Annotated in this window: 41 protein-coding genes (1 of these 41 running past the window's edge); 29 read left to right on the top strand and 12 right to left on the bottom strand. The window is 73.6% G+C overall.

The window, feature by feature from the left end; genetic code table 11:
* A partial coding sequence (locus FKN01_RS11305; protein ID WP_143619154.1) for a class I tRNA ligase family protein occupies positions 1–1,295 on the bottom strand: 1,295 nt, incomplete at its 3' end.
* 551 nt (positions 1,296–1,846) lie between these two features.
* On the opposite strand from FKN01_RS11305, the gene FKN01_RS11295 reads away from it, so the two are divergent.
* The 5 genes from FKN01_RS11295 (at position 1,847) to FKN01_RS11275 (ending at position 6,381) form a co-directional block, all read left to right on the top strand.
* On the top strand, positions 1,847–2,488 hold the full coding sequence (locus FKN01_RS11295) for a TraR/DksA C4-type zinc finger protein (protein ID WP_143619152.1): 642 nt from the start codon (positions 1,847–1,849) through the stop codon (positions 2,486–2,488).
* Between the two features lie 57 nt (positions 2,489–2,545).
* On the top strand, positions 2,546–3,199 hold the full coding sequence (lspA, locus tag FKN01_RS11290; RefSeq protein ID WP_143619150.1) for a signal peptidase II: 654 nt from the start codon (positions 2,546–2,548) through the stop codon (positions 3,197–3,199).
* A 73-nt stretch (positions 3,200–3,272) separates the two neighbouring features.
* Complete coding sequence (locus FKN01_RS11285; RefSeq protein WP_143619148.1) at positions 3,273–4,214, top strand: RluA family pseudouridine synthase; 942 nt, start codon at positions 3,273–3,275, stop codon at positions 4,212–4,214.
* Positions 4,211–4,687, top strand: coding sequence for a GNAT family N-acetyltransferase (locus FKN01_RS11280; protein ID WP_143619146.1), 477 nt, complete (start codon positions 4,211–4,213; stop codon positions 4,685–4,687). Before FKN01_RS11285 ends, FKN01_RS11280 begins: the two co-directional genes overlap by 4 nt.
* Positions 4,688–4,794: 107 nt before the next feature.
* Positions 4,795–6,381 (top strand): Na+/H+ antiporter, encoded by a 1,587-nt coding sequence (locus FKN01_RS11275; RefSeq protein ID WP_143619144.1) that lies wholly within the window; start codon positions 4,795–4,797, stop codon positions 6,379–6,381.
* A 12-nt stretch (positions 6,382–6,393) separates the two neighbouring features.
* Here the strand turns inward: FKN01_RS11275 and FKN01_RS11270 are convergent, their stop codons facing one another.
* Entirely contained in the window at positions 6,394–7,527 is a 1,134-nt protein-coding gene (locus tag FKN01_RS11270) for a mechanosensitive ion channel family protein (protein WP_143619142.1), read from the bottom strand.
* A gap of 37 nt (positions 7,528–7,564) precedes the next feature.
* Between FKN01_RS11270 and FKN01_RS11265 the strand changes: the two genes are divergently transcribed.
* Complete coding sequence (locus FKN01_RS11265) at positions 7,565–8,143, top strand: dienelactone hydrolase family protein (RefSeq protein ID WP_143619140.1); 579 nt, start codon at positions 7,565–7,567, stop codon at positions 8,141–8,143.
* Between the two features lie 60 nt (positions 8,144–8,203).
* Here FKN01_RS11265 and FKN01_RS11260 read toward each other — a convergent pair whose 3' ends face one another.
* The 4 genes from FKN01_RS11260 to FKN01_RS11245 form a co-directional block, all read right to left on the bottom strand.
* Positions 8,204–9,196 (bottom strand): zinc metalloprotease, encoded by a 993-nt coding sequence (locus FKN01_RS11260; protein ID WP_260696848.1) that lies wholly within the window; start codon positions 9,194–9,196, stop codon positions 8,204–8,206.
* Between the two features lie 369 nt (positions 9,197–9,565).
* Complete coding sequence (locus tag FKN01_RS11255; RefSeq protein ID WP_143619138.1) at positions 9,566–10,414, bottom strand: thioredoxin domain-containing protein; 849 nt, start codon at positions 10,412–10,414, stop codon at positions 9,566–9,568.
* A gap of 49 nt (positions 10,415–10,463) precedes the next feature.
* Positions 10,464–11,183, bottom strand: a complete 720-nt coding sequence (locus FKN01_RS11250) for a hypothetical protein (RefSeq protein WP_185992808.1) — start codon at positions 11,181–11,183, stop codon at positions 10,464–10,466.
* A 58-nt stretch (positions 11,184–11,241) separates the two neighbouring features.
* Positions 11,242–12,567 (bottom strand): DUF2252 domain-containing protein, encoded by a 1,326-nt coding sequence (locus FKN01_RS11245; RefSeq protein ID WP_143619134.1) that lies wholly within the window; start codon positions 12,565–12,567, stop codon positions 11,242–11,244.
* 200 nt (positions 12,568–12,767) lie between these two features.
* On the opposite strand from FKN01_RS11245, the gene dnaE reads away from it, so the two are divergent.
* Positions 12,768–16,304 carry a DNA polymerase III subunit alpha gene (dnaE, locus tag FKN01_RS11240; RefSeq protein WP_143619132.1) on the top strand — a complete coding sequence of 1,179 codons (3,537 nt, stop codon included), beginning with the start codon at positions 12,768–12,770 and terminating at the stop codon, positions 16,302–16,304.
* 81 nt (positions 16,305–16,385) lie between these two features.
* Here the strand turns inward: dnaE and FKN01_RS11235 are convergent, their stop codons facing one another.
* Positions 16,386–16,565, bottom strand: coding sequence for a hypothetical protein (locus FKN01_RS11235; RefSeq protein ID WP_143619130.1), 180 nt, complete (start codon positions 16,563–16,565; stop codon positions 16,386–16,388).
* Positions 16,566–16,787: 222 nt separating this feature from the next.
* Between FKN01_RS11235 and FKN01_RS11230 the strand changes: the two genes are divergently transcribed.
* The 4 genes from FKN01_RS11230 (at position 16,788) to FKN01_RS11215 (ending at position 20,785) form a co-directional block, all read left to right on the top strand.
* Entirely contained in the window at positions 16,788–18,104 is a 1,317-nt protein-coding gene (locus FKN01_RS11230) for an NYN domain-containing protein (protein ID WP_143619128.1), read from the top strand.
* Positions 18,105–18,256: 152 nt separating this feature from the next.
* Positions 18,257–19,231, top strand: coding sequence for an ABC transporter ATP-binding protein (locus tag FKN01_RS11225; RefSeq protein WP_185992810.1), 975 nt, complete (start codon positions 18,257–18,259; stop codon positions 19,229–19,231).
* On the top strand, positions 19,228–20,013 hold the full coding sequence (locus tag FKN01_RS11220; protein WP_143619126.1) for an ABC transporter permease: 786 nt from the start codon (positions 19,228–19,230) through the stop codon (positions 20,011–20,013). Before FKN01_RS11225 ends, FKN01_RS11220 begins: the two co-directional genes overlap by 4 nt.
* Positions 20,014–20,047: 34 nt before the next feature.
* Positions 20,048–20,785, top strand: coding sequence for an ABC transporter permease (locus FKN01_RS11215; RefSeq protein ID WP_143619124.1), 738 nt, complete (start codon positions 20,048–20,050; stop codon positions 20,783–20,785).
* Between the two features lie 428 nt (positions 20,786–21,213).
* Here the strand turns inward: FKN01_RS11215 and ybaK are convergent, their stop codons facing one another.
* The 4 genes from ybaK to FKN01_RS11195 form a co-directional block, all read right to left on the bottom strand.
* Complete coding sequence (gene ybaK / locus FKN01_RS11210; protein WP_143619122.1) at positions 21,214–21,714, bottom strand: Cys-tRNA(Pro) deacylase; 501 nt, start codon at positions 21,712–21,714, stop codon at positions 21,214–21,216.
* Between the two features lie 4 nt (positions 21,715–21,718).
* Positions 21,719–22,462 carry an LON peptidase substrate-binding domain-containing protein gene (locus FKN01_RS11205; protein WP_143619120.1) on the bottom strand — a complete coding sequence of 248 codons (744 nt, stop codon included), beginning with the start codon at positions 22,460–22,462 and terminating at the stop codon, positions 21,719–21,721.
* 5 nt (positions 22,463–22,467) lie between these two features.
* Positions 22,468–23,496: a hypothetical protein gene (locus tag FKN01_RS11200; protein ID WP_398931892.1), complete on the bottom strand. Its 1,029-nt coding sequence runs from the start codon at positions 23,494–23,496 to the stop codon at positions 22,468–22,470.
* A gap of 233 nt (positions 23,497–23,729) precedes the next feature.
* Positions 23,730–25,331, bottom strand: a complete 1,602-nt coding sequence (locus tag FKN01_RS11195; protein WP_143619116.1) for an oxidoreductase — start codon at positions 25,329–25,331, stop codon at positions 23,730–23,732.
* A 146-nt stretch (positions 25,332–25,477) separates the two neighbouring features.
* Here FKN01_RS11195 and hisD point away from each other — a divergent pair, with 146 nt between their 5' ends.
* The 13 genes from hisD to FKN01_RS11130 all read left to right on the top strand — a co-directional run bounded on the left by hisD (position 25,478) and on the right by FKN01_RS11130 (position 40,088).
* Positions 25,478–26,800: a histidinol dehydrogenase gene (gene hisD, locus FKN01_RS11190; protein WP_143619114.1), complete on the top strand. Its 1,323-nt coding sequence runs from the start codon at positions 25,478–25,480 to the stop codon at positions 26,798–26,800.
* Complete coding sequence (locus FKN01_RS11185; RefSeq protein WP_143619112.1) at positions 26,797–27,933, top strand: histidinol-phosphate transaminase; 1,137 nt, start codon at positions 26,797–26,799, stop codon at positions 27,931–27,933. Before hisD ends, FKN01_RS11185 begins: the two co-directional genes overlap by 4 nt.
* The gene (gene hisB, locus FKN01_RS11180) at positions 27,930–28,526 is read left to right on the top strand and encodes an imidazoleglycerol-phosphate dehydratase HisB (protein ID WP_143619110.1); all 597 of its coding nucleotides are present in this window, start codon (positions 27,930–27,932) and stop codon (positions 28,524–28,526) included. The genes FKN01_RS11185 and hisB overlap by 4 nt, the downstream gene beginning before the upstream one ends.
* Complete coding sequence (locus FKN01_RS32505; protein WP_185992807.1) at positions 28,523–28,690, top strand: hypothetical protein; 168 nt, start codon at positions 28,523–28,525, stop codon at positions 28,688–28,690. The genes hisB and FKN01_RS32505 overlap by 4 nt, the downstream gene beginning before the upstream one ends.
* 17 nt (positions 28,691–28,707) lie before the next feature.
* Positions 28,708–29,349: an imidazole glycerol phosphate synthase subunit HisH gene (gene hisH / locus FKN01_RS11175; RefSeq protein ID WP_143619108.1), complete on the top strand. Its 642-nt coding sequence runs from the start codon at positions 28,708–28,710 to the stop codon at positions 29,347–29,349.
* Entirely contained in the window at positions 29,349–30,074 is a 726-nt protein-coding gene (gene priA / locus FKN01_RS11170) for a bifunctional 1-(5-phosphoribosyl)-5-((5-phosphoribosylamino)methylideneamino)imidazole-4-carboxamide isomerase/phosphoribosylanthranilate isomerase PriA (protein WP_143619106.1), read from the top strand. The genes hisH and priA overlap by 1 nt, the downstream gene beginning before the upstream one ends.
* Positions 30,071–30,475: a RidA family protein gene (locus FKN01_RS11165; RefSeq protein WP_143619104.1), complete on the top strand. Its 405-nt coding sequence runs from the start codon at positions 30,071–30,073 to the stop codon at positions 30,473–30,475. Before priA ends, FKN01_RS11165 begins: the two co-directional genes overlap by 4 nt.
* Positions 30,472–31,227: an imidazole glycerol phosphate synthase subunit HisF gene (gene hisF, locus FKN01_RS11160; RefSeq protein ID WP_073968225.1), complete on the top strand. Its 756-nt coding sequence runs from the start codon at positions 30,472–30,474 to the stop codon at positions 31,225–31,227. Before FKN01_RS11165 ends, hisF begins: the two co-directional genes overlap by 4 nt.
* Before the next feature lie 101 nt (positions 31,228–31,328).
* Positions 31,329–34,262: an AAA family ATPase gene (locus FKN01_RS11155; RefSeq protein WP_398931883.1), complete on the top strand. Its 2,934-nt coding sequence runs from the start codon at positions 31,329–31,331 to the stop codon at positions 34,260–34,262.
* A 177-nt stretch (positions 34,263–34,439) separates the two neighbouring features.
* On the top strand, positions 34,440–35,729 hold the full coding sequence (locus FKN01_RS11150) for a CdaR family transcriptional regulator (protein ID WP_143619102.1): 1,290 nt from the start codon (positions 34,440–34,442) through the stop codon (positions 35,727–35,729).
* Positions 35,730–36,493: 764 nt separating this feature from the next.
* Positions 36,494–38,101 carry a cation acetate symporter gene (locus tag FKN01_RS11145; protein ID WP_143619176.1) on the top strand — a complete coding sequence of 536 codons (1,608 nt, stop codon included), beginning with the start codon at positions 36,494–36,496 and terminating at the stop codon, positions 38,099–38,101.
* Between the two features lie 38 nt (positions 38,102–38,139).
* Entirely contained in the window at positions 38,140–38,727 is a 588-nt protein-coding gene (locus FKN01_RS11140) for a helix-turn-helix domain-containing protein (protein ID WP_143619100.1), read from the top strand.
* A 113-nt stretch (positions 38,728–38,840) separates the two neighbouring features.
* Positions 38,841–40,088, top strand: coding sequence for an MFS transporter (locus FKN01_RS11130; RefSeq protein WP_143619098.1), 1,248 nt, complete (start codon positions 38,841–38,843; stop codon positions 40,086–40,088).
* A gap of 16 nt (positions 40,089–40,104) precedes the next feature.
* Here FKN01_RS11130 and FKN01_RS11125 read toward each other — a convergent pair whose 3' ends face one another.
* Entirely contained in the window at positions 40,105–40,737 is a 633-nt protein-coding gene (locus FKN01_RS11125; RefSeq protein WP_143619096.1) for a TIGR03085 family metal-binding protein, read from the bottom strand.
* An 84-nt stretch (positions 40,738–40,821) separates the two neighbouring features.
* On the opposite strand from FKN01_RS11125, the gene hisI reads away from it, so the two are divergent.
* From hisI to FKN01_RS11100, 5 genes are all read left to right on the top strand, one after another.
* Positions 40,822–41,205, top strand: a complete 384-nt coding sequence (gene hisI, locus FKN01_RS11120; protein WP_143619094.1) for a phosphoribosyl-AMP cyclohydrolase — start codon at positions 40,822–40,824, stop codon at positions 41,203–41,205.
* A gap of 11 nt (positions 41,206–41,216) precedes the next feature.
* A complete protein-coding gene (locus FKN01_RS11115; RefSeq protein WP_143619092.1) occupies positions 41,217–42,704 on the top strand; it encodes an anthranilate synthase component I in 1,488 nt (495 codons plus the stop codon).
* A gap of 53 nt (positions 42,705–42,757) precedes the next feature.
* The gene (locus FKN01_RS11110) at positions 42,758–43,414 is read left to right on the top strand and encodes a TIGR02234 family membrane protein (RefSeq protein WP_143619090.1); all 657 of its coding nucleotides are present in this window, start codon (positions 42,758–42,760) and stop codon (positions 43,412–43,414) included.
* 121 nt (positions 43,415–43,535) lie between these two features.
* Positions 43,536–43,784, top strand: a complete 249-nt coding sequence (locus FKN01_RS11105; RefSeq protein ID WP_143619088.1) for an HGxxPAAW family protein — start codon at positions 43,536–43,538, stop codon at positions 43,782–43,784.
* 77 nt (positions 43,785–43,861) lie between these two features.
* Positions 43,862–43,927, top strand: partial view of a DUF2752 domain-containing protein gene (locus FKN01_RS11100; RefSeq protein ID WP_143619086.1) — the start only. It continues 450 nt past the right edge of the window; only the first 66 of its 516 coding nucleotides appear in the window; its start codon is at positions 43,862–43,864; the stop codon falls past the right edge of the window.

Raw genomic sequence — 43,927 nt, 5'->3', positions numbered from 1 at the left:
CAGTTGGTCTTCTCGTTCTCCTCAAGCAGCCGCTCCTTCACCGCCGTCGTACGGATGTACCAGGACGGCTGCGCGTAGTACAGCAGCGCCGTGTGACAGCGCCAGCAGTGCGGATAGCTGTGCTCGTACGGGACGTGGCGGAAGAGCAGGCCCCGGTCCTTCAGGTCCTCGGTCAGCGCCTCGTCGGCCTTCTTGAAGAAGACCCCGCCGACCAGCGGCAGGTCCTCCTCGAAGGTGCCGTCGGGGCGGACCGGGTTGACCACCGGCAGTCCGTACGCCTTGCAGACGAGGAGGTCGTCGGCGCCGAAGGCGGGGGACTGGTGGACCAGACCCGTACCGTCCTCGGTCGTCACGTAATCGGCGTTGACGACGTAGTGCGCCTCCGCCGGGAAGTCCAGGAAGGCGAACGGGCGCTCGTACGTCCAGCGCTCCATCTCGCGGCCGGTGAACGTCTGGCCGGTGGGCTCCCAGCCCTCGCCGAGCGCCTTCTCCACCAGCGCCTGGGCGACGACGAGCTTCTCCTCGCCGTTCGTCGCGACGGCGTAGGTGACGTCCGGATGCGCGCCGACGGCGGTGTTGGAGATCAGGGTCCACGGGGTCGTCGTCCAGATCAGGAGCGCCGCCTCGCCGGCCAGCGGGCCGGAGGTGAGCGGGAAGCGCACGAAGACCGAGGGGTCGACGACCGTCTCGTAGCCCTGCGCCAGCTCGTGGTCGGACAGGCCGGTGCCGCAGCGCGGGCACCAGGGGGCGACGCGGTGGTCCTGGACCAGTAGGCCCTTGTTGAAGATCTCCTTCAGCGACCACCACACGGACTCGACGTACTCGGGGTCCATCGTGCGGTACGCGTCGTCCAGGTCGACCCAGTAGCCCATGCGGGTCGTCAGCTCGGCGAAGGCGTCGGTGTGCCGGGTCACGGACTCGCGGCACTTGGCGTTGAACTCGGCGATGCCGTACGCCTCGATGTCCTTCTTGCCGTTGAAGCCCAGCTCCTTCTCGACCGCCAGCTCGACCGGCAGGCCGTGGCAGTCCCAGCCCGCCTTGCGGCCCACGTGGTAGCCCTGCATGGTCCGGAAGCGGGGGAAGACGTCCTTGAAGACGCGGGCCTCGATGTGATGGGCCCCGGGCATGCCGTTCGCGGTCGGCGGGCCCTCGTAGAACACCCACTCGGGACGGCCCTCGGACTGTTCGAGGCTCTTGGTGAAGATCTTCTGCTCGCGCCAGAAGTCGAGCACGGCGTGCTCAAGGGCGGGCAGGTCGACCTGGGCGGGTACCTGGCGGTACTGCGGTGATGTCATGTGCGGGCTTCCTCCGGCGGACGTCTTCCACTTCCGTCGGAGGGACGAGAACCGAGCCGGTCCCCGCGGTACCACCCTCCTTGGCCCCGGGCGTGCGCCCCGGGCCCCCTCATTGGGGTGCGATGCCGGTTCTACTGGCCCTCCGGGGGCGTTCTTCCGGCGGCTCCGGGATGATCTTCACGACGCGCTCGCCCCCGGGCTCCCACCGTCCCCGGGTCGCTGCTGGCTGCGTACGACGCTACTCGTCCCATCCACGCCTCTCGCTCAGCCCAGTGTACGGGCCCCGGGGCACGGCGTCCGACCGGTTTACGCAGGGGCCGGGCGTGACCCGAATGGCCACACGGGGCGCGTCCGGCCTGAGCGCGGACCGGTGAGCGGCGGAAAGCCGGATTACCCGGCGGGGAGCTGGGCACAACGGATGGAGGCACACGGTGGTCCGGACACGGGGAGGCGGGATGCGGCGGCGTGCCCCGTTGCCGCGGGCCGGGGGTCGACTTATCGTCCCAGCACGACTCGCGAGCAAGATCACAGTGTGTGAAGGGGCCGCGGCCATGGTGGAGAAGAAGGCGCCCGGCGAGAAGACCTCCGCCAGCAAGGCGGCGGCCCGGAAGACCGCGTCGAAGAAGACCACGCCGAAGAAGACCGGGGCCACCGCGGCCCCGGCGACCACGGGGGCGGCCGAGGCCGCCGATCAGACGGGAGCCCACACGGTGGTAGCCAAGAAGAGCGCGGCCGGTACCCGGACCGCGGGCGAGGACGCGGCACCCGTGCCGCCCGCCCGGGGCGCCACGGCGCCGGGAGACCTGGCGGTACGGCCGGGCGAGGACCCCTGGACCCCGGAGGAGGTCGCCTCCGCGCGGGACGGGCTGACCGGCGAGATCACCCGGCTCCGCAACGAGCTGGAGGCGTCCGGTCTCGCGCTGGCCGGGCTGATGCGGGACTCCGGCGACGGGGCGGGCGACGACGAGGCCGACACCGGCACCAAGAACATCACCCGCGAGCACGAGATGCAGCTCGCCGCCAACGCCCAGGAGATGCTGGACCAGACCGAGCGCGCCCTGGCCCGCCTCGAAGCCGGCACGTACGGGCTGTGCGAGGTCTGCGGCAAGCCGATCGGCAAGGCGCGGATGCAGGCGTTCCCCCGGGCCACGCTGTGCGTCGAGGACAAGCAGAAGCAGGAACGACGAGGCTGATTCGCACGGGCGTGCCGTACCCTCGTCCTCAGTCGGGAACTAGGTTGAGGGACTCACGTGGCAGAGGCGGAGCGCATCATCGGTACGCCGGACATCACCGGGGCTGAGGGAAGCGGAGAGACCGGGCCTGACGGCGCGGCCGCTTCCCCGGAGCCGGTCGCGCCGGAGGCCCCGGAGAGCGGGGCCACCGCGGCGGACGCGGACGTCGACCGCTCGCCGGCCACCCGCCGGCGCCGGGTCATCCTGCTGTTCTGCGTCGCCGTCGTCGCGTACCTGCTCGACCTCGGCAGCAAGATGCTCGTCGTGGCGAAGCTGGAGCACCAGGAGCCGATCGAGCTCATCGGCGACTGGCTCAAGCTGGACGCCCTGCGCAACTCGGGCGCCGCGTTCGGCTTCGGCGAGGCGTTCACGATCATCTTCACGATCATCGCGGCGACCGTCATCGTGGTGATCGCGCGGCTCGCGCGCAAGCTCTACAGCCTGCCGTGGGCCATCGCGCTCGGGCTGCTGCTCGGCGGGGCCCTCGGGAACCTCACCGACCGCATCTTCCGCGCGCCGGGCGTCTTCGAGGGCGCGGTGGTGGACTTCATCGCCCCCGCCCACTTCGCCGTCTTCAACCTGGCCGACTCCGCGATCGTCTGCGGCGGCATCCTGATCGTCCTCCTCTCCTTCAAGGGCCTGGACCCGGACGGCACCGTCCACAAGGACTGAGGGAACGAGGACCGGGGACCGGGGGAACGGGACTGAGGAACGGGGAGCGGCGGGGGCAAGGCATACTCGACTGGTGAGTACGCAACCCGAGGTCCGCACCCTGCCCGTCCCCGATGGTCTGGAGGGCGAGCGCGTCGACGCCGCCATTTCCCGGATGTTCGGCTTCTCCCGCACCAAGGCCGCCGATCTGGCCGCCGCCGGCAAGGTGCAGGTGGACGGCGCGGTCGTCGGGAAGTCCGAGCGGGTGCACGGCGGCGCCTGGCTCGAAGTGGAGATGCCGCAGGCGCCCGCCCCGGTCCAGATCGTCGCGGAGCCCGTCGAGGGCATGGAGATCGTCCACGACGACGACGACATCGTGGTGATCGTCAAGCCCGTCGGGGTCGCCGCCCACCCCAGCCCCGGCTGGACCGGCACCACCGTCATCGGCGGCCTCGCCGCCGCCGGGTACCGGATCTCCACGTCCGGCGCCGCCGAGCGCCAGGGCATCGTGCACCGGCTCGACGTCGGCACCTCCGGGCTCATGGTCGTCGCCAAGTCCGAGCGCGCCTACACCCTGCTGAAGGCCCAGTTCCGCGACCGGGTCGTGGAGAAGAAGTACAACGCGCTGGTCCAGGGCCACCCGGACCCGATGAGCGGCACCATCGACGCCCCCATCGGCCGGCACCCCAACCACGACTACAAGTGGGCGGTCGTCGCGGACGGCAAGCCCTCGGTGACGCACTACGACCTCATCGAGGCGTACCGGGCCGCCAGCCTCCTGGACATCAAGCTGGAGACCGGCCGCACCCACCAGATCCGGGTGCACATGTCCGCCCACCGCCACCCCTGCGTCGGCGACCTCACCTACGGCGCCGACCCCACCATGGCCAAGCGCCTCGGCCTGACCCGGCAGTGGCTGCACGCGGTGAAGCTCGGCTTCGAGCACCCCGCGGACGGGAGCTGGGTCGAGTTCACCAGCACCTACCCCGACGACCTCCAGCAGGCGCTGGACCGCATCGCGGCGGAGAGCCAGTGACGGCCGGGCCCCTCGCGTACACCACCCGGACCGCCGCCGACGAGCAGGACCGCGCCGCCTGCTTCCAGGTGCGCAAGGAGGTCTTCGTCGGCGAGCAGAACGTGCCCGAGGAGATCGAGTACGACACCCACGACGCGGACGCCGTGCACGTCATGGCCGTCGCCGCGGACGGCACCGCGCTCGGGACCGGCCGGCTGCTGCACGGCCCCGCCGCCGCGTCGCACACCGGCGGGGACCCCACCGTCGGCTCGCTCGGCCGGCTCGCGGTGAGCAAGGAGGCCCGGGGCCTCGGCGTCGGCGCCGCGCTCGTACGGGCCATCGAGGACGCGGCGCGGAGCCACGGCCTCACCGCCGTCGACCTGCACGCCCAGACGCACGCCCTGGGCTTCTACGAGCGCCTCGGCTACGAGCCGTACGGCCCCGAATTCATGGACGCGGGCATCTCGCACCGGGCGATGCGCCGGACGATCTGACGCCCCGCCGCACCCCCTGACCCCGGGCGGCGGGGGGTGCATGGCAGGGTGAGGGGAATCGGCCGGGCGTGGACCGGGTCCGGCCGGAGCGCTTCGGAAGGCACCCCGTGGACCAGATGTCACTGCTGCTCCTGCTGCTGCTCGGGGCCGTGGTCACGGTCCCGCTGGGGGACCGGCTGAAGCTCCCGGCGCCGGTGCTGATGACGCTCTTCGGCGTCGTGCTGGCCTTCCTCAGCTTCGTGCCGAACGTGGACATCCCGCCGGAGATCATCCTCCCCGCGCTGCTGCCGCCGCTGCTCTACGCCTCGGTGCAGCGCACTTCCTGGCGGCAGTTCGCCGCGAACAAGCGGCCCATCTTCCTGCTGGCCGTCGCCCTGGTCTTCCTCACGACCGCCGCCGTCGCCGCGGTCGCCGACGCGATCGTGCCGGGGCTGCCGCTCGCCGCCGCCGTCGCGCTCGGCGCGCTCGTCGCCCCGCCCGACCCGGTCGCCGCCACCGCCGTCGCGGGGTCGGTCGGGCTGCCCCGGCGGCTCATCTCCATCCTGGAGGGCGAGGGGCTGTTCAACGACGTCACCGCGATCGTGCTGTACCACGTGGCCATCGCGGCGGCCGTCAGCGGCACCTTCTCGTGGCCCGAGGCGTTCGGGCTGCTCGTGCTGTCCGCGGTGGTCGCCGTCGTGGTGGGCGTCGCGCTGGGCTGGCTCACCATCAAGCTCATGGGGCTGCTCGGCGACGCCACCCTCCAGGTGGGCCTGACCCTGCTGGTGCCGTTCGTCAGCTATGTGCTCGCCGAGGAGCTGATGGGCTCCGGTGTGCTCGCCGTCCTGATGACCGCGATGTTCCTCGCGGAGCACACCGCGGACGCCGACGACGTGCTCGGCCGGCTCACCGGACGCACCTTCTGGGAGATCGTCGACACCCTCGTCACCGGGATCGCCTTCGGGCTCATCGGCCTCGAACTGCACAACGTGTTCGGCACGGCGGACGGGCGCCTGCTGGAGACGGCCGGCTGGGGCCTCGTGGTCGTCGCGGTCGTCGTCGGCGTACGGCTGCTGTACCTGCTGCCGGCCACCTGGCTCGCCAAACGGCTGCACACCCGGCGGGACGTCAGCGAGGAGATCCCCACCAGCTGGCGGGAGACCGTGATCATGTGGTGGGCCGGGATGCGGGGGGTGGCCTCCGTCGCACTGGCCCTCGCGATCCCGCTGGAGACGGACGACGGCAAGCCGTTCCCCGGCCGCGACGAGATCGTCTTCATCGCGTTCTCCGTGATCATGGTGACCCTGGTCTTCCAGGGGCTGACGCTGCCCTGGCTGGTGCGGCGGCTCGGGGTGCGCGCGGACACCGACGCCGAGGCGGCCCTGGAGAAGGACCTCGCGATCCGGGCGGCCAAGGCGGCCCGGGAGCGGCTGAAGAAGATCGAGGAGACCGAGGACCTGCCCGAGGACGTGGTCGAGCGGCTGCACCGGCTCGCGTACGACGTGGGGGCGCGGATCAGCCCGGAGATGGTGGACGACGAACGGCGCGACGCCTACGCCAGGCGCGTCGAGCGGTTCCAGGCGGTCAGCCGGATCCAGCGCGAGATGATGTCGGCCGCCCGCCACGCCGTGCTCTCCGCGCGCAGCGAGCCCGGCTCGGACCCGGAGGTCGTGGACCGGGTCCTGCGGCAGCTGGACGTCCGCAGCCTGCGCTGAGGGCCGCGCGGGTCAGCCGCGCCCCGTGCGCGGGGTCCGGTTCCAGCCGCTCGCGGACTTCTCGTCCTTGCCGTTCACGTGCACCGACGGCCAGGCGTCACCGGGCGGGAGCGCCGCGGGGGCCGTCGCGACCCGCGGCAGCGCGTACGGGTGGTGGTCGCGCAGCCAGCCGATGAGCTGCTCGCGGACCGCGCAGCGCGCCGTCCAGATGTCGTCCGCGTCCTTCGCCGTGACCACCGCGCGCACCTGGATCGTCGTCGGGGTGGTGTCCGTGACCGCCAGGGACCAGTTCCGGCCGTCCCAGGCCGCGCACTCGCCGAGGATGTCCCGCAGCTTGTCGCGCATCGCCTCGATCGGCGCCGAGTGGTCGAGGTGGAAGAAGACCGAGCCGGTCATCTGGGCCCCGCCGCGCGACCAGTTCTCGAACGGCTTGCCCGTGAAGTACGAGACCGGCATCGTGATCCGCCGCTCGTCCCACGTACGCACCGCGAGGAAGGTCAGCGTGATCTCCTCGATCGTGCCCCACTCGCCGTCCACCACCACGGTGTCGCCGATGCGGACCATGTCGCCGAACGCGATCTGGAGGCCCGCGAAGAGGTTGCCCAGCGTGGACTGGGCGGCGACACCGGCGACGATGCCCACGAGACCGGCCGACGCCAGCATCGAGGTGCCCACCGCCTGCATCTCGGGGAACGTCAGCAGCATGGCCGCGACGGCCAGGATCGTCACGATCGCGATGACGACCCGCTGGATCAGCGTCACCTGCGTCCGCACCCGCCGGACCCGCGCCGGGTCCCGGTTGTGGGCCGCCGCGTAGCGCGCGTACACCGAGTCCACGATCGCGATGGCGATCCGCACCACCAGCCAGGCGGACGCGCCGATCAGCACCAGCGTCAGCAGCCGGCCGATGCCCACCCGGTGGTCCTGGACCGGGCCGAGACCCGTCCGCTCGTACGTACCGCGCAGCAGCGCCGCGCACATGACCAGCTGGAACGGGATGCGGCAGCGCCGCAGCAGGCCCCACAGCGGGGTGTCGTGGTGCCGGGCGTCGGCGCGCCTGAGCAGGAAGTCGAAGAACCAGCCCGCCGCCAGGGTGAGCACCACCGAGCCGCCGAGGACGATCAGCGGCCGCAGAACACTCTCCATGCTGTCGCTCCCCATCCCTTCGAACGCAACTGGCACCATGGGCGTCATGAACATCATGCTTTTCCACTCGATGTACGGTCTGCGCCCCGCCGTGCACGCCGCAGCCGAACGGCTGCGCGCCGCAGGGCACGAGGTGCGCGTGCCCGATCTGTTCGAAGGGCACACCTTCGATTCGGTGGAGGAAGCGGAGGCGTTCCGGGAGGAGACCGGCAAGGAGGAGCTGCTGAAGCGCGCCGTGCTCGCCGCCGCGCCCTATTCCGACCAGGGCCTCGTCTACGCCGGCTTCTCGCTCGGCGCCTCGGTCGCCCAGACGCTGGCCCTCGGCGACGAGAAGGCGCGCGGGCTGCTGCTCTTCCACGGCACCTCGGACATCGCCGAGAACGCCTCGGTGGACGAGCTGCCCGTACAGCTGCACGTCGCCGACCCCGACCCGTACGAGACGGCCGACTGGCTGAACTCCTGGTACCTGGACATGCAGCGGACGGGGGCGGACGTGGAGGTCTACCGCTACCCGGGCGCCGGCCACCTCTTCACCGACCCGGAGCTGGCGGACTTCGACCGGGAGGCGGCGGAGCTGGCCTGGAAGGTCGCGATCGGTTTCCTCGCCACGCTGTGACGACGGGCGAAGGGCTCCGCGCGGGTCGCGCGGAGCCCTTCGGGAGAACGCCGGGGCGGGTCAGCCGCGGTAGGCGGCCCAGCTGTCGCTCATCCGCTGCACCTGGCCCGGGGTGAACTGGGTCATGCAGGCGTCGTACGTGTAGTCCATGAAGTTGTGGACCGGGTCGGCGCCGGACTGCTTGGCGCAGGAGTCGCGGCCGGTCGGGCACTCGTACGCGGGGGTCTTCTCGGCCGGGGTGTCGTCGACGTAGTCGCCCTTGCCGTTGCAGCCGCCCTGGAACGTGTGGTAGAGCCCCATCCAGTGGCCGACCTCGTGCGTCGCGGTGTCGCCCTCGTCGTAGTGCGTCGCGGGGCCGCCGGGCAGCGAGGCGTCGAGGATGACCACGCCGTCCATGGACGGGCTGGACGCGTAGGAGCTGGGGAACGTCGCCCAGCCGAGCAGCCCGCCGCCCAGGTTGGCGGTGTAGATGTTGAGCGCGTTCTTGCCGCCCTTGCGCAGGGCCGTCTTCATCGCCTTCTCGGCCGACGAGCCGGAGGAGAGGTTGTACCAGGAGGCGTTGTCCGTGTAGTCGGTGCCGGCCAGGGAGAACTGGAAGCCGGTGGCGTTGTTCCCGGTGCCCTGGCCGCTGTACGCGGCGTTCAGCACGCTCATCTGGCTGCTGATGTCGCCCGAGGTGAGCTTGCCCGTGGTGCCGGAGTGGATGACGTGGAAGTAGACCGGGATGGTCGCGCCGGCGGCGAGCGTGGGGCCGGTGAGGCGGCGCTCGGCGAGTCTCTGTCTCAGCTGCTTGTCGATGGCCGCGGCCTGGGCGCTGGTGATGTCGTTCGGGTCGGCCGCGTGCTGGGGGCCGCCGGGCCGGGACTGGCGGGCCGCCGCGGAGGCCGGGGCGTCCGCGCAGGCGTCGGCGGACCTGGCCGCGGTGGCGCCGCCGGACGCGGCGGTGGCGTCGGAGGGAACGGAGAGGGGCGCCAGGGCCAGGGTTCCGGCCAGGGCGGCGATGCCGATCGCGTGATGGCGCAAACGCGGTGATATGCGGGCAAGAGTGCGCACGGGGGCTCCTCGCGGACGTGGGAAGGGGAGGGGTTTCCTCACCCGTCGCCGGGAGATTACGTGCGCATGTCATGTCAGGGCAGAGGTGATCCGGCCCAATGATCCGGGGCGCAGACCGGGGCAACGGGGAGAAAATCTCCTCCCCGGCCCGGAGTTTGGAATACGGACTTCAGGTATCGGTGCGCCCGAGTGGTCGGTGTGTCCGGATTCCGCCCACGCGGAAAGCCGTTCGAAATGGAGTCGTCATCGGCCGGTGACGCGCCCATCGATGGCTGGATCACAACGGTCGTGCGCGGGTGCGCGAGCCGATGCGGAAGGGGGGCGGACCCGGGCGGGTCCGCCCCCCTTCCGAAAGGAGCCGGCCGGAGATCAGCCCTTCAGCGCTGTGTCGATCGCCGCGTTGAACTCGTCCACCGTCATCGGCGCGTTCGTGCCGTCGCTGCCGGTGACCTTCTTGCCGTCCATGACGAGGGTCGGCGTGCCGGTCACGTCGTCCTTGTTCTCGTCGAAGGTCTTGGACATCTGCAGGGCCCAGGCGTCGTACGTGCCGTCCTCGACGGCCTTCTGGAACTCCTTGTTGCCCTTGAGTTCCTTCACCGAGTCGGCCACCTTGATCAGGTAGCTGTCGTCCTTGAACTTGTCGTCGGTCTCCTCCGGGTGGAACTCCGCCGAGTACAGGGCGCTCTTGAAGTCCAGGAAGGCGTCGGTGCTCACGTTCAGCGCCGCGCCGAGCGCGCTCAGGGCGTTCTTCGAACCCTCGCCGTTGCTGCCGATGGAACCGTCGCCGAGGCTGTCGCCGTCGATGAACGACGCGCCTATGTACTGGATCTTGTACTTGCCGTCCTCGACGTCCTTGGCGATGGTCGAGCCCACGGTCTGCTCGAACGAGGCGCAGATCGGGCAGCGGGAGTCCTCGTACAGCTTCAGGGTCTTCTTCGCGCTGTCCTTGCCGATGACGACGGTGGTGCCGTTCTCGCCCGAGGTGTTCTTGGGCGTGACGACCTTCGCCTTGTCGTCCTTGACCGCCTGCCAGTGGGACGGCTTGTTCAGTTCCATGACGGCGTAGCCGACACCGGCCGCGACGGCGAGGACGCCGACGGCCGAGACGGCGACGATGACCTGCCGGCGGGCCTTGTCCTTCTTCGCCTGGCGCTCGCGCTCCGCGCGCAGCCGCTCGCGGGCGGCGGACTTGTTGGCCTGGCTGTTGCGCTTGCTCATGGTGGTGTTCTCCGTATGGGGTGGGTCGTGCGGTGCGGGGCTCGCGTGCTCAGAGGGCACAGGCCCCGAGCGGCGGACCCCTCCGTCCCACGGAGTGCACGAGGAGGCGGGCGCGGGCCGGCAGCAGCGGCCGGGACACGGCGGCGCGGGCCCCGGCCCGCGGCGGGCGGCCCGCCGTGCGCACCACGGCCACCGCGACCAGCAGCGGCCGGAACGCCAGCAGCGCGCCCGCCCGGAGCAGCCCGGCGAGCGCCAGCTCCCCGCGGTGCAGCCAGGCGGCGGCGAGCAGCCCGACCGTGACGTGGGCGGCCAGCAGCAGCCAGGGGACCAGCGGGCCGGGGGAGGCGAGCAGCGCGGCGGCGCCCCGGCCGCCCGCGGTCACCGACGCGAGCGGGGTGGTGACGTCGCCGAGCTGTGCGGCGCCGGGGCCGAGGTCGCCGCCGCCGCACAGGACGTCGACGCCCACCGAGCGCAGGGGGCCCGCTATCGGGCCGCCCGCCGCTCCGTAGCAGAGGTGCTGGCCGGTGGTGAAGAAGGTGTCGGCGGCCAGCTCCAGGGGGACCAGCAGTCCGGCGATCGCCCCGAAGCCGCGCTGGCGGCCGGCCAGGGCGTAGGCCGCCGCGAAGACGGCCCCGGCCAGCACGGCGACGGGGACCAGGGGCAGCGCGACCTGGGAGAGCAGCACGTGGGACGCGGCGGAGAGCGTCACGACGAGCGCTGTGAAAAGCGCCGCGCGTGCCGCTCTGAGCTGCGTCCCGGATATGTCCATCGCCCAGGAGTGTCGCATGCGAACCTGTAAGCGACCCCTAAAGGTTCCGTTTCACTGCCTAGAGGCCCGGGATGCGGCCGTTGCGGAAGAGGTCCACGAAGATCTGGTGGTCCGCGCGGGCCCGGGCGCCGTAGCTGTGGGCGAAGTCCACGAGGAGCTCCCCGAAGCCCTCCTCGTCGGCCGCGATGGCGGCGTCGATCGCCCGCTCCGTGGAGAACGGCACCAGCGAGTGGCCGCTCTCGTCGTCCGCCGCCGCGTGCATCGTGGCCGTGGCCCGGCCGAGGTCGGCGACGACCGCCGCGATCTCGTCGGGCTCGTCGATGTCGGACCAGTCCAGGTCCACCGCGTACGGCGACACCTCGGCGACGAGCTGGCCGGCGCCGTCGAGCTCGGTCCAGCCGAGCCACGGGTCGGCGTGGGCCTGGAGGGCGCGCTGCGAGATCACCGTGCGGTGGCCCTCGTGCCGGAAGTAGTCCCGGACCGCCCGGTCCGTGATGTGCCGGGAGACGGCCGGGGTCTGGGCCTGCTTGAGGTAGATCACCACGTCGTTCTCCAGGGCGTCGCTGTTGCCCTCCAGCAGGATGTTGTACGAGGGCAGCCCCGCCGAGCCGATGCCGATGCCGCGCCGGCCCACCACGTCCTTCACCCGGTACGAGTCCGGCCGGGTCAGGCTCGACTCCGGCAGCGTCTCCAGATAGCCGTCGAACGCGGCCAGCACCTTGTACCGCGTCGCCGCGTCCAGGTCGATCGCGCCGCCGCCCTCGGCGAACCGGCGCTCGAAGTCGCGGATCTCGGTCATCGAGTCCAGCAGCGAGAACCGGGTCAGCGAGCGGGCGGTCCGCAGCGCGCCGAGCAGCGGCCCCTCGGCGGTGTCCAGCGTGAACGGCGGTACCTCGTCGTTCTTGGCGCCCGTGGCCAGGGCGCGGATGCGCTCGCGGTAGGCCGCCGCGTAGATCCGTACCAGCTCGGTGATCTGCTCGTCGCCCAGCGCCTTCGCGTACCCCAGCAGGGCGACCGAGCCGGCGAAGCGCTTGAGGTCCCAGGTGAAGGGGCCCACGTACGCCTCGTCGAAGTCGTTCACGTTGAAGACGAGGCGGCCGTTGGCGTCCATGTACGTGCCGAAGTTCTCCGCGTGGAGGTCGCCGTGTATCCAGACCCGGCCGGTGCGCTCGTCCAGATACGGTCCGCCGTGCCGCTCGTGCTCCAGGTCGCTGTAGAACAGGCAGGCCGTGCCCCGGTAGAACGCGAAGGCCGACGCGGCCATCTTGCGGAACTTGACCCGGAAGGCGGCCGGATCGGCGGCCAGCAGCTCCCCGAAGGCGGTGCCGAAGACCTCGAGAATCTGCTCCCCGCGCCGCTCCGCGCCGGTCTGCGTGTCCGACATCTGTGACTGCCTCCTGGTACCTGACCTGGGTGATGACGTGCATGACAAAAGGGACGGGTGGTCCCGTCCTTCCAACGCGCGACCGTATCGCGGAGTGCCCGTCGCCGGGCTCCTCGGAGACGTAGACTTCCACGCTGTCCCCCAGACATCCCGAGACGTCACCCGTCCCGTCATCCCCATTTCCCCGGAGGCACAGCGCCGTGACCAAGCCGCCCTTCACGCACCTTCACGTCCACACCCAGTACTCGCTGCTGGACGGTGCCGCGCGGCTCAAGGACATGTTCAAGGCGTGCAACGACATGGGCATGACCCATATCGCCATGACCGACCACGGCAACCTGCACGGGGCGTACGACTTCTTCCACTCGGCGAAGAAGGCGGACGTGACGCCGATCATCGGCATCGAGGCGTACGTCGCGCCCGAGTCGCGCAAGCACAAGCGGAAGATCCAGTGGGGCCAGCCGCACCAGAAGCGCGACGACGTCTCCGGTTCGGGTGGCTACACCCACAAGACGATCTGGGCGGCGAACGCGACCGGTCTGCACAACCTCTTCAAGCTGTCCTCCGACGCCTACGCCGAGGGCTGGCTCCAGAAGTGGCCGCGTATGGACAAGGAGACCATCGCGCAGTGGTCGGAGGGCTTGATCGCGTCCACCGGCTGCCCCTCCGGCGAGGTCCAGACGCGGCTGCGGCTCGGCCAGTTCGACGAGGCCCTCAAGGCGGCGTCCGACTACAAGGACATCTTCGGCGAGGGGCGCTACTTCCTGGAGCTGATGGACCACGGCATCGAGATCGAGCGCCGGGTCCGCGACGGGCTCCTGGAGATCGGCAAGAAGCTCTCCATCCCGCCGCTCGTGACGAACGACTCGCACTACACGTACGCCTCCGAGGCGACCGCGCACGACGCCCTGCTCTGCATCCAGACCGGCAAGAACCTCTCCGACCCGGACCGCTTCCGCTTCGACGGCACCGGCTACTACCTCAAGACCACGGACGAGATGTACGGCGTCGACTCCTCCGACGCCTGGCAGGAGGGGTGCCGCAACACCCTCCTGGTCGCCGAGCAGATCGACACCTCCGGGATGTTCGAGAAGCGCGACCTGATGCCGAAGTTCGACATCCCCGAGGGCTACACGGAGATCACCTGGTTCCAGGAGGAGGTCCGCGTCGGGATGAACCGCCGTTTCCCGAACGGCGTCCCCGAGGACCGGCAGAAGCAGGTCGAGTACGAGATGGACATCATCATCCAGATGGGGTTCCCGGGGTACTTCCTGGTCGTCGCCGACTTCATCATGTGGGCCAAGAACAACGGCATCGCGGTGGGCCCCGGCCGAGGCTCCGCGGCCGGGTCGATCGTCTCGTACGCGCTGGGCATCACCGACCTCGACCCGATCGAGCACGGACTGATCTTCGAGCGGTTCCTCAACCCCGAGCGCGTCTCCATGCCCGACGTCGACATCGACTTCGACGAGCGCAGGCGCGTCGAGGTCATCCGCTACGTGACGGAGAAGTACGGCGCCGACAAGGTCGCCATGATCGGCACCTACGGCAAGATCAAGGCCAAGAACGCGATCAAGGACTCCGCCCGGGTCCTCGGCTACCCGTACGCGATGGGCGACCGCCTCACCAAGGCCATGCCCGCCGACGTGCTCGGCAAGGGCATCGACCTCAACGGCATCACCGACCCCAGCCACCCGCGCTACAGCGAGGCGGGCGAGATCCGGGCGATGTACGAGAACGAGCCGGACGTCAAGAAGGTCATCGACACCGCCAAGGGCGTCGAGGGCCTGGTCCGGCAGATGGGCGTGCACGCCGCCGGCGTGATCATGTCCAGCGAGCCGATCGTGGACCACGCCCCGGTCTGGGTGCGGCACACCGACGGCGTCACCATCACGCAGTGGGACTACCCGCAGTGCGAATCGCTCGGCCTGCTGAAGATGGACTTCCTCGGGCTGCGCAACCTGACGATCATGGACGACGCCATCAAGATGGTGAAGTCCAACAAGGGCGTCGACCTGGAGATGCTCGCGCTCCCGCTGGACGACCCCAAGACGTACGAGCTGCTGTGCCGCGGTGACACGCTCGGCGTGTTCCAGTTCGACGGCGGGCCGATGCGCTCGCTGCTGCGCCAGATGCAGCCCGACAACTTCGAGGACATCTCCGCCGTCTCGGCCCTCTACCGGCCGGGCCCGATGGGCATGAACTCGCACACGAACTACGCCGAGCGCAAGAACGGCCGCCAGGAGATCACCCCGATCCACCCTGAGCTGGAGGAACCTCTCAAGGAGGTCCTGGGCCTCACCTACGGCCTGATCGTGTACCAGGAGCAGGTGCAGAAGGCCGCCCAGATCGTCGCCGGCTACTCGCTCGGCGAGGCCGACATCCTGCGCCGCGTGATGGGCAAGAAGAAGCCCGAGGAGCTGGCGAAGAACTTCGTCCTCTTCGAGGCCGGTGCCAAGAAGAAGGGCTTCTCGGACGCGGCGATCAAGGCGCTCTGGGACGTCCTGGTCCCGTTCGCCGGGTACGCGTTCAACAAGGCGCACTCCTCCGCGTACGGCCTGGTCACCTACTGGACCGCGTACCTCAAGGCGAACTACCCCGCCGAGTACATGGCCGCCCTGCTGACCTCGGTCAAGGACGACAAGGACAAGTCCGCCGTCTACCTCAACGAGTGCCGGCGCATGGGCATCAAGGTGCTCCCGCCGAACGTCAACGAGTCGGAGTCCAACTTCGCCGCGCAGGGCGACGACGTGATCCTCTTCGGGCTCACGGCCGTCCGCAACGTCGGCCAGAACGTCGTGGACTCGATCATCCGGTGCCGCAAGGCGAAGGGGAAGTACAGCTCGTTCCCCGACTTCCTGGACAAGGTCGAGGCCGTCGTCTGCAACAAGCGGACCGTGGAATCCCTCATCAAGGCCGGCGCCTTCGACGAGATGGGCCACACCCGCAAGGGGCTCGTCGCCCACCACGAGTCCATGATCGACAACGTGGTGCAGGTCAAGCGCAAGGAGGCCGAGGGGCAGTTCGACCTCTTCGGCGGCGGCGAGGAGGACAGCGACGAGCCGGGCTTCGGCCTCGACGTGGAGTTCTCCGACGTCGAGTGGGAGAAGTCCTATCTGCTGGCCCAGGAGCGCGAGATGCTCGGGCTCTACGTCTCCGACCACCCGCTGTTCGGTCTGGAGCACGTCCTGTCCGACAAGTCGGACGCGGCGATCTCGCAGCTCACCGGCGGCGAGCACGCCGACGGCGCGATCGTCACCGTGGGCGGCATCATCTCCGGCCTCCAGCGCAAGATGACCAAGCAGGGCAACGCCTGGGCCATCGCCACCGTGGAGGACCTGGCCGGCTCCATCGAGTGCATGTTCTTCCCCGCCACCTACCAGCTGGTCTCCACCCAGCTCGTCGAGGACACCGTCGTCTTCGTCAAGGGGCGCCTCGACAAGCGCGAGGACGTGCCGCGCCTGGTCGCCATGGAGATGCAGGTCCCCGACATCTCCAACGCGGGGACCAACGCGCCCGTCGTCCTGACCATCCCCACGGTCCGGGTGACCCCGCCCATGGTCAGCCGGCTCGGCGAGGTGCTGAACAGCCACCGCGGCGACACCGAGGTGCGCATCCGGCTCCAGGGCCCCCGCAAGACCACGGTGCTCCGGCTCGACCGGCACCGGGTGAAGCCGGACCCGGCACTCTTCGGTGACCTGAAAGTGCTGCTCGGGCCGTCCTGCCTGGCGGGCTGAGGTTTCGTACGCGTACGAGAGGGGCGGCCCCGCCGGTGCGGGGCCGCCCCTCTCGCTGTGCCGGGCCTGCCGGGAGTCCGGTCAGTTGTGGCCGAAGCGCCGCTGATGCTTGCGCGCGACATCGGCAGGGCTGCCCTGGGCCTGGGACTGCATCGAGCTCTGCGCCTCGGCGGCCGTCGAGCGCGCCTGCTCGGAGGCGCGCTCCGCCTGCGAAGCGCGGTCGTTCTGGCTGCCCTGCTTGCGGTTCTTGTTCTTGGCCATGGTGTTCCTCCTATAAGGACTCTCGGGGCCAGGACCACCGTCAGATTCACATAATCGGATAAACATCGCATGTCGGATCATTACCGTGCGTAGCGACAGGGTATGATGCGCGCTTTTCGTGATCCGCCACGCCGATGATCGAGTTCCGGCCGTTAACCCCGGCGTGGTCGGGCAGACTCGAAGGAACCCTGAGAAAACCCGATCCCGAATGCCTGGAAGAGGGTGGAACGCGTGGACCGTTGCGTCGTCCTGGTGGACGCCGGCTATCTGCTGGGCGCAGCCGCGAGTCTGCTGGCAGGAGAGCCCGCCCGGTCCCGCATCACCGTCGACCACGCGGCCCTCATCCAGCAGCTGCGCGAACGCGCCGAGGCCGACACCGCACAGCCGCTGCTGCGGATCTACTGGTTCGACGGCGCCCCCGACCGCGTCCCGCAGCCCGAGCACCGCAGGCTGCGCGTGATGCCCCGGGTCACCGTCCGGCTGGGCGCCCTCACCCGCAGCGACGGGCGCTGGGCGCAGAAGGGCGTCGACGCGGCGATGCACGCCGAGCTCACCGAGCTCGCCCGCAACCGCGCCTGCTCGGACGTGGTCCTGGTCACCGGCGACGGTGACCTGCTCCCCGGCCTGATGTCCGCCAAGGAGCACGGCGTCGCCGTCCACCTCTGGGCCGTCCAGGCCGCCGACGGCGACTACAACCAGTCCGAGGACCTGGTCGCCGAGGCCGACGAGCGCCGCGTCCTGGACCGCGCCTGGATCACCCAGGCCGTCCGGGCCAAGGAGACCGGCGGCCCGTGCGCCCCGCCGCCCGCCCCGCGCCCCGAGATCGCCGCGATCCTCTCCGCCCCGCTGCCCGAATCGGCCCTCGCCGCCTCCGCCGAGCGCGCGTCCCGGGCCGCCGCCGAGACCGAGTCGGTCCGCGACGACGAGGAGGCGGCCCCCCGGCCCGGTGAGAGCCCCGCCCAGCCCGCGCACGGGCACGGGCACGGCACCAAGGGCGTGCCCACCCCGAAGGACCTCGCCGGCACCCTGCGCGGGCCCGTCGTACCGCCCGCCCCGCAGCCGGCCCCGCAGCCCGCGGCGACCCTGCGCTGGTCCTCCGACCGGGGCTGGGTGGAGCGCGGGGGCCCGCTGGGCGAACCGGCGGAGACCGCGTCCCTGCCGACGCTCGCCCAGCTGACCAGCGCCGAACAGCGGTGGGCCGACCGCGAGGAGGACATCACCACGGTCGGCGGCGACCCCTTCGAGGTGGGGCAGGTCTTCGCCCGGCGCTGGCTGGAACGGCTCCCGGAGACCGGCCACCTGCCGAAGCTCTCCGCCCTCTACCCGCGCATCCCGCACCGCATCGACGGCGAACTCCTGCGGTACGCGGCCCGCTTCGGCCTCCTCGCCCACAAGGACGACCAGATCGACGAGCACGACCGGTACGCGATCCGGGCGGGCTTCTGGCGCGAGATCGACGTACGGGCCGCCGCCGACCACGCCCCGGCGGCCGAGCGGGCCGCGGAGAAGGCCGGGAGGGCCGGGCCCTCCGGAGACTGATTCCGCCTCGCCCGACGGCTGGCCGGTCCGGCCGCTCCCGGGGCGGCGGTGTCCGATCGGTGCGGCCCCGGGCGTAATGCCGGTCCTCGCACCCCGTACCCTCGTACCTCGTGAGTACGGGGACAGCACAGGCGCCGACGGCGAGCGGCACCGTGTGCGCGGTGCGCGATCTGGTGAAGACCTACCCCCCGGCCAGGGGCCGCCGAGGCGCACCCGCCACCCCGGAAGTACGCGCCACCGACGGCATCAGCCTCGACGTCCGACGCGGTGAGATCTTCGGACTGCTCGGGCCCAACGGAGCCGGCAAGTCCACCCTCGTACGCCAGCTCACCGGGCTCATGCGGCCCGACTCCGGCAGCGTCGACATCCTCGGCCACGACCTCGTGCGCCACCCCGAGCGGGCCTCCCGGCTGATCGGCTACCTCGGGCAGGAGTCCACCGCGCTGGACGAGCTGACCGTCGCCCTCGCCGCCGAGACCACCGGGCGGCTGCGCGGGCTCCCGGTGCGCGAGGCCCGGGCCGAGCGCGACGCGGTCCTGGACGAACTCGGTCTCACCGGCCTCGCGGACCGGCCGCTGAAGAAGCTGTCCGGTGGCCAGCGGCGCCTCGCCTGCTTCGCCGCCGCACTCGTCGGGGAGCGCCCCGTGCTCGTCCTGGACGAGCCGACGACCGGCATGGACCCGGTGGCCCGGCGGGCCGTCTGGGCAGCCGTCGACCGGCGGCGCGCGGAGCGCGGGGCGACGGTCCTGCTCGTCACCCACAACGTCATCGAGGCCGAGACCGTCCTCGACCGGGTCGCCGTCATCGAACGCGGCAAGGTCATCGCCTGCGACACCCCCGCCGGGCTCAAGGAGCGCGTCGCCGGGGAGGTCCGGGTCGAGCTGGTGTGGCGCGACCGCGCCCCCCTGGAGCTCCCCGAGGTCGCGGCCCTGCGCGCGTCCGCGCAGGAGTCCGGGCGGCGCTGGGCGCTGCGGCTCGCGCCCGACGAGGCGCGGGCGGCGGTCGCCGCGGTGACCGGCGGCGCGGCCTTCGCGGCGCTCGACGACTTCAGCCTGGCGATGCCGAGCCTGGAGGACGTCTACCTCGCGCTCGGCGGCGGCGCGACCAAGGGACTGGTGAAGGCATGAGCGGATTCGGCGCGGTGGCCGGGGCGGCCGCGACGCTCGCCCCCCGGGCCCGGCTGTTCCCCTCCCTCGCGGCCGTCTACCGCGCCCAGCTCTCCCGGGCCCGGGTGGCCCGCATCCCACTGCTCTTCGTGGCGACCTTCCAGTCGGTCGGGATCATGATCCTGATGCGCGGGGTGGTGGACGGCGGCTCCGAGGCGCGGGCCGTCGTCGCCGGGTCCAGCGTCCTGGTCGTCGCCTTCGTCGCGCTGAACCTCCTCGCCCAGTACTTCGGGCAGCTCCGGGCGGGCGGCGGCCTCGACCACTACGCCACCCTGCCCGTGCCGCCCGCGGCCGTCGTGCTCGGCGCGGCGGGGGCGTACGCCTCCTTCACCGTGCCCGGGACCGTCGTCACGGCGGTGACCGGCAGCGTGCTGTTCGGGCTGCCGATGGCGCATCTGTGGGTGCTGGTGGCCGTCGTGCCGCTGTCCGGGGCCGCGCTGTCCGGGCTCGGCGCCGCGCTGGGGCTCCTCGCGCCGCGTCAGGAGCTCGCCACGCTGCTCGGACAGCTGGGCATGTCCGCCGCGCTGCTGCTGGGCGTCCTGCCGGCCGACCGGCTGCCGGAGCCGGTGGGCTGGGCGCGCGATCTGCTGCCGTCCACCTACGGGGTGGAGGCGCTGGCCCGGTCCTTCGGGGCCCGTCCCGACTGGGTGGTCATCGCGCTCGACCTCGCGGTCTGCGCCGTGGTCGGTGTCGTGTCGCTCGCCGTCGCCACCTGGGCGTACCGCAGGGCGGCGGTCCGGTGAGGCGCGGCTCGCGGGCGCCTGGCACGATGGCACGGTGACCGCACCTCTGACGCCGCCGAACCGGCCCTCGTCCGACGACCACCACGACTGGCGGAAGCCGGCCACGGGGGGTGAGCCCGCGGGTCCCGCCGTTCCGTACGGTTCCCACCTGGCGTCCTCGCCGGGGGTGGACCGGGACGAGCTGCGGGCGGATCTGCGGCGGGCGGGGATCGTCGCCGCCGCGGTGACCGTCGCCGGTGTGCTGATGGGGCTGCTGTGGCTGTGGCTGGCGCCCCGGGTGCCGCTCGTCTCCGACGGCACCGCGGTCTTCCTCAACGACAGCGAGGGCGAGGAGGCGATCGGCGCCGACGGCACGTTCGCCCTGCTCGGGCTGGCGTTCGGGGCGGTCTCGGCGGGGCTCGTCTTCTGGTTCCACCGGCGCGGCGGGATCTGGCTGACGGTGGGCCTCGCGGTCGGCAGCGTGCTCGGTTCGCTGCTGGCGTGGCAGCTCGGGACGCGGCTGGGGCCCACGTCCGACGTGGTCGCGCACGCGCGGGAGGCCGGCAAGGGGGTCGTCTTCGACGCGCCGTTGGAGATGCACGCGCACGGGGTGCTGCTGGCTTGGGGGCTGGCGGCGATGCTGGTGCATCTCGGGCTGACCGCGGCTTGGGGGCCGCGGGATTTCGAGGGGGAGTGGGCGTCTTACGGGGAGTGGGGGCCGGGGGCGTCTTCGGCGCCGCCGTCGTCCGGGGCGGGGGCGGCCGGGGCCGCCTCGCCGTCCGACGGGTCGTAGGGGGCCGCTGCGCGGGGCCTCTCCCCTCCCCGCCCCTTCCCGAAACCGGAGCTCCGCCCCGGACCCCGCGCCTCAAACGCCGGGGGGGCTGAATCCGGCGGCCGGCCCCGGGGCCCGCGCCTCCGGCGGCGGCGGGGGCGGGGGTTTGGGGTCCGGCCCCGGGGACCGGTTCTCGGGCGTTGGCGGGGCTGGGGGTTTTGGAGCCCCGCCCCGGACCCCGCGCCTCAAACGCCGGCGGGGCTGAATCCGGCGTCCGGCCCCGGGGCCCGCGCCTCAGGCGTTGGCGGGGCTGGGGTTTGGGGCTCTGCCCTGGGGCCCGCGCCTTGGGCGTTGGTATGTTCAGCCCGTCCGGCGTTTGAGGACGGAACCGGTCCGCCGGGGGGCCCGCGCCTCGCGGTGTCGGTCGGCCGGGGGCTCCGCCCCCCCGCTCAGCCTCGGCCGATGTCCGCGAAGGTCGCGCCCGTCAGCGCCGCCAGGTCGTCCGGGGACAGCTCGACCTCCAGGCCCCGGCGGCCCGCCGAGACGCAGATCGTCGCGTGGTCGCGGGCCGACGCGTCCAGGACCGTGGGGAGGCGTTTGCGCTGGCCCAGGGGGGAGATGCCGCCCCGGACGTACCCCGTGGTGCGTTCCGCGGCGGCCGGGTCCGCCATCGTGGCGCGTTTGCCGCCCGCCGCCGCGGCCAGGGCCTTCAGGTCCAGGGAGCCGGCGACCGGGACGACCGCGACCGTCAGGCGGCCGTCCACGTCGGCGACCAGGGTCTTGAAGACGCGGTCGGGGGAGACGCCCAGGGCCTGGGCCGCCTCCTCGCCGTAGGAGGGCGACGCCGGATCGTGCTCGTACGCGTGCACGGTGAACGCCGTGCCCGCCGCCGTCAGGGCGACCGTGGCGGGGGTGCCGCCGGACGGGGACTTCTTCTGCTTCTTGGCCATGTCCTCAGTTGGGGTGTGTCGGGGCGACGGTCAGGTCCACCGCGGGGAGCGACGGCAGGTGCCGGATCACCGCCGTCTCCGAGCGAAGCAGCCGCAGCTCCTCGCGGAGGCGGGTCGCGGTGTCCGGAGCCTGGAGGAGCCGCTGCTTGGCGGGGATGTCCAGGACCACCGTCGAGGCGACCAGGTACGAGACGACCGACGGGTCGTCCGGCAGGTCCGCGCCCGTGGTGAGGGAGCGCTCGCTCGCGCCCGCCAGGCGCTTCTGGTAGCCGCGGAAGGCCCGCAGGACGCCCTCCGCCAGCGGGCCGGCCTCGTCGCCCGGGTCCTCCTCCAGCTCCTCCAGCTCGGCCGTGAGGAAGGGGCCGGTCGCGTCCACGGAGAGCAGCCGCACCCGGGTCGTGCCGGTGGCCAGGACCTCGAAGCTGCCGTCCGCGCGCTCCCGGATGGTCGCGGCGTCGGCGACGCAGCCCACCCGGTGCAGCGACTGGAGGGGATCGGCGCCGAAGCCGTCGCCCGGACCGCGTTCGACGGGCCCGCGGACCGCCTCCGGCATGCCGAGACCCGTGACGGCGGTCTCCCGGCCGTCCCGGATGGCGACCACGGCGAACCGGCGCGGTTCGTCCTCGTCGATGGTCAGGAGCTCACGCATCATGGCGCGATATCGCTCCTCGAAGACGTTGAGGGGCAGCACGAGGCCCGGGAACAGCACCGCGTTCAGCGGGAACAGGGGCAGGCGAGCGGTGGTCACAGCGGTCAAGCGTAATGGCCGCGCGCCCGCCCTCGTCCGGAACCTTGCCTCAGCGGGTTCCCGGAGGCCGCCCGCAGCCGTGCGTCGTCCCGCGCGTCCAGGAACCGGCCCAGCGGGTCGCCGGACACCGAAGCCCACGGGAACGAGGAGGCGTGCGGGCCGATCCGGCCGAACTGTTCCAGCGCCTCCGCCCACCGGCCCCGCACCACCAGGACGTACGCGAGCAGGTTGCGGACCTCGGCCGGCCACGGGTCGCCCGGGGCGAAGGCGGCCGACAGGGAGATCGCCAGGTCCGCCGCCGCGTCGATCCGATCCTCCCGCACCGAGGCGGACCGGACGTCCCGCGCCCCCTCGGTCAGCATCGCGAACGCGGCCCGCAGCGGCAGCGCCTGGACCAGGGAGCTGGGCACCGAGTCCTCGGCGGCCCGCTCGGCGAAGTCGAAGCACTCGCGGTGCGAGCCGTACCAGGCGGCCGACAGGTACTGGAGGGCGGCGACATGGCAGCCGTAGTGGTGCGTGGAGCGCTGGAGGGCCTGCTCCCACAGCGCCTCGAACGTGGTGTGCGTGGCCTGCGTACCCCGGGCGTGGTCGAGCGCCAGGCGCCAGGGCACCGGATCGCGCGGATCACCGGCCGCGGCCGCCGTGATCAGCGGACCCACCTCGCGCAGCTGCTCCGCGCGCGCCGGGGACTCCCACGCGCGGTCGACCGCGAGCTGCGCCTTGACGAGCAGCGCGTCCGGATCGTGCGGTGCGGCGGCCAGCCAGTCCGCGAGCCAGCCGTCCCGGTTGCGGGCGAACGCGACGAGCCGTCTCAGATAGCGGTCCCGGCTCTCCCACTCGGCCGCGTCCCGGGTGGTCGCCAGGAGCTTCGCGGCCGGTTCGTACTCCCCGGCCGCGGCGGCCACCAGAGCGGGGGAGAGCCGTTCGTCGGGGGCGTCGAGCAGCACCGCGTGGTCCGCGGGCAACCCGGTGGGCAGCGCCGGGATGCGCCGGATCACGCGCGCGGTTCGGAGCAGGGCGCGGAGGAGAGGCATGGTGCAGACCATTGAAAAGCGCTGGTGGAGGCGGGCGCCAGAGGGTGCGCTGTGAAGCATTTGTGGCGAGTGGTCGGGTTGTCCGGGCGACGGTCAAGGAGCGGTGAAGGAAACCGGGGATTCTGGCTGATTCTCGCTGGCGCCGGGCAGAAGGCCCGTGGTCCGCCCACGTGGTGACGTGCCCGCGCGGCCTGCCGTCACCGGGGGACGCCGCCGCCCCCGGTGTCCCGCGGTCAGCTGCGGCGCAGCAGCCGGGAGGCGCCCGCCGCGACCGTGGTGGCCAGTATCCACCCCACCAGGACCAGCCCGGCCGCCATCCACTGCCAGCCGCCCTCGAGCCGCCAGTAGCCCTGCTGGCCGAGGTCGATCACCGGGATGAGCAGGTCCAGCGCGTAGAGCGCCGCGTTCCACTGCGGATGCTCCGCGCCCTTGATCGAAGCCGGGTCGTACCGCGAGAACGCCAGGGTGCCCGCCGCCCACAGCACCGCCATCCACACCGCGGCCCGCCCCGGCCGGTAGCCGTACGCCACCGTCCAGTCCTGGAGGTAGCCCCACAGCTTCCCGGCCGGCGGCAGGGTCTCGCGGCGGCGGCGCTGCTTGGCGAGCAGCACCTCCCGGGCGTCCGCGTCCTCGCCGCAGCTGCGGAGCACGGCCGCCAGCCGCTCGTACGGCTCCGGCACGTACTCCGGGGTCGCCGCCGCCACCCACTCCAGGCGCCGGGAGAGCGGGAAGTGTCCGTACGGGACGAGGTTCTCGTACACGAAACCGCCCATGGCGAGCCCGCCCGGGCCCGGCCAGCTCGTGGAGACGTCGATCAGCGTGACGACCTTCGCGCCGTTGAGCACCACCCGGCCGCGCACCGGGCGCTCCGGATTGAACCGCAGTTCGGGCGTGACCGTACGGCGCAGCGACAGCTCCTCGTGCGTGTCCAGCACGAACACCGCCTTGTGCAGGTCCACCGCGTCACCGAACCTGCCGTCGTCCAGCCGCACCCCGCCCCGGCAGCGGAACACCTGCGAGCGGGTGCCGTGCGCCGGGGTCGGCGAGGTGGCGATGCCGTACGGGGGAGTGGTGCCCTGATTCCCCGTGTCCACGCTGACCCACGCCTCGCTCATGTACAGCGTCCGCTCGACGCTGAGCTGCGGGGCGTTCAGCGCGCGGCGGCCCCGGGCCGCCCGCAGCCGGCTGCCGCGCAGGCTCAGCGAACCGCCCACCTTCGCCCCGCGCAGACTCAGCTCGCCCAGCATGTCGGCCATCTCGGCCTGGAGGTCCTGGGCGACCGTCAGCCCGTCGCCGAGCAGCGCCCGCCCCTGCCGGTCCGGGCCCACCTCGATCTGGTTGACCAGCAGGTCCGTGCCGATCTGGGCGTCCGTGAGCCGGATGCCGCGCTCCACCCGGCAGCGCGGCAGATGCAGATCGCCCTCGGTGCGCAGCCGGGCCGCGTCGAAGCGGGGCACCGCGCACCCCACCAGCCGCAGGGTCGTGAAGTGGCACTCAGGGAACGCCACCTCCTCGTCGAACCGGCAGCCCGTCAGCTCCACGTACGGATCGACGCGCCCGCCCGCCAGATCCAGCTTCCCCGTGATCCGGACGCCCCAGAGCTTCAGCGCCGTCACCCGGCCCGGCCGGGGCGGCGGGCCGCTCAGCAGCAGCCGGGCGACGACCCGGGCCGCCACACTGCGCTCGGGGCCCCACTCGTACGGGGCGAACGGATCGTCGCGCGCCCGGTCGCGGGACCGGAGGTCGTAGGTCGTGCCGTTCCGGAAGGACTGCCACATGCCCAGCTCCGCCGCGCTGAGGCCGTCCGGGAGATCGTCGTCGTGCAGCTCCGTCACCGGTGCCCCTTTCGTTCGGAGGCGTGATCCCGTTATTCCCTCTGAGTGACGGAATGAACGCACATAGTCAGCCGTCACAGCACCGGCATGTATCAGCCAGTGATACGGCCGTCCGGCCGTGCGCGGCGGTCTGAGAGAATTGCGGTGTGATCTCTCGAATCGATCTGCGCGGCGACGCCCTCCCCGAGGGTGGCGCCCTGCGCGACCTGCTGCCCCGTGCCGAGTTCGACGTGGAAGCCGCCCTGGAGACGGTGCGGCCCATCTGCGAGGACGTACGCCATCGTGGCTCGGCGGCAGTGATCGACTGGGGGGAGAAGTTCGACGGCGTCCGGCTGGAATCGGTCCGGGTGCCCGCCGCCGCCCTCGCCCGGGCGCTGGACGAACTGGACCCGGCCGTCCGCGCCGCCCTCGACGAGTCCATCCGCCGCGCCCGCCTCGTCCACCGCGCCCAGCGCCGCACCACGCACACCACCCAGGTCGTCCCCGGCGGCACGGTCACCGAGAAGTGGGTGCCCGTCGACCGCGTCGGGCTCTACGTGCCGGGCGGCCGCGCGGTCTACCCGTCCTCCGTCGTGATGAACGTCGTCCCGGCCCAGGAGGCGGGTGTCCCCGGCCTCGCCGTCGCCTCGCCGCCGCAGAGCGAGTTCGGCGGACTGCCGCACCCCACGATCCTGGCCGCCTGCGCCCTGCTCGGCGTGGACGAGGTCTACGCGGCCGGCGGCGCCCAGGCCGTCGCGATGTTCGCGTACGGCACCGAGGACTGCCTGCCCGTCGACCTGGTCACCGGCCCCGGCAACATCTACGTCGCCGCCGCCAAGCGCCTCCTCAAGGGCCGCATCGGCATCGACGCCGAGGCCGGCCCCACCGAGATCGCCGTCCTCGCCGACGCCACCGCCGACCCGGTGCACGTCGCCGCCGACCTGATCAGCCAGGCCGAGCACGACCCGATGGCCGCCGCCGTCCTCGTCACCGACTCCGCGGAACTGGCCGCCGCCACCGAGGCCGAGCTGGCCACCCAGGTCGCCGCGACCAAGCACGTCCAGGAGCGCATCGAGCCCGCCCTGGCCGGCCGGCAGTCCGCGATCGTCCTCGTCAACGACCTGGAGGACGGCCTCACCGTCGTCAACGCGTACGCCGCCGAGCACCTGGAGATCCAGACCGCCGGCGCCGCCGCGCTCGCCGACCGGGTCCGCAACGCCGGAGCGGTCTTCGTCGGCCCCTGGTCGCCCGTCTCGCTCGGCGACTACTGCGCGGGCTCCAACCACGTCCTGCCCACCGGGGGCTGCGCCTGCCACTCCTCGGGCCTGTCCGTGCAGTCCTTCCTGCGCGGCATCCACATCGTCGACTACACGCGCGACGCGCTCGCCGAGGTCGCCCACCACGTGGTGACCCTCGCCGAGGCGGAGGACCTCCCCGCCCACGGCGCCGCGCTCAAGGCCAGGTTCGGGTGGAAGGTTCCCCAGCAGTGACGAAGAACAACGCGGGCGGCCCCACGGCCAACCCCTGGGACGCCCTGCCCATCCGCGACGAACTGCGCGGCCAGACCCCGTACGGCGCGCCGCAGCTCGACGTGCCCGTACGGCTCAACACCAACGAGAACCCCTACCCGCTGCCCGACGCCCTGGTCGACCGGATCGCCGAACGGGTCCGCGAGGCCGCCCGCGACCTCAACCGCTACCCCGACCGGGACGCCGTCGAGCTGCGCACCGAGCTCGCCCGCTACCTCACCCGGACCGCCGGGCACCGCGTCGAGGCCGCCAACGTCTGGGCCGCCAACGGCTCCAACGAGGTCCTCCAGCAGCTGCTCCAGACCTTCGGCGGGCCCGGCCGCACCGCGATCGGCTTCGAACCCTCGTACTCGATGCACGCCCTGATCTCCCGGGGCACCGGCACCGGCTGGATCTCCGGGCCGCGCAACGAGGACTTCACCATCGACGTCGACGCCGCGTGCGCCGCCATCGCCGAGCGGCGCCCCGACGTCGTCTTCATCACCTCCCCGAACAACCCCACCGGCACCGCCGTCGACGCCGGCACCGTCCTCGCGCTGTACGAGGCCGCGCAGGCCGCTGGGCCGTCGATGGTCGTCGTGGACGAGGCGTACGGCGAATTCAGCCACCGGCCCTCGCTGCTGCCGCTGATCGAGGGCCGCCGCCACCTGGTCCTGTCGCGGACCATGTCGAAGGCGTTCGGCGCCGCCGGGCTCCGCCTCGGCTACCTCGCCGCCGACCCCGCCGTCGTCGACGCGGTGCAGCTGGTCCGGCTGCCGTACCACCTGTCCTCCGTCACCCAGGCCACCGCGCTCGCCGCCCTGGAGCACACCGATACGCTCCTCGGGTACGTCGCGCAGCTCAAGAGCGAGCGCGACCGGCTCGTCACCGAGCTGCGCGGGCTCGGCTTCGACGTCACCGAATCGGACGCCAACTTCGTCCAGTTCGGCCGCTTCGCCGACAGCCACACCGCCTGGCGGCAGATCCTCGACCGGGGCGTCCTGATCCGGGACAACGGCGTACCGGGATGGCTGCGGGTCTCCGCGGGAACCCCGGCAGAGAACGACGCGTTCCTCGATGCGGTGCGCGGACTGAAGAAGGAGCACGACGCATGAAACCCCGCACTGGCCGCGTGGAACGCACCACGAAGGAGACGTCCGTCCTGGTCGAGATCAACCTCGACGGGACCGGCAAGGTCGACGTCTCGACCGGGGTCGGCTTCTACGACCACATGCTCGACCAGCTCGGCCGGCACGGTCTGTTCGACCTCACCGTCAAGACCGACGGCGACCTGCACATCGACTCGCACCACACCATCGAGGACACCGCCCTCGCGCTCGGCGCCGCCTTCAAGCAGGCGCTCGGTGACAAGGTCGGCATCTACCGCTTCGGCAACTGCACCGTCCCGCTGGACGAATCGCTCGCCCAGGTCACCGTCGACCTCTCCGGCCGCCCCTACCTGGTGCACACCGAGCCCGAGAACATGGCGCCGATGATCGGCGCCTACGACACGACGATGACCCGGCACATCCTGGAGTCGTTCGTCGCCCAGGCGCAGATCGCCCTGCACGTCCACGTCCCGTACGGGCGCAACGCGCACCACATCGTGGAGTGCCAGTTCAAGGCGCTCGCCCGGGCCCTGCGCTACGCCAGCGAGCACGACCCGCGCGCGGCCGGAATCCTCCCGTCCACGAAGGGCGCCCTGTGACCGGCCTGAGCACCATCCTGATCCTGGTCGGCCTGTTCCTGGCCGGCGGGGTCTACTCCTTCTCCAAGCAGGGCATGCCCAAGGGCGTCATCGTCCTGCTCTCCATCGGCTCGCTGATGTGCCTGGTGGCGGGCGTCCTGCGCATTCAAGGTCTCTGGGACTAGGAAGCGACGAGCGACACGTGGATACGAAGAAGAAGGTCGTCGTCTTCGACTACGGCTTCGGCAACGTCCGTTCCGCCGAGCGCGCCCTCGCCCACGTCGGCGCGGACGTCGAGATCACCCGCGACTTCGACGCCGCGATGAACGCGGACGGGCTGCTCGTGCCCGGCGTCGGCGCGTTCTCGGCGTGCATGGAGGGCCTGAAGAAGGCCCGCGGCGAATGGGTCATCGGCCGCAGGCTGGCCGGCGGACGCCCCGTCATGGGCATCTGCGTCGGCATGCAGATCCTGTTCGAGCGCGGCATCGAGCACGGTGTGGAGACCGAGGGCCTGGACGAGTGGCCCGGCACGGTCGGCCCGCTGGAGGCGGACGTCGTCCCGCACATGGGCTGGAACACCGTCGAAGCACCCGAGGACTCCCAGCTGTTCGCCGGACTCGACGCCGGTGCCCGGTACTACTTCGTGCACTCGTACGCGGCGCACGACTGGAACCTCGAAGTGACCAACCCGAAGATCCGTGCCCCCAGGGTCACCTGGGCCACGCACGGCGAACGGTTCGTGGCGGCCGTGGAGAACGGCGCGCTGTGGGCCACCCAGTTCCACCCCGAGAAGTCCGGCGACGCCGGCGCCCAGCTGCTGACCAACTGGATCGAGACGCTGTAATGCCGAAGCTTGAACTGCTCCCCGCCGTAGACGTCCGCGACGGCCAGGCGGTCCGCCTGGTGCACGGCGAATCCGGCTCCGAGACCTCCTACGGCTCCCCGCTGGAGGCCGCACTCGCCTGGCAGCGCGCCGGCGCCGAGTGGCTGCACCTGGTCGACCTCGACGCCGCCTTCGGCACCGGGGACAACCGCGACCTCATCGCCGAGGTGGCCGGCGCCATGGACATCAAGGTCGAGCTGTCCGGCGGCATCCGCGACGACGCCTCGCTCGCCGCCGCCCTCGCCACCGGCTGCCGCCGGGTCAACCTCGGCACGGCCGCCCTGGAGACCCCCGAGTGGGTCGCCAAGGTCATCGCCGAGCACGGCGACAAGATCGCCGTCGGCCTCGACGTGCGCGGCACCACGCTGCGCGGCCGGGGCTGGACCCGCGACGGCGGCGACCTCTACGAGACGCTGGCCCGCCTCGACTCCGAGGGCTGCGCCCGCTACGTCGTCACCGACATCGCCAAGGACGGCACGCTCCAGGGCCCCAACCTGGAGCTCCTGAAGAACGTCTGCGCCGCCACCGACAAGCCCGTCGTCGCCTCCGGCGGCGTCTCCTCGCTGGACGACCTGCGCGCCATCGCCTCGCTCGTCCCGGCGGGCGTCGAGGGCGCGATCGTCGGCAAGGCCCTGTACGCGAAGGCGTTCACCCTCGAAGAGGCGCTGGAGGCGGTCTCCGCATGACCGGTTCCGCATCCGTGCGCCGCGTCTCCTCCGGCGCCCCCTGGGAGGAGAAGTTCGGCTACTCGCGCGCCGTCGAACTGCCGAACGGCCTGGTGCTCGTCTCCGGCTGCACGTCGGTGGTGGGCGGCGAGATCGCCGCCGGCGGCCCGTACGACCAGACCGTCACCGCGTTCAACGTCGCCTTCGCGGCGCTGAAGGAGCTGGGCCTCGGCCGCGAGGACGTCGTCCGCACCCGGATGTACGTCATGCACGCCCGGGACACCGACGAGGTCGGCCGCGCCCACAAGGAGCTGTTCGACGCGGTGCGCCCCGCCGCCACCATGATCGTGGTCTCCGGCTTCGTGGACCCGGGCCTCGTCGTCGAGGTCGAGGTCGAGGCATACCGGGCGGGTGCGCGATGAGCCTCGCGGTACGCGTCATCCCCTGCCTCGACGTGGACAACGGCCGGGTCGTCAAGGGCGTCAACTTCCAGAACCTGCGCGACGCGGGCGACCCCGTCGAGATGGCGAAGCTGTACGACGCCGAGGGCGCCGACGAGCTGACCTTCCTGGACATCACCGCGTCCAGCGGCGACCGGGAGACCACCTACGACGTGGTGCGCCGCACCGCCGAGCAGGTCTTCATCCCGCTCACCGTGGGCGGCGGCGTCCGCACCCCGGACGACGTCGACAAGCTGCTGCGGGCCGGGGCGGACAAGGTGGGCGTCAACACGGCGGCCATCGCCCGGCCGGAGCTGATCCGGGAGATCGCCGAGCGCTTCGGCCGCCAGGTCCTGGTGCTCTCGGTGGACGCCCGGCGCACCCCCGAGGGCACCTTCGAGGTCACCACCCACGGCGGCCGCCGGGGCACCGGCATCGACGCCGTCGAGTGGGCCCACCGGGCGGCGGAGCTCGGCGCCGGCGAGATCCTGCTCAACTCGATGGACGCCGACGGCACGAAGGACGGCTACGACACCGAGATGATCGCCGCCGTCCGCAAGCACGTCCGGGTCCCCGTCATCGCCTCCGGCGGCGCCGGCCGGCTCGCGGACTTCGCGCCGGCCATCGACGCCGGGGCCGACGCGGTCCTGGCCGCGTCCGTCTTCCACTTCGGCGACCTGCGCATCTCCGAGGTCAAGGGCGCGCTGGCAGAGGCCGGTCACCCGGTGCGCTGACCTGCCCGGTTGTGCGCGCGCACAGACAAGGGGCGCCCTTCCCGGGGAGGGCGCCCCATCGCCGTACGCGCGCCTTCCGGGCCACGGCACGCGGGCCTATCGTGCCCGGCGTGACTCCCCCCACGACCGTGCGCAGTCCGCTCCGGCTGTACGGCCGCAGCGGTGAACTCGCCGCACTGGACACCCTGTTGACACGCCTTCGGCACGGCGACGGCGGCGCGCTGGTCCTGACGGGCCCGCCGGGCTCGGGCCGCACCGCCCTCCTGGCCCACGCCGTCGCGGCGCACCGCGACCGGGACGCGCACCCCGCCCTCCACGTCGCCGGCGCACCCGATGAACGGTGGGTGCCCTACAGCGGGCTGCACGCGCTGCTGTGCGCGGCGGGCCCCGCGCCCGGCGGCCCCGTACCGCGCGACGGCCTCCTCACGCTGCTCCGGCGGCTCGGCGGCGGGCGGCCCCTCCTGGTGTGCGTGGACGACGCGCACCACTGGGACCCCGACTCCCGGGCCGCCCTCGCCTTCGCCGCCCGCCGGCTCGGGCCGGGCAGCCGGGTCGCCGTGCTCATCGCCGCCGGGGACGAGGCCGGCTTCGCCGGGCTGCCCGCCCTGCGCCCCGGCCCCCTGGACGACGACGCGGCCTCCGCGCTCCTGGACCGGCTCACCGGAGCGGACCGGGCCGACCCGGTGGTGCGGGGCGAACTGCTCCGGGAGGCGGCCGGAAACCCCGGACTGCTCACCGCGCTCACCGCCCGCCTCACCCCGGCCCAGCTCGCCGGGCGGACCCCGCTGCCGCACCCGCTGCCCGGCGGTGACGACGTCCTGGCCGCCCACGCCGACCGCGTCGGCCACCTCCCCGCCGCCACCCGGACCCTGCTCCTGATCGCGGCCGCCGCCCACGCGCACGAGCCGGAGGGCGCCGGGGCGGACCTGGCTCTCGTACGCCGCGCCGCCGCGTCGGCCGCCGTCCCGCCCGCCGCTTCCGACCTGGCCCTGCGCACGCCCGGCGGCACGGCCGGCGCGCTCCGGCGGGCCGGCGACCGCGTCCACTTCGGCGAGCCCCTGCTGCGCCGCGCCCTCCTGCACCGGGCGCCCCCGGACCGCCGCCGCGCGGTGCACGCCCTGCTCGCCGGCCTGCTCGCGCCCGGGTTCGCCTCCCTGATTCAGCGGGCCTGCGCGTCCCCCGGCCCCGACGCCGCGCTCGCCGCCGCGCTGGAGGCAGCCGCCGCCCCGCCCCGCCCGCACGCCGACCGCGCGACGGCCCTCGCCCACGCCGCCGCGCTGACCCCGGACGAGCCGGACCGGGCCGGCCGTCCGGATCAGGCCGGATCAGGCAGCGGGAGCTGGTGCGTGCGGCCGCACGGCGCAGGAGGGCGACAGCGCGGAGCGCCGGCGACCGACGACAACGCCGGAGGGAGCCCCTCCCTGCCCGAGCGGGGCCGAGAGTTCGGGGGAGCGCGTGCCAGGCCCCGCGAGCCCGGCCCGATCCCGACGACAGACCTCCGGTCCGCCCGGTTCGTGGCGGCGGCCGAGCAGTACCGACTGGCGGGGGAGCCGGGGCGGGCCCGCGCCGCGCTGGCACGGTCGGGGCCCACGACCGGTGCCGCCCAGCACACCCGCGGCCTGCTCACCCTCGCCGACGGGCCCGCCCCGGACGCCCACGAGGCCCTGCTCGCCGCCGCCGCCCTGCTCGCCCCGCACGATCCCGGGCGCGCCCGGGACGCCCTGCTCGGGGCCGCCGAGGCCGCCTGGGCGGCGGGGGACGCCCTCGGCTACCTGGACGCGCTGACCCGTATCCCCGTGGAGGCCGCCGACGCCGCCGGCCGGGAGCTGAGCCACTACCGGGACGGCATGTGCGCCGTGCTGCGCGGGCGGATCGGTGCCGGGCACGTGCTGCTGCGCCGCTGTCTCGACTCGGGCGCCCGCGACCCCGGGGCGCTGTTGCGGGCCGGGGCGGCCGGACTCGTGCTCGGCGACCTCGACGCCGCCTGCCGGGCCGGGACCCGCGCCCTCGCCGCCGTACACGCGAGCGGTGCCGACGCCCTGCTGCCGCAGGCCCTGGAACACCTGGCCTACGCGGAGCTGCGCGCCGGGCGGCACGCCCGGGCCCGGGCCCACGCCCTGGACGGCCTGCGCGCGGCACGCCGTACCGGGCGGCCCAACGCCGCCGCCCACCTGCACGCCGTCCTCGCCCTCGCCGCCTCCGTGGAGAGCGGGGCGCGGGAGTGCGCGGCGCACGCCGAAGCCGCGCTCGCGGGCGCCGCGCCGCACGGGCTCGTCCAGGCGGAGACCCTGGCCGCCTGGGCGCTGGCCCGGGCCGATCTGGCGGCCGGGCGCTCGGCGGAAGCGGCGGCGCGGCTCGACCCTCTCGTGCGGCCGGGGCCCCGGCGCGGCCACTTCGCCACCCGGATGCTCGCCGTGCCCTGCTACGTGGAGGCGTCCGTGCTGGCCGGGCGGGCGGTCAGGGGCGGGGGAGCCGAGCCGGTGGCCGAGGCGGTGGCGGAGTTCGCCGTGTGGGCGGCGCGCACCACGGACCCCCAGGTCCCCGCCCAACTCGCGCGCTGCCGCGCCCTGCTGGCGCCGGTGAGCGAGGCGGCCGGGCGCTACGGGGAGGCGCTCGCCCATCACGACCGGGCCGGCGGCGACTTCGAACAGGCCCGTACGCGGCTGCTGTTCGGGTCCTGGCTGCGCAGGCGCCGCCGTACCCGCGAGGCCCGCGAGCCGTTACGGGACGCCCTGGTCGGGTTCGAACGGTGCGGGGCCGCGGCCTGGGCGGCCAGGGCGAGCGGCGAACTGCGGGCCGCCGGCGAGTCGGTGGAGGCCCCGGGCCCGTCCGGGTCGGCCGCCCCGCTGGCCGCGCTCACCCCGCAACAGGCGCGGATCGCCCGGTGCGTCGCCGAGGGGGCCACCAACCGGGAGGTCGCACGACGGCTCTCGGTGAGCACCCGGACCGTCGACCACCACCTGCGCAACGTGTTCGCCGCCCTGGGCGTGCGCTCGCGGACGGAGCTGGCGGGACTGCTGGGCAACGGGGGCTGAGACCGGCGAGGTTGCAGGACCGTGATGAGAAGGAGGCCGCACACCTCTAGGTACCGACTGGGCGGTATGTCATTCTGCGGGCGTCAGGATCATTCGGTGCGCCCGCCGCTCTCGCCTGGGCGGGGCGCGCCGGAGCCGGCCGTTCACCGAGCCGGCCGAATCCCGGTGGAGGCCGCGATGCCACAGGTCGTACGTTCACGGGTCAGGGCGCTGCACGCGCCGCCGCCCGTCGCCCCGCTCCCGCGCCGCTTCCGGTCGCTGGCCGACCGGGAGGCCGTCGCCGTCCTGCACCGGGCCGCCCGGGTGCTGGTGGCGGCGCTCCCGGAGCTGACGGACCGGATGGTGGAGGCGCTGCGGGAGCGGGAACCCGCCTACCGTGCCGCGATCGAGGCCGACCCGGCGGAGATCTGGCAGGAGGTGCACCTGTCGCTGCGGCACAACGTCGGTTCGCTCATCCAGCCCCGCGAGTTCCGGGAGGCCGCGCACCGCACCTCGCGGCGGATCGGCGAGGTCCGGGCCGAGCAGGGGGTGCCGCTGGACGCGGTCCTGCACGCGTTCCGGATGGGCGGGGCGATGGTCTGGCAGGACCTGGTGGACGAGACCGCCCGCCGCCACCCCGAGGACATCCGGCTGCTGGTCCACGTCGCCGCCGACGTCTGGAACTTCGTGGACGAGCACTGCGGGCTCGTCGCCGACGCCTACCGCAGGGCGGAACGCCGCCTCGCCTGGCGCCGCGAGAACCGGCACCGCCTGATGACGGCGGCGCTGCTCGACGGCACCGCCCAGATCGCCGACCTCCCGGACACGGCGGCGGCCCTCGGCCTGCCGGAGGACGGCCGCTACGCGGTGCTCGCGCTGCGCGACGCCCGCCGCTCCCCGCACGGCACGGCGCACCCGCCCCTGGAACTGCCCGCCGGCACGGACGCCGTGTGGCACCCGGGCCCGGAGGCGGATTACGCCATCCTGCCGCTGGGCCGGGCCGACGGCACGGACCCGGCGGACACCCTCGCCGCGCTGGCCGCCGGCCTGCGCCTGCCGCCCGGGGCCCGGGCCGGCATCGGCTCGGCGGTGGACGGTCTCGCGGCGGTCGGGGACGCCCGGCGCCTCGCGGACACGGCACTGCGGGCCTGCCCGGCGGACGGCGGGACCGTCCTGCTCGACGAGCACCTGCCCGCCGCCCTGGTCGTCTCGTCCCCGGCGCTCGGCGCGGCCCTTGCCGCCCGGGTGCTGGGCCCGCTGGACCGGCTGGACGCGGCCGACCGGGACGTGCTCATCGAGACGCTCACCGCGTGGTTCGACGCGGACGGCTCGGCGCCCCGGGCGGGCGCCCGCCTCTACTGCCACCGCAACACCGTCCTCAACCGCCTCCGCCGCTTCGAACAGCTCACCGGCCGCTGCCTGACCCGGCCCTCGGACGCCACCGAGGTCTCCCTGGCCCTGACGGCCCGCCGCCTGCTGCCGGACTGACCGCGGGCGGACCTGGGGGGCGCCTGTGTGGGGCGGGGTGCGCGGGGCGTGCGGGGCGTGCCTGCGCGGGGCGTGGGCTGTCCCGGGGTGCGGGCCGGTGGGGCGGGGCGGCTGTCGCGGGCGCGGGGCGTGCGGGGTGTGCCTATGCGGGGCGGGGGCTGTCCCGGGGTGCGGGGCGTGGCGTGCGCGTGGTGTGCCGGTGCGGGGCGGGGGCGGTCCCGGGGGGCGGGCCGGGGGGGGCGGGGGCCGGGGGGGCGGGCCGGCTCCCGGGGGCGGGGCGTGCGGGGTGCGCGGGGTGCACCTGTGCGGGGTGCGGGCGGTGTGGGTCGGTGGGGCGGGGCGGCTCCCGGGTGCGGGGCGTGCGGGGTGCGCGGGGTGTGCCTGTGCGGGGTGCGGGCTGTCCCGGGGTGCGGGCCGTGCGGGACGCGGGCCGTGCAAGGCGGCGGGCTGTCCCGGGGCGCGGGGCGCGGGGCGCGGGGGCGCGGCGTGCGTGGTCCGCGCGGGGCGCGGACTGTCCGCCGACGGACCGAGGGGGCGCGGGTTGCGCGGGGCGCGCTTGTGCGGGCGCGCCCGCGCCCCCGCACGGTCCCGTCCCGCGCCCCCGCACGGTCCCCGTCCTGTGCCCCCGCACAGTCCCCGTCCGTACGGCCTGTTTCCCCGCCGCGCCCCGGGGCGACCCGCTGTACGCCTGCCCGGGGGCCTGATGCGGTGACGGGCATGCAGCTTCCGTGCCCGTTCTCCCCCGTCGCCCCGGGATTCCGCCGGTGAGCGGCGGCTTCGACGCCCGCTCGCTCGCGGTCGTCGTGTTCCTCGCGTTCGTCGCCGTCTCGTTGCTGCTGTGCGGGCTGGCCGCCGCCGACCAGGACGATCCGGAGCACTTCTACGCGGGCGGCGGCTCCGCGCTCGGCCCCGCCGGGAGCGGGCTCGCCGTCGCCGGGGACTACCTGTCCGCGGCGACCCTGCTCTCGACCACCGGGTCCGTCGCGCTGGCCGGGTTCGACGGGGTGCTGTTCGCCCTGGCCACGGTCGTCTCGCTGGTCCTGGTCATGCGGGTCCTGGCCGAACCGATGCGCCGCGCCGGGGTGTTCACGCTCGGGGACTTTCTCGCGGACCGGCTCGGCGACCCCTCCGTGCGCCGCGCCCTCGGCATCACGACGCTGGTGGTCCTCACCCCGCTGCTCCTGGTCCAGCTCGGCACCGCCGGGCGGGTGATGGCGGCCATGTTCGGGCTGCCCGACGCCGCGCTCACCAGCTGCACCGTGGCCGGCGGCGCCCTGATGGTCTGCTACTCCGCGGTCGGCGGCATGCGGGGCACCGGGTACGTGCAGATCCTCAAGGTCGCGGTCGTCCTCGCGGCGGTGACCCTGCTCGCCGGACTCGTGCTCGCCCGCTTCGGCTGGAACCCGTTCGCCCTGTTCGACGCCGCGCGCCGGGGCAGCGGGGCCGGCGGCGCGTACGCCCGCCCCGGGCTCCAGTTCGGCCACGGACCCGCCGGCACCCTGGACCTGCTGGGCTTCCAGCTCACCCTGCTCCTCGGGGCCGCGTGCATGCCGCACATCACGATGCGGCTGCACCCGATGCGCGACCGCCGGACGGTGCGCCGCGCGACCGTGTGGGCGGTGGTCCCGGTGGCCGTGCTGTGCGCCGGGGTCGTCGTCACCGGGCTCGGCGCGTCCGCGCTGCTCGGGCACAAGGCGATCCAGGGGGCGGACCCGGCCGGCGGCACCGCGCTGCTCCTGGTGACCGGCGCCCTCGACCCGGGCGCCGGCGGGCCGCGCGAGAGCCTGCTCTTCGCGTGCGTGGCCTGCGCGGTCTTCGTCACCACGCTGGCCGCCGTCGCCGGGATCACCCTCGCCGCCGCCTCGTCCCTGGCCCGCGACTTCGCGGCGGGGCGCGGGGCGGCGCGTACGGCGGGCCCCTCCGGCCGGCCCGCGGGCCCCTCCGCCCGGTCCGCGGGGCGCGAGATCCTGCGGGCCCGCCTCGCGGTGGTCCTGACCGGCGCGGTCGCCGTCTGGGCGTCCACGTACACCCACGACCGCAACCCGCAGGTCCTGCTCTCGCTCTCCTTCGCGGCGGCGGCCTCCGTCCTGCCGCCGGTCCTGCTGTACGCGCTGTTCCGGCCGGGCTTCACCGCGCGCGGGGTGCGCTGGACGGTGTACGGGACGCTGCCGCTCATCGTGGTCCTGATGGTGTTCTCGCCCGCCTTCTCGGGCACGCCCATCGCGCTCTTCCCGGGCCGCGACTTCCACTGGTTCCCGCTCCAGACGCCCGGCCTGCTCACGATCCCGGCGGGCTTCCTGCTCGGCCACCTCGGCTCCCGCGACGGGCGGAAGCGGACCCGGACAAGACGTGCAGCTTTTCTTGCGCAATAGATATTGCGCAACTTTTCTTTCCTAACTAGCCTCGGGGCATGGCACGCGACGCATCGCGCCGGGTCTCCGACCTCGGCACCCTCAAGGCCTTCGGGCACCCCCTGCGGATGAAGCTGTACCGGGCCCTCCACATCGCCCGGCAGGCCACCGCGTCCCAGCTCGCCGAGGAGGTCGACGAGGCGGTCTCGCTCGTCAGCTACCACCTGCGCAAGCTCGCCGCCCACGGCCTGATCGAGGAGGCCGACCGGCAGGGCGGGGACGGCCGCGAGCGCTGGTGGCAGCCCGCCTCGGAGGGGCTGACCTTCCACGACGAGGACTTCAGCGACGCGCCCGAGAAGGCCGCGACCCACTCCGCCGTCACCCGGCTCTCCTTCGACCAGCACGTCGAGATGTACCGCCGCCACCTCGACGCGACGCCCACCTGGCCCGCCGAGTGGCGCCGCGCCTCCTTCAGCTCCGAGTACCTCGCCCGGCTCACCGCCGAAGAGCTCGCCGCGCTGGCGTCCGAGATGAACGACCTCGTCAAGCGCTACGAGCGGCAGGGCCGCGACCGCGAGGAGGCCGGCGACACGGAGAACCGCGAGAACGTCGCCCTCCACTTGTACGGCTTCCCGTTCCGCACCTGACCGGCCCCCGACACCCCCCCGACGCCCCGGCCCCCCGACGACCCGCCCCCGACGACCCGGCCCTCCGACGACCACCCGCCCCCGACGACCCGGCCCTCCGAGAGGACGAGACCGTGACCGCCACCCTGCCCGCCCCCGCCGAGGCCCCCGCCCGCCCGGCCCACCGTGACGGCAACGTCCTGCGCTGGCTCGGCGCGTACACCGCGTCCATGATCGGCGACAGCGTCTACTACATGGCCCTCGCCTGGGCCGCCGCCCGCACCGGCAGCGCCTCGCAGACCGGCCTGGTGCTCGCCGCGGGCTCCATACCCCGGGCGGTGCTCCTGCTCGGCGGGGGAGTGCTCGCCGACCGGATCGGCCCGCGCCGCGTGGTCGTCGCCGGCGACACCGCCCGCTGCCTGGTCATCCTCGGCCTCGCCGGGGCCCTGCTGCTCACCGCGCCCACGGTGTGGATGCTGATCGCCGTCGCGCTCGTCTTCGGCGCCGTCGACGCCCTCTTCCTGCCCGCCGTGGGCGCCCTGCCGCCCCGGATCACCGCCGCCTCCCAGCTCGCCCGCGTCCAGGGCATGCGCGGCCTGGCCGCCCGTACCGCCAACGTCGTCGGCGCCCCGCTCGGCGGCGTCGCCGTCGCCCTCGGCGGCCCGGTCCTCGCCTTCGCCGCCGCCGGGGTCCTCTTCGCCGTGTCGCTCCCGCTCCTGCTGGCCGTCCGGATGACCCCGCTGCCCGCTCCACAAGCGTCCGCACCCACCGGCACCGCCTGGCGCGACCTGGCCGACGGGCTGCGCCACATCCGCCGCCACCCGGTCCTCGGACCCCTGATGCTCGTCATCGCCGTCACCGAACTCGGCTTCGTCGGCCCCCTCAACCTCGGCCTCATCCTGCTCAGCGACGAACGCGGCTGGGGCGCCTCCGGCATGGGCTGGGTCGTCGCCGCCTTCGGCACCGGCGCGGGCGCCTCCGCCCTGCTCCTCACCGTGCGCGGCCGGGTGCCCAGGGCCGGACTGGTCATGTGCCTGACCGTCCTCGTCGGAGCCTTCGCCATCGCGGCCCTGGCCTACCTGCCCTCCGTACCCCTCGCCGCGGCCGTCGCGGCCCTCGTCGGACTCTTCGCCGGCCTCGGCGGCTCGCTGTGCGGCGCGCTCACGCAGACCGTCACCGACCCGGCCTACCTGGGCCGCGTCACCTCGGTCTCCACACTCTTCACGCACGCCCTCGCGCCGCTCAGCTACCCCGTCACCGGCGCCGCCGTCGCCCTCTGGGGCACCGGCCCGGTCTTCGTCGCCAGCGCCGCCCTGTGCGCCGCCGGCGCCGGCACCGGGCTCGTCCTCGCCCCGCTCCGCCGGGCGGAACTCCCGCGCTGACCGGGGCGCACCCCGGCTACATCCCGAGCTTCGCCGTCGTCATCCGGCCGATCGCGTCCGGCTCGCCCTCCAGCTCCACCCGCGCCGCGTCCTGCCGCCCGAACGCGAACAGCAGCAGCTCGCCCGGCTCACCGGTCACCGTCACCACCGGCGTCCCCCGGTGCGCCACCGCGGTCTGCCCGTCCGGGCGGCGCAGCACCAGGCCCACCGGCGCCTTCCGGCCCAGCACCCGCGCCGCCTTCTCCGTACGCGCCCACAGCACGTCCGCGAAGACCGGGTCCAGCTCACGCGGCGTCCAGTCGGGCTGCGCCCGGCGCACGTCCTCCGTGTGGATGTAGAACTCCACCGTGTTCGCCGCCTCGTCCACCTGCTTCAGGCCGAACGGGGACATCCGGGGCGGCCCGGTGCGGATGAGCTGGATCAGCTCCTCGTACGGCTTCTCGGTGAACTCGGCCATGACCCGGTCCCGGCGGCTCTTCAGCGGGCCGATGACGAGCCCGGCCGCCGCGTCCGGCCGCCGCTCCCGCACCACCACATGGGCCGCGAGATCACGGGCCGTCCAGCCCTGGCACAGGGTCGGGGCCTGCGGACCCGCCGCCTCCAACAGGTCGGCGAGCAGAAGACGTTCGCGCTTCGCATGGGTCGACATGCCCGCCAGCGTACGACCGCCGTCCCCCGTCCGCCCAGTGGACGCCCGCCCGGACACCCCGCGCGCCCACGGCACAATGGGCCCATGAGCAGCACGCCCCAGCCCGGCACCCCCAAGGCCGCCAGCGCCCTCGACCCCGCCATCGCCGCCCGCCTCAAGCGCGACGCCGACGGACTGGTCCCGGCCGTCGCCCAGCAGTACGACACCGGCGAGGTACTGATGCTGGGCTGGATGGACGACGAGGCGCTGCACCGCACCCTCACCACGGGCCGCTGCACCTACTGGTCCCGCAGCCGCCAGGAGTACTGGGTCAAGGGCGACACCTCCGGCCACATCCAGCTGGTCAAGTCCGTCGCCCTGGACTGCGACGCCGACACCGTCCTCGTCAAGGTCGACCAGACCGGCGCCGCCTGCCACACCGGCGACCGCACCTGCTTCGACGCCGACGTCCTCCTTCCCGCGCAGTAGGGTCTGCCGCCATGGACCTCGACACCTTCCGCAAGCTGGCCGTCGACCGGCGCGTCATCCCCGTCACCCGCCGCCTCCTCGCGGACGGCGACACCCCCGTCGGGCTCTACCGCAAGCTCGCGGGCGAGCGCACCGGCACCTTCCTCCTGGAATCCGCGGAGAACGGCCGCACCTGGTCGCGCTACTCCTTCATCGGCGTACGCAGCGCGGCCACGCTGACCACCCGCGACGGCGAGGCCCACTGGCTCGGCACCCCGCCGGTCGGCGTCCCCGTCGACGGCGACCCGCTGCACGCCCTGCGCGCCACCATCGAGGCCCTGCACACCCCGCACGACCGGGAGTCCGGCCTCCCGCCCTTCACCGGCGGCATGGTCGGCTACCTCGGCTACGACATCGTGCGCCGCCTGGAGAAGATCGGCGAGAGCGGCGGCGACGACCTGAAGCTCCCCGAGCTGACCATGCTGCTCACCTCCGACCTCGCGGTCCTGGACCACTGGGACGGCAGCGTCCTGCTCATCGCCAACGCCATCAACCACAACGACCTGGCCACCGGCGTCGACGAGGCGCACGCCGACGCCGTCGCCCGGCTCGACGCGATGGAGCACGACCTGCGCCGCCCCGTCGAGAACACCCCCGCCTCCCTGCCCCCCTCCGAGCTCCCCCCGTACACCGCGCTCTGGGGCGGCCAGGCCTACCAGGACGCCGTCGAGGACGTGAAGGAGCGCATCCGGGCCGGCGAAGCCTTCCAGGTGGTGCCCTCCCAGCGCTTCGAGACCCCGTGCACGGCGAGCGCCCTCGACGTCTACCGGGTGCTGCGCGCCACCAACCCCTCGCCGTACATGTACCTCTTCCGGTTCGACGGCTTCGACGTCGCCGGGTCCAGCCCCGAGGCCCTGGTCAAGGTCGAGGACGGCCGCGCCATGGTCCACCCCATCGCCGGCACCCGGCACCGCGGCGCCACCCCGCAGGAGGACCAGGCCCTCGCCGACGAACTCCTCGCCGACCCCAAGGAGCGCGCCGAGCACCTGATGCTCGTCGACCTCGGCCGCAACGACCTGGGCCGGGTCTGCGAACCGGGCAGCGTCGAGGTGGTCGACTTCATGTCCATCGAGCGCTACTCGCACGTGATGCACATCGTCTCCACCGTCACCGGAAAGGTCGCCGAGGGGCGCACCGCCTTCGACGTGCTCACCGCCTGCTTCCCGGCCGGCACCCTCTCCGGCGCCCCCAAGCCCCGCGCCCTCCAGATCATCGAGGAGCTGGAGCCCACCCGCCGGGGCCTGTACGGGGGCTGCGTCGGCTACCTCGACTTCGCCGGGGACTCCGACACCGCCATCGCCATCCGCACCGCCCTGCTCCGCGACGGCACCGCGTACGTCCAGGCCGGCGCGGGCGTCGTCGCCGACTCCGACCCGGTCGCCGAGGACACCGAGTGCCGCAACAAGGCGGCGGCCGTCCTCCGCGCCGTCCACACCGCCAACCGCCTCGGCGGCGCCTGAGCGGTGCGCCCGCGCCAGGGGTGCGGTGGGGCGTTCCGGGCCGGTGAGGGATAGTGGAGTACGTGAGTGCTGTCCCCGTACCCCAGCCCCGTACCGAAGCCGCCGCCGCGCCCGACAGTGCGGGGAGCCGCCGCACCCTGGCCGCCGGCCTGCTCCTCGGGGCGGCCGGCGCGACCGTCGTCCTCCTCGCCTCCGGGCAGACCTGGGCCGAGGGCAAGGCCCCGGTCGGCGGCGGCACCCTGCCGCTGAGCGCCGACGGGCAGGACGTCACCGGACTCCCCGCGGCCCTCGCGATCGTCGGCCTGGCCGCCCTCGTCGCCGTCTTCGCCGTGCGCGGCGCCGGGCGGCGCGTGGTCGCCGGACTCCTCGCGCTCAGCGGGCTCGGCGCCGCGCTCAGCGCCTTCCTCGGCGCGTCCGACAGCGGGGCGCTGGACGAGAAGGCCGCGCAGACCAGCGGTGACAGCGCCGCCACCATCACGGCCCTCAGCCACACCGCCTGGCCGTACGTGACGGCGGCCGGCGGCCTGCTGATCCTGCTCGCCGGGCTGCTCGCCCTGCGCTACGGCGACCGGTGGCCCACGATGTCCGGGCGCTACGAGCGCGACGGCACCCCCCGCCCCCGCAAGGCCCCCCGCCCGGTCGACCCCGACCGGCCGGAGGATCTGTGGAAGGCCCTGGACCGCGGCGAGGACCCGACGCGCGAGGCATGACCCCCAGCTCACGTCCTACCCGCACGTACGGGACAATGACGGTGAGCTGGCACAGCGGCACGGGCCGTGGGCACAGCGACCCGAGCGATTCCAACAGCGCAACACCAACGAGGAGCAACTCATGGCGGGCAGCAGCCACGGACACACCCCGGCCGCCTGGACGGGTGTCATCATCGCCTTCATCGGCTTCTGCGTCGCGGGCGTCTTCATGGTCGCGGCCAACCCGGCCGGCTTCTGGGCCGGCATGGGCGTCGTCCTGCTCGGTGGTGTCGTCGGCCTCGCGATGAAGGCCGCGGGCCTCGGCATGCCGAAGGAGTCGGCCGAGCTGCGCGCCGCCCGCGCGCGCGCCGGCCAGGCGCAGACCTCCTGACCCCCGCACCACCCACGCCGGAGAGGCGCGGCCCGGACCGGGCTGCGCCTTTTCGCGTCAGCGGCGACAATCACCGGGTGGACGCAACGCCAACCCCCTCCGCCGCCCCGTCGGACCCCGCACCGGCCCCGGCCCCCGGGCCG

Source organism: Streptomyces sp. 130 (assembly GCF_007096885.1).
Lineage (GTDB): Bacteria > Actinomycetota > Actinomycetes > Streptomycetales > Streptomycetaceae > Streptomyces.
The sequence above is the reverse complement of the archived record's forward strand: the minus strand, read 5'-3'. Positions and strand labels throughout refer to the sequence as shown.

What these genes read in the sequence shown, in the direction of transcription:
- FKN01_RS11295 (WP_143619152.1), top strand. Translation starts at nt 1,847, where the DNA reads ATGGTGGAGAAGAAGGCGCCCGGCGAGAAGACCTCCGCCAGCAAGGCG.
- FKN01_RS11270 (WP_143619142.1), bottom strand. Translation starts at nt 7,527, where the DNA reads ATGGAGAGTGTTCTGCGGCCGCTGATCGTCCTCGGCGGCTCGGTGGTG.
- FKN01_RS11265 (WP_143619140.1), top strand. Translation starts at nt 7,565, where the DNA reads ATGGGCGTCATGAACATCATGCTTTTCCACTCGATGTACGGTCTGCGC.
- FKN01_RS11255 (WP_143619138.1), bottom strand. Translation starts at nt 10,414, where the DNA reads ATGAGCAAGCGCAACAGCCAGGCCAACAAGTCCGCCGCCCGCGAGCGG.
- FKN01_RS11250 (WP_185992808.1), bottom strand. Translation starts at nt 11,183, where the DNA reads ATGGACATATCCGGGACGCAGCTCAGAGCGGCACGCGCGGCGCTTTTC.
- FKN01_RS11245 (WP_143619134.1), bottom strand. Translation starts at nt 12,567, where the DNA reads ATGTCGGACACGCAGACCGGCGCGGAGCGGCGCGGGGAGCAGATTCTC.
- FKN01_RS11235 (WP_143619130.1), bottom strand. Translation starts at nt 16,565, where the DNA reads ATGGCCAAGAACAAGAACCGCAAGCAGGGCAGCCAGAACGACCGCGCT.
- FKN01_RS11220 (WP_143619126.1), top strand. Translation starts at nt 19,228, where the DNA reads ATGAGCGGATTCGGCGCGGTGGCCGGGGCGGCCGCGACGCTCGCCCCC.
- ybaK (WP_143619122.1), bottom strand. Translation starts at nt 21,714, where the DNA reads ATGGCCAAGAAGCAGAAGAAGTCCCCGTCCGGCGGCACCCCCGCCACG.
- FKN01_RS11200 (WP_398931892.1), bottom strand. Translation starts at nt 23,496, where the DNA reads ATGCCTCTCCTCCGCGCCCTGCTCCGAACCGCGCGCGTGATCCGGCGC.
- hisB (WP_143619110.1), top strand. Translation starts at nt 27,930, where the DNA reads ATGAAACCCCGCACTGGCCGCGTGGAACGCACCACGAAGGAGACGTCC.
- priA (WP_143619106.1), top strand. Translation starts at nt 29,349, where the DNA reads ATGCCGAAGCTTGAACTGCTCCCCGCCGTAGACGTCCGCGACGGCCAG.
- FKN01_RS11165 (WP_143619104.1), top strand. Translation starts at nt 30,071, where the DNA reads ATGACCGGTTCCGCATCCGTGCGCCGCGTCTCCTCCGGCGCCCCCTGG.
- hisF (WP_073968225.1), top strand. Translation starts at nt 30,472, where the DNA reads ATGAGCCTCGCGGTACGCGTCATCCCCTGCCTCGACGTGGACAACGGC.
- FKN01_RS11150 (WP_143619102.1), top strand. Translation starts at nt 34,440, where the DNA reads ATGCCACAGGTCGTACGTTCACGGGTCAGGGCGCTGCACGCGCCGCCG.
- FKN01_RS11140 (WP_143619100.1), top strand. Translation starts at nt 38,140, where the DNA reads ATGGCACGCGACGCATCGCGCCGGGTCTCCGACCTCGGCACCCTCAAG.
- FKN01_RS11125 (WP_143619096.1), bottom strand. Translation starts at nt 40,737, where the DNA reads ATGTCGACCCATGCGAAGCGCGAACGTCTTCTGCTCGCCGACCTGTTG.
- hisI (WP_143619094.1), top strand. Translation starts at nt 40,822, where the DNA reads ATGAGCAGCACGCCCCAGCCCGGCACCCCCAAGGCCGCCAGCGCCCTC.
- FKN01_RS11115 (WP_143619092.1), top strand. Translation starts at nt 41,217, where the DNA reads ATGGACCTCGACACCTTCCGCAAGCTGGCCGTCGACCGGCGCGTCATC.
- FKN01_RS11105 (WP_143619088.1), top strand. Translation starts at nt 43,536, where the DNA reads ATGGCGGGCAGCAGCCACGGACACACCCCGGCCGCCTGGACGGGTGTC.